Origin of the sequence: Acidithiobacillus sulfurivorans, assembly GCF_018853815.1 — a bacterium.
Taxonomy (GTDB): domain Bacteria; phylum Pseudomonadota; class Gammaproteobacteria; order Acidithiobacillales; family Acidithiobacillaceae; genus Acidithiobacillus; species Acidithiobacillus sulfurivorans.
The window spans coordinates 1-52,456 of sequence record NZ_JAAOMP010000174.1; the positions used below are offsets into that span (position 1 = coordinate 1).

Annotated in this window: 46 protein-coding genes; 23 read left to right on the forward strand and 23 right to left on the reverse strand. The window is 53.2% G+C overall.

What is annotated here, in order from left to right; genetic code table 11:
• The 7 genes from HAP95_RS16535 to HAP95_RS16565 form a co-directional block, all read right to left on the reverse strand.
• A partial coding sequence (locus HAP95_RS16535) for a BMC domain-containing protein (protein WP_215885231.1) occupies positions 1–238 on the reverse strand: 238 nt, incomplete at its 3' end.
• Positions 239–282: 44 nt separating this feature from the next.
• Positions 283–519 carry a carboxysome peptide B gene (locus HAP95_RS16540; protein WP_226832874.1) on the reverse strand — a complete coding sequence of 79 codons (237 nt, stop codon included), beginning with the start codon at positions 517–519 and terminating at the stop codon, positions 283–285.
• A gap of 11 nt (positions 520–530) precedes the next feature.
• Positions 531–782 carry an alpha-carboxysome shell vertex protein CsoS4 gene (gene csoS4, locus HAP95_RS16545; protein WP_215863712.1) on the reverse strand — a complete coding sequence of 84 codons (252 nt, stop codon included), beginning with the start codon at positions 780–782 and terminating at the stop codon, positions 531–533.
• Positions 779–2,281 carry a carboxysome shell carbonic anhydrase gene (locus tag HAP95_RS16550; protein ID WP_226832875.1) on the reverse strand — a complete coding sequence of 501 codons (1,503 nt, stop codon included), beginning with the start codon at positions 2,279–2,281 and terminating at the stop codon, positions 779–781. Before HAP95_RS16550 ends, csoS4 begins: the two co-directional genes overlap by 4 nt.
• Positions 2,282–2,394: 113 nt before the next feature.
• Positions 2,395–4,926, reverse strand: coding sequence for an alpha-carboxysome scaffolding protein CsoS2 (locus HAP95_RS16555; protein WP_215885232.1), 2,532 nt, complete (start codon positions 4,924–4,926; stop codon positions 2,395–2,397).
• Positions 4,927–4,987: 61 nt separating this feature from the next.
• Positions 4,988–5,320 (reverse strand): ribulose bisphosphate carboxylase small subunit, encoded by a 333-nt coding sequence (locus tag HAP95_RS16560; protein WP_010637868.1) that lies wholly within the window; start codon positions 5,318–5,320, stop codon positions 4,988–4,990.
• 40 nt (positions 5,321–5,360) lie between these two features.
• On the reverse strand, positions 5,361–6,779 hold the full coding sequence (locus tag HAP95_RS16565; RefSeq protein ID WP_215863714.1) for a form I ribulose bisphosphate carboxylase large subunit: 1,419 nt from the start codon (positions 6,777–6,779) through the stop codon (positions 5,361–5,363).
• Positions 6,780–6,904: 125 nt separating this feature from the next.
• Between HAP95_RS16565 and HAP95_RS16570 the strand changes: the two genes are divergently transcribed.
• The 7 genes from HAP95_RS16570 to HAP95_RS16600 all read left to right on the forward strand — a co-directional run bounded on the left by HAP95_RS16570 (position 6,905) and on the right by HAP95_RS16600 (position 14,617).
• Positions 6,905–7,801 carry a LysR family transcriptional regulator gene (locus HAP95_RS16570; RefSeq protein ID WP_215885233.1) on the forward strand — a complete coding sequence of 299 codons (897 nt, stop codon included), beginning with the start codon at positions 6,905–6,907 and terminating at the stop codon, positions 7,799–7,801.
• A 63-nt stretch (positions 7,802–7,864) separates the two neighbouring features.
• The gene (murJ, locus tag HAP95_RS16575; RefSeq protein WP_215885234.1) at positions 7,865–9,415 is read left to right on the forward strand and encodes a murein biosynthesis integral membrane protein MurJ; all 1,551 of its coding nucleotides are present in this window, start codon (positions 7,865–7,867) and stop codon (positions 9,413–9,415) included.
• Positions 9,408–9,857, forward strand: coding sequence for a DUF2203 family protein (locus HAP95_RS16580; protein WP_215885235.1), 450 nt, complete (start codon positions 9,408–9,410; stop codon positions 9,855–9,857). Before murJ ends, HAP95_RS16580 begins: the two co-directional genes overlap by 8 nt.
• A gap of 66 nt (positions 9,858–9,923) precedes the next feature.
• Entirely contained in the window at positions 9,924–10,850 is a 927-nt protein-coding gene (locus HAP95_RS16585) for a bifunctional riboflavin kinase/FAD synthetase (RefSeq protein ID WP_215885236.1), read from the forward strand.
• A 14-nt stretch (positions 10,851–10,864) separates the two neighbouring features.
• Positions 10,865–13,687: an isoleucine--tRNA ligase gene (gene ileS / locus HAP95_RS16590; protein WP_215885237.1), complete on the forward strand. Its 2,823-nt coding sequence runs from the start codon at positions 10,865–10,867 to the stop codon at positions 13,685–13,687.
• On the forward strand, positions 13,687–14,145 hold the full coding sequence (lspA, locus tag HAP95_RS16595) for a signal peptidase II (protein WP_193651018.1): 459 nt from the start codon (positions 13,687–13,689) through the stop codon (positions 14,143–14,145). The genes ileS and lspA overlap by 1 nt, the downstream gene beginning before the upstream one ends.
• Before the next feature lie 253 nt (positions 14,146–14,398).
• On the forward strand, positions 14,399–14,617 hold the full coding sequence (locus HAP95_RS16600; protein WP_215885238.1) for a hypothetical protein: 219 nt from the start codon (positions 14,399–14,401) through the stop codon (positions 14,615–14,617).
• A 3-nt stretch (positions 14,618–14,620) separates the two neighbouring features.
• Here HAP95_RS16600 and HAP95_RS16605 read toward each other — a convergent pair whose 3' ends face one another.
• From HAP95_RS16605 to HAP95_RS16620, 4 genes are all read right to left on the reverse strand, one after another.
• Entirely contained in the window at positions 14,621–15,229 is a 609-nt protein-coding gene (locus HAP95_RS16605; protein ID WP_215885239.1) for a cyclic di-GMP-binding domain-containing protein, MshE-related, read from the reverse strand.
• A gap of 23 nt (positions 15,230–15,252) precedes the next feature.
• Complete coding sequence (locus HAP95_RS16610; RefSeq protein WP_215885240.1) at positions 15,253–15,999, reverse strand: SDR family NAD(P)-dependent oxidoreductase; 747 nt, start codon at positions 15,997–15,999, stop codon at positions 15,253–15,255.
• Positions 15,996–16,571 (reverse strand): thioredoxin family protein, encoded by a 576-nt coding sequence (locus tag HAP95_RS16615; RefSeq protein ID WP_215885241.1) that lies wholly within the window; start codon positions 16,569–16,571, stop codon positions 15,996–15,998. The genes HAP95_RS16610 and HAP95_RS16615 overlap by 4 nt, the downstream gene beginning before the upstream one ends.
• A gap of 64 nt (positions 16,572–16,635) precedes the next feature.
• On the reverse strand, positions 16,636–18,399 hold the full coding sequence (locus HAP95_RS16620) for an ABC transporter ATP-binding protein/permease (protein WP_215885242.1): 1,764 nt from the start codon (positions 18,397–18,399) through the stop codon (positions 16,636–16,638).
• A 122-nt stretch (positions 18,400–18,521) separates the two neighbouring features.
• On the opposite strand from HAP95_RS16620, the gene HAP95_RS16625 reads away from it, so the two are divergent.
• The gene (locus HAP95_RS16625; RefSeq protein WP_215885243.1) at positions 18,522–19,004 is read left to right on the forward strand and encodes a DsrE family protein; all 483 of its coding nucleotides are present in this window, start codon (positions 18,522–18,524) and stop codon (positions 19,002–19,004) included.
• 6 nt (positions 19,005–19,010) lie between these two features.
• On the opposite strand, the gene HAP95_RS16630 is transcribed toward HAP95_RS16625, so the two are convergent.
• Both HAP95_RS16630 and HAP95_RS16635 read right to left on the reverse strand, forming a co-directional pair.
• Positions 19,011–19,814, reverse strand: a complete 804-nt coding sequence (locus HAP95_RS16630; RefSeq protein ID WP_215885244.1) for a carbon-nitrogen hydrolase family protein — start codon at positions 19,812–19,814, stop codon at positions 19,011–19,013.
• 3 nt (positions 19,815–19,817) lie between these two features.
• On the reverse strand, positions 19,818–23,522 hold the full coding sequence (locus HAP95_RS16635) for a YhdP family phospholipid transporter (protein WP_215885245.1): 3,705 nt from the start codon (positions 23,520–23,522) through the stop codon (positions 19,818–19,820).
• Between the two features lie 141 nt (positions 23,523–23,663).
• Between HAP95_RS16635 and glnE the strand changes: the two genes are divergently transcribed.
• From glnE to HAP95_RS16650, 3 genes are read left to right on the forward strand one after another with little or no spacing between them, the layout of a single operon-like run.
• Complete coding sequence (glnE, locus tag HAP95_RS16640; protein WP_215885246.1) at positions 23,664–26,570, forward strand: bifunctional [glutamate--ammonia ligase]-adenylyl-L-tyrosine phosphorylase/[glutamate--ammonia-ligase] adenylyltransferase; 2,907 nt, start codon at positions 23,664–23,666, stop codon at positions 26,568–26,570.
• A gap of 12 nt (positions 26,571–26,582) precedes the next feature.
• Entirely contained in the window at positions 26,583–27,506 is a 924-nt protein-coding gene (locus tag HAP95_RS16645) for a branched-chain amino acid transaminase (protein ID WP_215885247.1), read from the forward strand.
• Between the two features lie 45 nt (positions 27,507–27,551).
• Positions 27,552–27,722, forward strand: coding sequence for a zinc-finger domain-containing protein (locus tag HAP95_RS16650; RefSeq protein ID WP_438263677.1), 171 nt, complete (start codon positions 27,552–27,554; stop codon positions 27,720–27,722).
• Positions 27,723–27,726: 4 nt separating this feature from the next.
• Here the strand turns inward: HAP95_RS16650 and dsbD are convergent, their stop codons facing one another.
• A complete protein-coding gene (gene dsbD, locus HAP95_RS16655; RefSeq protein ID WP_264318869.1) occupies positions 27,727–29,505 on the reverse strand; it encodes a protein-disulfide reductase DsbD in 1,779 nt (592 codons plus the stop codon).
• 480 nt (positions 29,506–29,985) lie between these two features.
• Here dsbD and HAP95_RS16660 point away from each other — a divergent pair, with 480 nt between their 5' ends.
• The 8 genes from HAP95_RS16660 to HAP95_RS16695 all read left to right on the forward strand — a co-directional run bounded on the left by HAP95_RS16660 (position 29,986) and on the right by HAP95_RS16695 (position 37,469).
• Positions 29,986–30,774: an alpha/beta hydrolase gene (locus HAP95_RS16660; RefSeq protein ID WP_215885250.1), complete on the forward strand. Its 789-nt coding sequence runs from the start codon at positions 29,986–29,988 to the stop codon at positions 30,772–30,774.
• A gap of 87 nt (positions 30,775–30,861) precedes the next feature.
• Positions 30,862–31,152 carry a co-chaperone GroES gene (gene groES, locus HAP95_RS16665; RefSeq protein WP_010637826.1) on the forward strand — a complete coding sequence of 97 codons (291 nt, stop codon included), beginning with the start codon at positions 30,862–30,864 and terminating at the stop codon, positions 31,150–31,152.
• 48 nt (positions 31,153–31,200) lie between these two features.
• Positions 31,201–32,856: a chaperonin GroEL gene (gene groL / locus HAP95_RS16670; protein ID WP_215885251.1), complete on the forward strand. Its 1,656-nt coding sequence runs from the start codon at positions 31,201–31,203 to the stop codon at positions 32,854–32,856.
• Positions 32,857–33,229: 373 nt separating this feature from the next.
• Positions 33,230–33,637, forward strand: a complete 408-nt coding sequence (locus HAP95_RS16675; RefSeq protein ID WP_215885252.1) for a hypothetical protein — start codon at positions 33,230–33,232, stop codon at positions 33,635–33,637.
• A gap of 30 nt (positions 33,638–33,667) precedes the next feature.
• On the forward strand, positions 33,668–34,093 hold the full coding sequence (locus tag HAP95_RS16680) for a FapB/FapC family functional amyloid domain-containing protein (RefSeq protein WP_215885253.1): 426 nt from the start codon (positions 33,668–33,670) through the stop codon (positions 34,091–34,093).
• Positions 34,094–34,142: 49 nt separating this feature from the next.
• Positions 34,143–35,885: a beta strand repeat-containing protein gene (locus tag HAP95_RS16685; RefSeq protein WP_215885254.1), complete on the forward strand. Its 1,743-nt coding sequence runs from the start codon at positions 34,143–34,145 to the stop codon at positions 35,883–35,885.
• Between the two features lie 68 nt (positions 35,886–35,953).
• Entirely contained in the window at positions 35,954–36,670 is a 717-nt protein-coding gene (locus tag HAP95_RS16690) for a C39 family peptidase (protein WP_226832877.1), read from the forward strand.
• A gap of 28 nt (positions 36,671–36,698) precedes the next feature.
• Entirely contained in the window at positions 36,699–37,469 is a 771-nt protein-coding gene (locus tag HAP95_RS16695) for a hypothetical protein (protein WP_215885255.1), read from the forward strand.
• Between the two features lie 76 nt (positions 37,470–37,545).
• On the opposite strand, the gene HAP95_RS16700 is transcribed toward HAP95_RS16695, so the two are convergent.
• The gene (locus HAP95_RS16700; RefSeq protein ID WP_215885256.1) at positions 37,546–38,604 is read right to left on the reverse strand and encodes a transporter; all 1,059 of its coding nucleotides are present in this window, start codon (positions 38,602–38,604) and stop codon (positions 37,546–37,548) included.
• 407 nt (positions 38,605–39,011) lie between these two features.
• Between HAP95_RS16700 and HAP95_RS16705 the strand changes: the two genes are divergently transcribed.
• The 3 genes from HAP95_RS16705 (at position 39,012) to HAP95_RS16715 (ending at position 42,977) form a co-directional block, all read left to right on the forward strand.
• Entirely contained in the window at positions 39,012–40,445 is a 1,434-nt protein-coding gene (locus HAP95_RS16705) for a glycosyltransferase family 2 protein (protein ID WP_226832878.1), read from the forward strand.
• Positions 40,442–41,983, forward strand: coding sequence for a tetratricopeptide repeat protein (locus HAP95_RS16710; RefSeq protein ID WP_215885257.1), 1,542 nt, complete (start codon positions 40,442–40,444; stop codon positions 41,981–41,983). Before HAP95_RS16705 ends, HAP95_RS16710 begins: the two co-directional genes overlap by 4 nt.
• A 118-nt stretch (positions 41,984–42,101) precedes the next feature.
• Entirely contained in the window at positions 42,102–42,977 is an 876-nt protein-coding gene (locus HAP95_RS16715) for a crotonase/enoyl-CoA hydratase family protein (RefSeq protein WP_215885258.1), read from the forward strand.
• Between the two features lie 17 nt (positions 42,978–42,994).
• Here HAP95_RS16715 and HAP95_RS16720 read toward each other — a convergent pair whose 3' ends face one another.
• The 6 genes from HAP95_RS16720 to HAP95_RS16745 all read right to left on the reverse strand — a co-directional run bounded on the left by HAP95_RS16720 (position 42,995) and on the right by HAP95_RS16745 (position 49,618).
• Positions 42,995–45,511 (reverse strand): ATP-binding protein, encoded by a 2,517-nt coding sequence (locus HAP95_RS16720; protein WP_215885259.1) that lies wholly within the window; start codon positions 45,509–45,511, stop codon positions 42,995–42,997.
• A complete protein-coding gene (locus HAP95_RS16725) occupies positions 45,493–46,578 on the reverse strand; it encodes an HD domain-containing phosphohydrolase (RefSeq protein ID WP_215885260.1) in 1,086 nt (361 codons plus the stop codon). The genes HAP95_RS16720 and HAP95_RS16725 overlap by 19 nt, the downstream gene beginning before the upstream one ends.
• Complete coding sequence (locus tag HAP95_RS16730; RefSeq protein WP_215885261.1) at positions 46,565–48,184, reverse strand: diguanylate cyclase; 1,620 nt, start codon at positions 48,182–48,184, stop codon at positions 46,565–46,567. Before HAP95_RS16730 ends, HAP95_RS16725 begins: the two co-directional genes overlap by 14 nt.
• A gap of 91 nt (positions 48,185–48,275) precedes the next feature.
• Positions 48,276–48,491 carry a hypothetical protein gene (locus tag HAP95_RS16735; protein ID WP_215885262.1) on the reverse strand — a complete coding sequence of 72 codons (216 nt, stop codon included), beginning with the start codon at positions 48,489–48,491 and terminating at the stop codon, positions 48,276–48,278.
• Between the two features lie 18 nt (positions 48,492–48,509).
• The gene (locus HAP95_RS16740) at positions 48,510–49,025 is read right to left on the reverse strand and encodes a prepilin-type N-terminal cleavage/methylation domain-containing protein (protein WP_215885263.1); all 516 of its coding nucleotides are present in this window, start codon (positions 49,023–49,025) and stop codon (positions 48,510–48,512) included.
• Between the two features lie 101 nt (positions 49,026–49,126).
• A complete protein-coding gene (locus HAP95_RS16745) occupies positions 49,127–49,618 on the reverse strand; it encodes a prepilin-type N-terminal cleavage/methylation domain-containing protein (RefSeq protein ID WP_215885264.1) in 492 nt (163 codons plus the stop codon).
• 317 nt (positions 49,619–49,935) lie between these two features.
• Between HAP95_RS16745 and HAP95_RS16750 the strand changes: the two genes are divergently transcribed.
• A complete protein-coding gene (locus tag HAP95_RS16750) occupies positions 49,936–50,430 on the forward strand; it encodes a tetratricopeptide repeat protein (RefSeq protein ID WP_215885265.1) in 495 nt (164 codons plus the stop codon).
• A gap of 418 nt (positions 50,431–50,848) precedes the next feature.
• Here the strand turns inward: HAP95_RS16750 and HAP95_RS16755 are convergent, their stop codons facing one another.
• On the reverse strand, positions 50,849–52,138 hold the full coding sequence (locus tag HAP95_RS16755; RefSeq protein ID WP_215885266.1) for an RNA-guided endonuclease InsQ/TnpB family protein: 1,290 nt from the start codon (positions 52,136–52,138) through the stop codon (positions 50,849–50,851).
• Positions 52,132–52,456 (reverse strand): recombinase family protein (locus HAP95_RS16760; protein WP_497006444.1); only part of this gene is annotated, 325 nt, incomplete at its 5' end. The genes HAP95_RS16755 and HAP95_RS16760, both read right to left, overlap by 7 nt.

Sequence of the window (52,456 nt, forward strand, 5' to 3'; positions counted from 1 at the left end):
TGTGTGCAGCCACTAGGCCATCACCGACCCGTTCGCAGGCATCAGCACCAGCACGAACTGCAGCGTTCACCGCACCCGTTTCGCCACGTACCAACACCGTCACATAACCACCACCGACAAACTGACGGCCAATCAAACGCACTTCGGCGGCCTTGGTCATCGCATCAGCCGCTTCAATAGCCGGCACCAAACCACGGGTTTCAATCATACCCAACGCAACACCTGATACATCTGCCATTTGCACCCCTCCTTACGAGAACAAAACCCAATATTGGAAACGTTTCAAGGTTCCCAAAAGTCAATGATTCCACCAATGGTCAAATCAGTGTGAATCTCAAAATCGCCCGCCGCATAACGCGCCGCCGAACCTGCTACCGTAAACACCCACTTACCCGGTGGAACCCCTACGGGATCCATCGCTACATTCAGTTTCCCTGCTGCATCGGACAACACCCGTAATGAACTTTGCTTCAGTCCAGGAACCCGACGGGTGACCACCAGCTCCGAAACCACCTGCATGATCTCCACGACTACAGCGGGTCCCAGTTATCAATAATACCGATAATCGTAAGATCTGATGGGTAATCCTTACTGCCAGCGGCTTCGCGCGCTGCCGAAGATCCCACACAAATCACCCAATCACCGGGAATACAACCAATGGCATCTACGGCCAGAGAGCGTGGGCCATCTTCTTTCTCCTGAACTACCAGTAAGGGACGATGACCCATTTCCGCAATACGATTGGTCGATACCAGAGTTTTCTCCACACGCATGATCTTCATGGGAGTGGCACCTCCTCCAATGGGCTACCCAGTTTCTGATTCTGGATGCTGCCGTGTAAATAAAGCATACCTGCGGACAGTAAATCACTGTACCGTGCACGAATAGCTGCTGCCACGCGCTGTAACTTGATAATAATACGTTCTCTGTGGCCGGGGACATTGGCGTCATAACTGTAGTGAATCGCCATGGGTATGGGTAAACCCTGTTCGACATTCAGATGCCGAAAAATTTTGACTCCCACGTCCAGATCCGCAGCACCTTCCTCCACCGTATCGAGGCGGGCAAAGTAAGCCAGATTACGCACCTGCAATTCCTGAAACCCATCACCAATACTGATAAAGCGTTCGCCATGGCCTTTGTCCGGATACCAGCCACCGTAATTTTCAGCGACGTATTCTATCTGGCTCAAATTGTTGATGAGCAAATTGGCCATCAAGCGCCGCATCCCGTCATGCGGCTTGCCCACACCCTGTCCCCAGCCGCCGACGTCGCTAACATTCTCAATAGCTTCATAAATCGTGAGGCGCGCCTGATCGGCATTCATACCCAGAGTCTTTTTATAGAGTTCGGCATTATCCACAAAGCGGAACAAACTCAAATCTCCCCGACTATCCGGCACATGAATGCGAATCGCATCAGTATCCGTATCGAGGCCAATCAGCAAAATATCGGTACTGGCCCCACAACAAAAAGCATTTTCGATACCTTGACGAAACTGTTGCAAGCGTTCGAGAGCCGCTTCCATGGCTACTTTTTCATTACTCTGATGTGCGGCGCATCCTTGATGCGTGGGGTCCAGTGAACTGCCATGATATACGGCCACCTTCAAATACCGGGTGCCACTATCAGAAGTACTGGGATACCCCTCACGGAAGCGCCGTAATTCTGCCGCCTGCCAATCAAGAATATCGTCCTCCACATCAAACAAAGTGCCGGCAAATGCAGAGCGTCGCAGCAAATCCGAAGCAGGCAACCGTAAAATATAGGGAAATAACCCTTTCAAGCGACCGTCAGCGCAAGCCGAAACATTGACTGCATGAAAACCACAATCGACCAGCAAGGCATCGAGGCTTTGGCCATCGGCCAGTTCCTGATGAATACGCTGTGAAAATTGCTCGACACCTGCCGTCAATGCCGAAAATACGCTGGAACTATACAAGGTCGGCACATCCACCCCATGAATCCACGACCTCTCCAAAACGGCTTCAGGAAAGGGGTGACCTAAATGCTGTTCTGCTAGACGGTTAGCCTGCTCGGTAAAGTCACGCGATGCGCCCAAAGCAGCCACTTCTTTCAGAACCGGCACAATTTCATCAAAGCGCCGTTTGATACTTGCTTCGCATCGGGCCAGACGATCATTTTCGGCTTTATTCACCAGGGCATGGTGGCATTGGCGTGCGGGCAGGCTGGCGCAGGCTGGATGCACAGCCGGCTTACCGTCAGCCTGCTGGGGAACCTGAACATGCTCAGCCTGAGAGAACTGCCTGGCCATGGGCATAGGTATGGAACCTGGTATACCTATACCACGCATGCGTCTGATTTTGCGTGTGTCCAAGCTTCAGCCCTCAACCTGCAGAGCTGAATTATCCCGGAACAGATGCAGAAAATGCATCATCCTCGTGCGCCTCCGGAATAAGTGACCAATGAACCCCGTGAAGAACTCCCGCTGCTGCCGGTCAACTTGGATTCACTCAACGCTGCCGACAAAGCCTGCCCTTTGTTTACGCCCGCAGACATGACACAAATTTTCGCATCACCGCGTTGCGTAGGATTACGCTTTTGGGCCCAGTGTCCTTCCGTGCCGGTGACGCGCTTACTCCGACTCCAGTCGTCACCAGTAATCTTCCAAGCACCACGTTCGGGCACAGCCATTTCCGAAGAGACTGCTCCCGGGCTGGCAGGCATGCCTGGCTGCACGGCAAGCGGAGTACCTTGCAGCACTTCCCGGGTCCGGAACTCCGGCGTACCGGTCACCAGCCCTCTTGCCAGATTGACCGGGCCAGTGACGCGATCATTCTGATCCGCACTATTGCCGGTAATACGATTGGGCATCTGCCGGGACGGAGGAACAATACTGAAGTCCTGCGGCGCATTCACTACGGCCTGGGGAGACTGTGGAGCAACCGGGGCGTCCACAAAACGGGTGCTGGCCGGTGCCACTTGTGCCATGGCCTGTTTTTTGAGCGCACAGTTACTGCAGCATGCCGGTTCCTCTTGAGGCGTACTTGAAGCTATGGCTGACTGCATCACGGCCTCCTGAGGAGTTGATTCAGGCAGATTGCTGAGAGCATCCCCCGCGTAGGGTGTTCCAGAAACGGCTGAAAATGCCCCGACCTCATTACCTGTTACATTTTCTGAGGGTGTTAGCAACGGTCCACTGACCAACTGTCCAGTAGCGGTCCGAGTGACACCCACTTTAGGAGCTTCAGCATGCGGAGTGCTCGCGCATGCAGCATAATGCTCTGCCCCATAATATTCCGTACCGGTGACGGGCAAGCACTCTCCACGCTCGTCACCTGACATTTTTGGGTGTGAACTCACTCCTGTCCCTGTCAGAGCGGTACCCGACAGGCTGGACATCATTCCCACCTTATCCACGCCACCGCCGCACAAGTTCGCCACAGCGTAACCTGTACCGGTTACCCGTTGACAACTACCAGGCTCATTACCAGTGACTTTTTCAGAACGATCTACCAGATTGCCGGTAATACGCAGCCCCTTATCGGTACTACTGATACCGACCTTGGCAGGTACCGGTTCCGGTGCCGCCGTACGGCATAAAGACTGAAAGGTTTCCTGACTCAGATACTCCGTACCGGTAACCGGCCGACATTCACCGGAGTCCAGTCCCGTAATTTTGCTTGAGCTGTCCACCGCTGTTCCGGAAATCTGTTCACCTGCCAGGGTGTGCGTTTGCGAAACCTTGGGTGGTGCGCCGTTAATGGTCATCCGGGCCACTCCAGCATCAGAATACTGGGAACCCGTAATCCGCTGCTGAACGCCCGTCTCGGAACCCGTCACAGCAATGGTTCTTGCTTCATCGGAGCCACTGATCGGCAAGCGTTGTTTCGCCGAAATACCCATCGCCACTTTCTGAGGCCGGGCTGGCAACTCTGACTGACAAAATGCACCAAAGTTTTCCATGCTCAGGTATTCGGTACCCGTGACTGCCGTACACGTACCGGCTTCATCACCAGTCACTTCAGCAGATCGGCCCAGTTGCGTGCCAGACACAGACTGCCGCGCAGTGGTACTGGACTGCCCTACCTTGGCAGGATTAGGCGCCGGACGACTGTTGCAAAAACTGGTGAACTGATCAGTGCCAACATATTCGGTACCGGTAATTCCCCGACAGGATCCGGCCTCATTACCAGTAACTGCAGCCTGGCGAGTCACTTGCGTTCCGGTTACTTCAGAGCCTATCAAAGTGGTATCCACTTCGACTTTCTGTGGGGCCCGATACTTCCTGGAACGTAACTGACCGGCAGCTTGAGCAGGCTGAGTACGACCCCGACCATGTTCTGCCTGTTCCTGGCGATGTAAACGGGCAAATTCCCGGCCATTACCATTTTGCAGATAACGCAAGCGTGCGGCGGCAGAACTCAGACCACGCATTACGGTCAGTGCTACCTTACCCTTCTGGGAGAGAGTCTGACGCCGCGCCTTGCAGAGCTGTCGCACTGAACTTTCGCGCCAGGCAAAATCAGACGGGTTTGACTCAACCATTTCACATACAGAATCCAGAAAAGATTCTTCCACACCGGGAATCAGCGGCTGCTCAACATTTTCAGCCACCGTCACTGCTTGGCTGCTTTCTGCCGGGGCAGCCCGACGACGGCTGCGCGAACGCCGTTGTTCCGGATCAGACCAACACTGCGCACCCGTACATCTTTGGGCACGATGCGCTAATGCGGCTTCTCTTCCGGTGTTTTTCTGGGACATGTTATCAATTTGTACAGATGGCGACATGACCACTGCGGATGCTGTGGAATCTGTCTTCATCGAATTCGGTACAGACTTTGGCTCAGCAGCTGCTGGCACTGACCGTGTTCTTTCGGTTTGCTTGCGCACGGCCTGCTGGCGCCGCATCTTCTGCGCCAAAGCCCGACCACGCAAGTGACCGGAAGCGGATAATTCAGACATATTGCCTCCCTTGATGTAGCCGCCGTAAAAAACACGGCGGCTTCGTCACTGCTGCCCCTGTTCAGGAGCCCCGGTAAACCACAAACGCCAGACCTTGGCTCTGGGTGTAGTTGTCGTAACCGATCAACTTCACCAGATGACCCGGGTATTCGCGGTGGCAGGCTTCCAACTCCGCCAGAATGGCGTCAACACTTCTTTCGCCAAACATGGGAAGCTTCCACATATACCAGTAATGCGTGAACGAACGACTGGGCTCTACATGTTCTACTGCAGGGTTCCAACCCTGAGCGACAATGTACTGAATTTGAGCCCGAATCTGTTCAGCAGACATGGGGGGCAGGTATGAAAACGTCTCATACCGGCGGACTTGCTTATAATCTTGCACATCGGCCATGATGACCTCCTTCCTGAATAAGCTGATGAATTACCAGAAATTAGCGGTTCTGTACGTCGAGCTTGTCGACCGTATCGAACTCAAACTTGATTTCTTTCCAGGTTTCCAGAGCGATCTTGAGTTCTGGCGAATGGCGAGCTGCATTCATCAACACTTCCTTGCCTTCCTTCTCGATCTCGACGCCACGGTTACGGGCTTCTACGCACGCTTCCAGAGCCACGCGGTTAGCCGCCGCACCTGCCGCATTACCCCACGGGTGACCCAGAGTACCGCCACCAAACTGCAGTACGGAGTCATCACCGAAAATACTCACCAGTGCCGGCATATGCCACACGTGAATACCACCGGAAGCCACGGCAAAGGCACCGGGCATGGAGCCCCAATCCTGATCAAAGAAAATACCGCGACTGCGATCTTCAGGAATGTAGGATTCGCGAAGCAGGTCAATCCAGCCCAGGGTAGAAGCGCGATCGCCTTCCAGCTTACCGACCACGGTACCGGTATGGAGGTGATCACCACCGGACAAACGCAGGGCCTTGGTCAACACCCGGAAGTGAATACCATGGTTGGGGTTACGGTCGATAACCGCATGCATGGCGCGGTGAACATGCAACAGTATGCCATTTTTGCGGCACCAGCGGGCCAAACCGGTATTTGCACAGAAACCACCGGTGAGGAAGTCATGCATGATGATGGGCATACCCAGTTCTTTGGCGAACTCGGCGCGCTCGTACATTTCTTCCGGAGAAGGCGCGGTCACGTTCAGATAGTGACCCTTGCGCTCACCCGTCTGGGCTTCGGCATTGTGGATGGCATCAGCCACGAACAGGAAGCGGTCACGCCAGCGCATGAAAGGCTGGGAATTGACGTTTTCGTCATCCTTGGTGAAATCCAGACCACCACGCAGGGCTTCATATACTGCACGACCGTAATTCTTGGCAGAAAGACCCAGCTTGGGCTTGATGGTACAACCCAGCATCGGCCGGCCATACTTGTCGAGCAAGTCACGTTCTACCTGAATACCATGGGACGGACCGTTACAGGTCATGACGTAATGCAGCGGGAAGCGCACGTCTTCCAGACGCAGGGCACGAACCGCTTTAAATCCGAATACGTTACCCACCAGCGAGGTGAACACGTTAACCACCGAACCTTCTTCAAAAAGGTCGATCGGATATGCGATGAACGCATAGAAAGCCGCGTCGTCACCGGGGACGTCTTCAATGCGATACGCACGACCCTTGTAGTAGTCCATGTCGGTAAGCAGGTCAGTCCAGACCGTAGTCCAGGTGCCGGTAGATGATTCTGCGGCTACTGCCGCCGCTGCTTCTTCCCGATCCACACCGGCCTGCGGGATAATCTTGAAACACGCCAAAAGATCCGACTCGAGCGGCACGTAGTCCGGAGCCCAATATGTGTGGCGGTACTCCTTGACGCCGGCTTCATATTTACCAGCCATAAGATTCCTCCTAAAGTATCAGTCTAACTTGACCTGCAAAGCTGTAACCCTTGACGAATGTACAAAGTGCATTCCATAAGGTAAAGTAAAAAGAAATTAATATTACCTTTTGGAAAAGTAAAACCTTGATAATCCGCCATCCGACCCTGCACCAATTACGTATTTTTACGGTGCTTGCGCGACACCTTAACATGACCCGCGCTGCAACGGAATTACACCAGACGCCTTCTGCACTGTCCATACAGATCAAACAACTTTCTGAGACCGCCGGTGAGCCTCTGTATGAACAAATGGGCAAAAAACTTTACCTCACTGCTGCCGGAGAAGCCGTTGCCAGAGCCGGCAACGACATCCTGCGCCGTCTGGATGCGCTGAATCAGGAGCTTAACGCCCAGCGCAATCTCGAATCCGGGACGCTCAACCTGTCCATCATTTCGACGGCAGAGTATTTTGCGCCACGCCTCATTGGCACTTTCTGCAAGGAACATGCAGGTATTGAAGTTCACCTAGAAATTGCCAATCGCGACACCATCCTTGAAAGACTCAAGCAAAACCTCGACGACATTTACATCATGGGTCAGGTTCCCGATGATATTGATGGTGTTGCCCGCCCCTTTATGGATAATCCGCTGGTTGTACTGGCTCCTGGCGATCACCCGTTAGCTGAACAATCCCGCATTACCCCGGAGCAACTAAAAGACGAAGCCTTTATTCTCCGGGAAGAAGGTTCCGGAACCCGGCTGACTGCCCAGAATTTCTTCCAGGAACAGGGGGTCCAGCTGAAAGTCAGAATGACCATGAGCAGCAATGAAGCGGTCAAGCAGCTGGTCGCCGGCGGACTGGGGCTGAGCGTCCTGTCCCTCAACACCATTGCTGCCGAAGCCAATGCCGGAAACATTGCCATTCTGGATGTCGTGGGTTTCCCCATTCTCAGGCAATGGCACGCCGTACATCGCAAGAACAAACGGTTAACCGCCGTAGCGCAAAAGTTCATGGACTTTTTGCTGGAAGGTAATTATTGATCTTGGCTGATTCAAACGGCCGTGCCATTATTCCGGGATGCTTCCGTCCTTTTTTGTGCATTTATGAGTAAACACCCACTGCGTAGTGTATTGAAAGTCGGAAGCAACACCATGCTTTCCCGACTGCTCGGTTTCGCCCGCGACATTATTCTTGCGCACTTGTTCGGGGCCGGGGAAATGGCTGATGCTTTTTTTGTGGCCTTCCGGATTCCCAACCTGTTTCGGCGACTATTTGGAGAAGGCGCCTTCTCGCAATCTTTTGTTCCGGTTCTGGGAGAGTACCGGGCGCAGCGCACGACGGCGGAAGCCCAGGCTTTTGTCGCCGACATCAGTGGCTGGCTGGCCCTGACCCTGGCCATCGTCACCCTGATCGGCATTCTCGGGGCCAGCGCGGTAGTTTACGCCATAGCTCCAGGCTTTGCTGATAACCCCGGCAAATTCCAGCTGACTGTGGAATTACTGCGTATTACTTTTCCCTATCTCTTTCTGATCTCATTGGTGGCACTGGCTGGTGGTGTGCTCAATACCTACGGCCATTTTACGGTGCCTGCTTTTACGCCGGTTTTCCTGAATCTCAGCATTATTGCCACGGCATTATTCTGGGCACCGCATCTTGCCCAACCGGTTATTGCCGTAGCCTGGGGTGTTTTGATAGGTGGCGTGGTGCAACTTCTGTTTCAATTTCCGGCTCTGAAAAAACTGGGATATTTACGCTGGCCGCGCCTGCGCCGCCGTGATCCGGGAGTCGCCAAGGTTTTGCGCCTGATGGGGCCAGCCGCTTTCGGCGCATCGGTCGCCCAGGTCAATTTATTCCTGAATACCATCCTGGCCTCTTTGGTCGGGGCTAATGTGGTTTCATACCTCTATTATTCTGACCGGCTGGTGGAATTTCCTCTGGGCGTTTTTGGTGTGGCTTTGGGAACCGTAGTATTACCCCTGCTATCCCGTCAGGCGGCTGAGCGTTCTGCGCAATTTCCGGAAACTCTGGACTGGGCTCTGCGCCTGACCTGGCTGATCGGCCTTCCGGCGACTGTAGGCCTGCTGATTCTGGCGCAGCCACTTCTTATCAGCCTGTTTCGCTATGGTGCATACAGTGCCGAAGATGCCTGGCAGAGCAGTCTAAGCCTGATGGGTTATGGTATCGGCATATTACCCATCATTGCCGCACGCGTTCTTGCCCCCGCTTTTTACGCGCATCAAAATACCCGAACACCCGTCCGCTTCGGCATGATCAGCGTTGCGGTCAACATGATCATCAGCCTGATTCTTGCCTGGCCCTTGCAACAACTGGGGTTGGCGATTGCCACCAGCACAGCGGCACTGGTGAATGCCATTTTGCTCTGGCGCCGCCTGCATCGGGATGGTCTTTACCAAATACAGGCAGGGTGGTGGCCCTTCCTGCTGAAATCCAGTGCTATGGCGATCATCATGGGCTTGGTGTTATTTTGCTTGCGAGGCGATACTGCACTGTGGCTTGCCCTGCCGTTGTGGGAAAGACTACTGCGGATACTTGGCCTGGTGGGCATAGCCGCTGTTTTATATCTGGGTGGCACCTGGGGTCTGGGTATCCATGAACTGCGCGATATTATCCGAAGGAGAACTGACCGTGCCTGAAACGGACGGATTACATGGACATGGAGATTCGGTATTTGCCATTCAGCGACCGGGGCAAATTCGGGTGTTCACCTTGTTGGAAGCCCAGCAAATTTTTCCGTTGGTCCGCAATATTACCGCCCAGGCTTTCGATGAACTCTCTCCGGTTTTGGAGTCCATGCGGGCCAGCATGGAAAATCATCTTCTTTTACAGCAACAGGAAATCCACTACGAAGAAATCGTGCAGCGCTGGATCAACAAAATGGAGCGTCTGGGGGTGGTCGTTTCGGGATTATGGCTGGTGGATTTTGATACGGGTGATGGTTATTTGTGCTGGCGACACCCAGAAACCGTGTTGGGTTACTACCATGGTCATGAACAGGGCTTTGGTCAGCGCCGCCCTTTGCTGGAGGTTATCCGGGAACAACATCCCGGATGGGCAGACTGCACACCCATGATCTAGGGTTCTCCATGAATTTAGGCTAGTATGTCGCCATTTTACCGCGAAACGGATCCCAAATAATCCCGCATGAATTTCCCAGGCTTTTTCCATCGACGCAGCCATGGTCCTGCCAGCTCAGCGCTGGCGGTCAGCATCGGCAATTTTGACGGTGTCCATAGAGGACATCAGTCCTTGCTGCAGTCCCTGCGGCAAAGCGATTTACCGACGGCTGTTTTGACCTTTGAACCCCTGCCCCGGGAATTTTTTCAGGCATCCCAGGCCGCCCCCCGGCTCAGCAGTCTTCGTGAAAAAATCAGCGCGCTGCGTCATTACGATGTGGATCAAATTTACTGTCTGCCTTTTGATCAGACTTTGGCCCGACTTTCCGCTGAAGATTTCATTACGCGCATTTTGGTGCAGCAATTACAATGTCGCTTTCTGGTGGTCGGCCATGACTTTCGTTTTGGGGCAGCGCGACGGGGCGATCTGGAGATGCTTCAGCATTTCGGCCGCCAACATGGTTTTGCCGTAATGGAACAGCCCGCCTTCAGCCTGGACGGCCAACGCGTCAGCAGCACAGGTATTCGTGCGGCATTGCTGGCGGGTAACCTGGACCAGGCCAAACACTGGTTGGGCAGACCCTATACCCTCTGTGGTAAAATCGTTCACGGTGATCATCTGGGTCGTGAACTGGGCTTCCCGACCGCCAACATTCCCCTGAATCGCCGGCCCGTTCCGGTCAAAGGCATTTTTGCTGGACGTCTGCACAGCCTTCAAGGAAGCTGGATAGCCGCCATCAGTATTGGCTTGCGACCTACCGTCGGCGGTAAGCAAATGGTGCTGGAGGCACACTGCCTGGATGCAGACAGTCCTGATCTTTATGGACAGCACGTTCAGGTAGAACTGCACCAGCAATTACGTCATGAAGAAAAATACCCGGATCTCGATTCCCTCAAGGCAGCCATTGCCCAGGATATTATCCATACCCGCCGTTTTTTTGCCGAACACCCTTAGGATTTTCAAAACTCATGGACTACAAGCTGACACTGAATCTTCCCCAAACGGACTTTCCCATGCAGGGCAAACTCCCGGAACGCGAACCGGCGACACTGGCGCGCTGGCAGGAGCATGATTTATATACCTCTATCCAGACGGCGCGCAGCAAAGCTCCGGTATTTATCCTGCATGACGGCCCTCCTTACGCTAACGGCAAAATTCATATAGGCCATGCGGTCAATAAAATCCTCAAGGACATCATCAACAAAAGCAAATTGAGTGAAGGTTACCGGGTCCCTTATGTGCCGGGCTGGGATTGTCATGGCTTGCCCATTGAAATCCAGGTAGAAAAAGAACTGGGACGCCCCGGAGAAAAAGTCAGCGCCCAGGAATTTCGCAACGCTTGCCGGACCTACGCAGAAGGCCAGATTGTCGGACAAAAGCAGGATTTCGAACGACTCGGCATCCTCGGCGACTGGCAGCATCCCTATCTGACCATGCATTTTGCGGCAGAAGCCAATATTCTTCGGGAGCTTGGCCATTTGACCGTCAATGGTCAGGTAGTGCGCGGTGCCAAACCCGTCCACTGGTGTGTGGATTGTGGTAGTGCGCTGGCCGAAGCCGAAGTCGAATATCAGGATCGTACGGATCCCTCCATTGATGTGGCATTTGCTGTTGTCGATCCGGCTGACCTGCAGCAACGGCTGGGGCTGAAAGAGGCCGCCGCCGCCAGCGTTGTCATCTGGACCACTACTCCATGGACTTTGCCAGCCAATCAGGCGGTCGCCGTACATCCCGATTATTCTTATGTTCTCCTGCGCAGCGGGCATCGCCATATTCTGGTAGCTGCCGATCTGGCCGAAAGCACCCTCGCCCGTTATGGAGAAACCTCGGAAAATGGTCATGCCATTCTGGCAGAATGTACCGGATCGCAGCTCGAAGGACTGATTCTGCAGCATCCTTTTCTGGATCGTCAGGTTCCGGTCATTCTTGGCCATCACGTTACCCTGGAAGCCGGTACCGGATGTGTGCACACTGCGCCTGCGCATGGCGTAGAGGACTATGAAGCCAGTCGTCATTATCATCTGCCGGTGGAAAGTCCCTTGCAGGATAACGGCCGCTTGCGTGATGACCTGCCCCGTGGGCTGGCCGGGCTGAATATTCGTCAGGCCAACGAAAGAATCATCGAACTGCTGCAGGAGGAAGATGCCTTACTGCACCTGGAAAAAATCCGCCACAGCTATCCGCATTGCTGGCGACACAAGACGCCCCTGCTGTTTCGGGCGACGCCGCAATGGTTTATCAGCATGTCTGCCAACCATCTCCGCGACAAGGCCCTCTCTGCCATAGAAGCAACGCGCTGGATTCCCGACTGGGGTCAGGAGCGCATTGCCGGCATGATCCGTCAGCGTCCGGACTGGTGTATTTCCCGGCAAAGAGCCTGGGGCGTACCGATTGCCTTGTTTTTCTGCGGCCAGTGTGGTGAACCGCTGCGCGATGCGGAAACTTTCGAACGGATTGCTCAGGCGGTGGAAGCCAACGGTGTTGATGCCTGGTTCAACCAGCCTGCCGAGGATTTTCTTCCGGCAGGAGCCCATTGTGCAGCCTGTGGACATGATCATTTCCACAAGAGCACTGATATTCTTGACGTCTGGTTTGATTCCGGCTCGACCCACGCCTTTGTCCTGGAGCAGCGTCCGGACCTGCAAAGTCCTGCCGACCTGTATCTGGAAGGTTCAGATCAACATCGTGGCTGGTTTCAGTCCTCCCTGCTGGAGTCTGTAGCCAGCCGGGGGCGTGCACCATTCAAGGCGGTTTTGACTCATGGCTTCACGGTGGATGGTGAAGGCCGCAAAATGAGCAAGTCGGTGGGTAACGTCATTGCCCCACAAAGCATTATCGACCGTTATGGTGCGGACATCCTGCGGTTCTGGGTGGCTTCGGCAGATTACCGGGGGGAAATCCCCATTTCTGATGCCATCGTCAAGCAGCTGGGGGATAGTTATCGGCGCATTCGCAACACCGCGCGCTATATTCTCGGCAACACGTCTGATTTTGACTTCGCAAAAGACGCTCTGCCCACGTCAGCATTGCTGGAAATGGATCGCTGGATGCTGGCGCGTGCCGCACTACTGCAGGAAGAAATTCGTGCGGCCTATGGCGAATATCAATTTCTGAAGGTCCAGCAAAAGCTCCAACATTTTTGCTCCATCGACCTCGGCGGCCTCTATCTGGACGTACTCAAGGATCGTCTCTACACCTCGCCGGCTGCTTCTCACGCCCGCCGTTCCGCGCAAACCGTCCTCTGGCAGATGCTGGAAGCCATGGTGCGCTGGATGGCACCTGTCCTGAGCTTTACCGCAGAAGAAATCTGGCAGGAAATGCGGGATCGGCCTGCGCCCAGTGTGTTTTTTGGTGAATACCCGGTCCTCCCTCTGCCCGAGGACGCACTCCAACTCAATACCCGCTGGGAGCGTCTCAGTCAGTTGCGGGATGCCGTCAATGCGGCACTGGAACTGCTGCGTCAGGACAAAAAAATTGGCTCAGGTCTGGATGCCGAACTGCAGATTTATGCCAACGATGACTGGCAGGCGTTTCTGCACCCTCTGGGAGAAGAGCTGCGCTATTTTTTGATGACTTCCGCCGGCAGCATTCATGCCTACTCCGAGCGACCGGAAAACAGCGCCGAACTGGTTCCCGGGGTTGCCCTGCAGGTACAAACGAGCACGGCCAGCAAATGTGCGCGTTGCTGGCATCGCCGTCATGATGTCGGTCAGCATGCCGGGCATCCGGAAATTTGCGGTCGTTGTGTGAGCAATCTTGAATTACCAGGCGAACAACGGGAGTTCTGCTGATGTTACGTTACCTTTGGCTGTCTTTTGCCGTTATCCTTGCAGATCAGGGCGTCAAACTCTGGCTGAGTCACATCTGGCGGGTGGGACAGGGTATTGTCGTCATCCCCGGCCTCCTGAATTTTCGCCTCGTCCACAACACCGGGGCTGCTTTCAGTTTTCTGGCCGGTGCAGGCGGTTGGCAACGCTGGCTGCTCATTGGTATTGCCCTGCTGGTCGTTGTCGTCATTGTCGCCATCCTGCGTCGTCTCAAACCCGGTAGCACCTGGACTGCCATTTCCCTTGCACTCATTCTTGGCGGTGCTGTAGGCAATCTGATTGATCGCATTCGCCTTGGCTATGTAGTGGACTTTATTGGGGCGCACTGGGGTTCTTTATATTGGCCTTACTTTAATATTGCCGACAGTGCCATTTCCATCGGCGCTGTGATTCTGGTTCTGGACGCTTTCCGCCGTCATTAGCCTTCAGGTTACAAAAACGTCCCATTGAGCAGTGGGGAGTTTTTGCGACACGGGCCAAAGTCGCTGCAAAGCTTCCCGACCTACCGCCGGTTTTAGGGGGCACCCTGTAAAAACGGGCACATTGTCGTCAAAACGTGACATAAAGCGGCCAACTGACCGTTCGGATAATTTTTGTGTATTGATTTCTATATATTTATTATTATGGCACGCTCCTTGCTTTACCGTTTTCAATAGAAAGCTAAGGAGATAGCAGATGGATAACAGCACAAATTTGTTAGCAGCTTTGCGTCGGGTTCGCAGCTTCCCCAGCTACGCTTCTTTCATGGCAGGACATGAAAGACAACGCATCAAACGAGAATTACAGAAACGCCTGCTCCGCTTGCGCCGGCAACGACAGGTTCAGCAACGCCCCAACTTTGTGACCAAACACCAACAAATAGCGGGCGGTATTTTCCAGCATATTTTTCACTGAAGTTCAAACGCAGGCGCGCTGAATATCCTTTCCGCACTCCTGCAAAAACTGCCAGCGTGCCACCCACTCATGCACCGGATGGGGAGAGGCCCCAGCAATCGCCTGACGAAAAGCTTCGAGATCTTTTTCGACCTGTTTCAAAACACTGAGCAAACGTCGCAAGCGCCCAGGATCCCCCTTGCGTTTGGCTGTTTCTATGGATTCTCCTGCAACAGCCAGGGCGCGGGGAAAATCCATGGCCTGGCGCAAAACCGCATCCCGTTTTTTTCTTTCCCCCCCGGCTTCGCGATCAGGCATGCGGGGCACCCGTTGTTGCCATTCTTTCAATAAATCCAGAGACTGCTTTTCGAGATCCATACGCAATTTTTCGGTAGCGCCCGCCAACAAGCGGGCACTTTTCAGCTTACGATCATCATGACGAAGACGAGCCTGACTGGTAAGACCCAGGGCAAGATCCTGCTCACTGACCAGCCCTTCGGCAATCAGCAACTTCCCAAGACGTTCATTCCCCAGTGCTTGATGGCGGAGAGCGCGGTCAAGCTGTTCTGGAGAAATAAAGCCGCGCTGCAACAGAACTTGGCCAATACGGCGTTTTTCTTGATCGTTTATCATTATTTTCTGCGCCGACCGACGCTTTAATTCCTGTGTACCAGTCCGGCCCGCGCCTGAGCACGCGGTTTTATGATGATTTCGTCAATATTGACATGAGCAGGACGGCTGACCACCCAGCTAATGGCATCAGCAATATCTGCTGCCACCAAAGGCTCCATACCCGCATATACACTCGCCGCACGTTCTGCATCTCCGGCAAAGCGCACCAGACTGAATTCGGTTTCTACCAACCCGGGATCTATTTCGGTAATGCGAATGGGTTTGCCCAGCCATTCCACACGCAGAGTCTCGGTAATCGCCTTGACCGCATGCTTGCAGGCCGTGTAACCCGCACCACCGGCATAGGTTTCATGGGCGGCAATACTGCCGATATTGACCAGGTGTCCAACGCCGGAAGAAGCTTTCAACAGTCGTGGATAGAGTGCCTTACTCATGCGCGCCAAGCCCAGCACATTACTGTCCCACATGCGTTGCCAGTGGGATTCCTCCATCTCGGCAACAGGCTCAAGGCCCAGCGCACCGCCGGCATTATTGACCAGAATATCCACAGCCTCGGGTAACTGATCCACAAAATGACGAACACTTTCCGTGTCGGTGACATCCAGAGTCAGGGCCACCCCCTGAATTTCTTCTGCCAATGCCTGCAGTCTTTCCAGACGGCGGGCACCGACGTATACCTTACATCCCTGGCGGGCAAGCTGACGCGCTGTTTCTGCGCCAATACCCGACGAAGCACCCGTAACCACGGCACAGCGCTGGACGGGGATCATGCCCAACCCTCCGGTTCATTACCGGCCCGCCACTTGATGCTACAACCCACACTGGGTAGGACTTTTGCTGGAGGCTCATGCTTTTCCAACACGGCAGCTACCGCCGCAGACAGATCTTTTCCGGTAACCGGTAGCGTATTTTTGGGACGACTGTCATCAAACTGGCCATGGTAAAAAAGCTTGCCCGCCTGATCAAAAAGAAAAATATCCGGGGTACAAGCGGCGTTAAAGGCCTTGGCTACGGCCTGGTCTTCATCAAAAAGATAAGGAAAGGCGTAACCGGCACGCTGAGCTTCGGCAGGCATTTTCTCCGGGGCATCCTCAGGATAAGTTTCTGGATCATTACTGTTAATGGCCACCACCTGAAGCCCCGTATTTTGCCACTGACGGGCCAACTCACCCAACTGCTTACTGATATGCAGTACATAAGGACAGTGGTTGCAGATGAACAGCACCAGTAAGGGCTTGCCCTGGGCGGATGTACTGGACCACAGCGCACTCCGCCCTCCCTCTGGCAAAGAAAAAGCGGGCATGGCGCCACCAACGGGTAAATCTTTTGCGGTCATTGCCATAATTGCATCTCCTAAGTTTCCTGATGATGAGCCGAAGCTCGGCGTTGTGCTGATCGTTTGGCGGTCATGCGGGTGCCGGGTGCAAACCATCTGCTGGGCCTTGCTGCTGTACGGCTTCCAGCACCCAGGCACCATTACCTTGCAGGCGCAGGCAATGCTGGTGGTGCTGCAGCAAACTGGAGCGATGACCGACACTGATGATTGCGCTTTCCGGAAGTGCTTCGACCAGCAGTTGATATAGTCGGTTTTCGGCGGGTTCATCCAGAGCCGAACTCGCCTCATCCAGAAATAACCACTGCGGTTTTTGCACCAGCACCCGCGCGAAAGCCAGACGCTGCTGTTCCCCCAAGGATAACACATGCGACCAGAGCCGGGAGTCATCCAGATTATCTGCGAGACTATTCATATCAACCATGCGCAAAATCTGCTGCAGCTGCTGGTCCTCCACATTGGCTCCAAAGGGATACACCAAGACATCCCGGAGGGTACCCAGAGGCAGGTAAGGTTTTTGGGGAAGAAACAAAGGCCGCTCCCCTTCGGGCAGGCCGATTTCTCCATCACCAAAAGGCCAGATACCCGCCAGACTGCGGATCAGCGTGCTTTTCCCGCCACCGGAAGGCCCCATGATCAACAGTCGCTCACGACGATGGACGTCAAAATTCAGGTCATGCACCAGTTCCCGGCCATCGGGCAAGCGCACATTGAGATCCTTGACCTGCAGGCAGGGCGCGTTTTTCCGCTCAATCTGATAATGGGTTTCACGGATAACCCGCACCTCATCCATGGATTGTTCAAAAAAGCGCAAACGATCGACGACCGCATGCCAGTTGGCCAGACTACTATAACTGCTGACAATAAAAGAAAGCGCACCTTGCACCTGGGAAAAGGCCATAGCTATTTGCTGCAGTCCACCGATACCAATGGCTTTATTCACAAAATAGGCAGGCATGCTGACAATAAGCGGGAAAATAATGGCCGCCTGACCATAGCCCGATACCCACCAGTTCAGACGCATGGATCGCCAGATGATCCGCCAGTAATTCGCATACACTTCGGCAAAACGCCGGAGAAAATGATGGCGTTCTTCATTTTCACCCCCATATAAAGCCACGCTCTCACTGTTTTCACGCAGGCGCATCATACTGAAACGGAAATCCGCCTGATAGCGTTCCTGATTAAAATTGAGCTTGATCAGCGGGCGGCCAATAAGCGCTGTCAGAATGGTTCCAAAAACGGCATATATCAAGGCAGCCCAAACCAGATAACCGGGAATGGTGTACAGGGCTCCCTTCCAGGGGATGGTAATCATGGCCGACAACTCCCAAAGCATGAACACAAAAGCCGCCAGAGTCGTTATAGAACTCAACAGACCAATGATGATGTTCAGGGTCTGGCTGGTAAAGCTGGCCAGATCTTCGCTGATACGCTGGTCCGGGTTATCTGTACCATCGCCCAGTACCTGCATATGGTAAAACGTACTTTTGGCCAACCAGTTGTCGAGATAATGGCGGGTCAGCCAGCGTCGCCAGCGTATTTCCAGCATCTGGATAAAAAAAGTCTGGGATACGGCGGCTATGATGTAGGCTGTCGCCAACAATAGAAAAATCAGCATCTGATGCCAGGCCGCATTGACCGCAAAACGCTGCAAGGCATTCCAGAAAACGGCATACCATTGGGTAATGCGGTAGGAAATAAACACCATAAACAGGTTGAGGATAATGATCAGCGCGAAAACACCCCGTGCACTCCAGCGCTCTTCTGAATGCCACCAATATGGCTTACTGATGCGCCACAAGTCGCGAAAAAATGCTCCGTTAAACTGCTTCATGCACTCTCCCCACCCATAAAATCTTTCAACATCTCAACGCTCCTCCGGTCTTCGCGCTTCCCCCGGCTTAATTATTGCTATGATTCCAGGAGAGTCTTATCTATAAAGTTCAGGAGAATAGCATGACCCAATCCAAAAACCATTCCCGTCGTCAGTTCATCGGAGGTATCGCTGCTGTTGCTGGAGTCGGTGCCCTGGCCCTCAGCAATCAGGGCAACGCCCAGGGCATGATGGGACCGACCAAAAACAAGGTAGTGTTTCAACTCAACAAGTCCGATCCGGCTTATATTCTGGACATCCTGCATAGTGCTGCCGTCGTCCTCGGACATTTCAACAGCGATGCTGATATTGTCATCGACTGCTTCGGACCCGGCCTCTGGTTGCTGGTCAAGGCCCCGAAAAACCATCAACATTACGAAAAATTCATTATGGAACAGGTAGAAAGCCTGCACATGTATGGCGTGGTTTTCAACGCCTGTGAACAGACCATGAAAACCATCCACATCGACAAGGCAGATCTGATTTCGCAGGCAGTACCCGTGTTTAGCGGCGCGGTGGATCTTATTACCCTGCAGCAAAAGGGTTACGCCTATATCGCCTGGTAAAAATGCTCAGTCCAGTTGCCGATGTTGCAGAGCGGGCAACTGCTTTCGGCAACTTTGCAGGTAATCCCTGTCCATTCCAGCCATCACCCATCCCGGTCCCTGTTCCATGCGGGCCAGAACCTGCCCCCAAGGGTCAATAATCATGCTGCCGCCAAAAGTCTGACGACCATTCTGGTGCAGGCCACCCTGATCGGCAGCCAGCACATACGCCTGATTTTCGATAGCTCTGGCGCGCAGCAAACTTTCCCAGTGGGCGGCACCCGTTTGTCGGGTGAAAGCGCTGGGCACCACCAGCAGTTCGGCACCGGCGTAATGACGATACAACTCCGGAAAACGCAAATCATAACAAATGGAGAGCCCCAGTTGACCCCAAGGGGTTTCTACCCGGACCGGCTGCTTGCCGGGTGCAATACTACGGGATTCACGATACGTTTCCCCACCCGCCAGATCCACATCAAAGAGATGAATTTTGTCATAGCGCGCGCGGCGCTGGCCTTCATTATCGTAAACCAGACAAGTCGCATGGCAACGCCCATCCGGGGCTGCAATGGGGATGCTGCCGCCCACCAGCCAGCAGCCCTGCTGACGCGCCTGATCCGCCAGCCAGGACTGAATAACACCTTCGCCATCGGGTTCCATCAGCGCGAGCTTGTCCGTTTCATGGCGCCCCATAAAGGCAAAATTCTCGGGCAGCAGGATCAGGTTCGCCCCCTCACGGGCGGCCTCCCGGATCAGTCCTGCAGCTTGCTCAAGATTTTCTGAAGGGATATCCGAAGAAACCATCTGAATCACGGCAAGCTGAGCGTCCATGCGTTATTTATCCTTGGCTGACGATGACGATATGCGGGTAACCATGGGGTGTTCCCAAGAGCCCTGGGCACGATAATCCAATTTTAGCACCTTACCCGAATTCCCAAACAGTGCCGGGCCCAGAAGCGGAAAATGCCCCAGCAGCCAATCAAAACTCTGCAAGGGATAAACCTGCAAATTCAGATTCATTTGCTGATCAACCATGTCCAGGACCCCTGCTCCATGCATGGCCAGCGCACTGGAGTTCAGGCGAATATCCTGACTGCGTGCCAAACCCTTCCCGAGAACAAAGCTTGCCGAAAGCTCATGAAAAAACAAACCCTCTCCAAATAATGGGCGGTAATCCAGGGTGAGCAGATCTTTCAGCAGGGTCGTTGGATTCACATAAACCAGCCAGGACACATCCGTCCCCATTTTTTTGAGGCGGCCGTTTTTTATACTGGACTGGATCGTCCCTTGAAGATGCTGCACTTTCCATTTCCAGGGTGCGCCCGGCCAGGAAATTTTTCCCGTATACCGGGCTTGCCCATATTCCAGACTGTTCATCCCCACCGCTTCCAGAGCCGGGCCAATATTGTGGCTCTGCACGGTTCCCTGCAATGTAGACCTGCCACCATCATGGGGCTGCCATGCGCCGCTGAGATCCCAGTGACTACCGAGCCATTCCCCTTGCAAAGCCGATAGTTGCCAGCCTCTTGCTGAGCGTTCTGCCTGCAAGGTCACCTCATTGGCGCGATGCCCCCGCCAATCCAGGTGGTCCATATGGGCGTCCAGGTCTAGCGGGCTACCTGTGGCCCAGGCCGGAGAAGAAGGCACCCCGGAAGTCAGCCGGACAGACTGCAGATGTTCGGTCTGCGCAGGGCTGAGTATCAGTTTCTGCACATTCAGATGGATGGCGGCCGCTTGTGCCGGACCTCGTGCCGCCTGATAAGTGAGCTTGCCTGCAGACTGAGGGCTGCGCCAGTGCAAATGCCAGTTACGGCCACGGGCCTCTCCCTGCATCCGGGTATGCTGCCAAACCTGCCCCAGCAGCTGCACTTGCTGCCAATGCAGGTCAAAACGAGTGGTTGGCAAGCTGCCTCCCAGGCCACCTTCCGGTAAGAGAGCGAACCATTCATCCACAGGCAGAACCTTACCCTGCCCATCTATCATCACGCCGTGGCCGGGCATTTTGGGAAGGGATCCCGCCCCCAGGCGCAGCGCTGCAGCCCGCCACTGCCAATGCCTACCTTTCCTTTTCCAGCTCAGCCGGGCTTGACCTTGAGCTGCGTGAACCGTCAGATCAAAAGCACGGTGCCAAAGCCCCTGTCCCGAGATGTTGACGCGGGACTCATCCGCATAATTCCAGTTAAAGGGTGCCGGGAGGGTACTTCGACTACGCTGTAACCGGGTATCTCCCAATAAGCGCAGCCTGCCATTTTCCAGGGTTCCGGATACCTGGTAGGGAATCACACCATGCAGTCTGGATTGCCAGGATTGCGGCAGCGGTAACTGCCCGGCCTGCAGCGACCCCTGCAATTGCATCTGCAGATTCGCCCGATGGTCAAGCTCTTGGGCTTGCAAACTCAATTGTGCGGGGCCGCCAACAAACTGACCCTGCAGGTTTTTGGCACTGATGGCATCGCGCTGAAAATGAATGGGTCCCGAAATGGATTCAGCTTGCCAGTTTCCTATTTTCATACCGGCCTTCTGCAAAGCAAGCACACCCTGTATCCGGGTTTTTTCATGATGAAAAGGCACTTTCAGGGCCAGATGCAACTGTCCTTCCCCGGAAAGTTGCAGGGGCAGTGTTTGCGCCTGGCTTAAAATAGGGGTCTGACGCAAATAAGGCAGCAGTTTTGCCATGGCCAGAGGCGTATTGATTTCTGCATACAGGGGCGATGCATATGCCGTATCCAGATTACCAATGGAAACTTGCGCCTCCCGTACCGGAATGCCAGCAACATCTCCTTGACTGCGAACGGTTAAGTCATTTCCAGTCCACTGCAAAAGGGCCTCCAGGTGCTCCGCATCGGGCCAGCGTGGCGCGTAATGCAAATGCACATTGTGAAAATGCGCCTGCAGATTCAGGTGTTCATGATTGCGGTTTTGGGGCAGACGCTGCCAGGGACCTTGCCAGCGCAAATCTGCCTTTGCCAGAGTACCACTGAGAAAGGCCCTGGAAAGCCAGCGCTGCAATGCCGGTGAAATTCCCTGATTCGGCAGAAAAGTGTTGATGTCGCGTACTGGCAGGTGCTGCAGTCGGGCTTGCAAATGTAATTGTTGTGGACCAATGCTGGCGGTTAGCCGCAAATCTCCAGGACCATGAACTAACAAAGGAGCAGCCTGCAAAGACCAGTGCTGAGCATTCCAGCGACCGGAAATATTCCCCGACACTTTTTGTAAAAACCAGGGATGCGCAAAATAACGCGGCCAAAATACATTCAGTTGGCGGCTTTGCAGGTGTAGGTTGAATTGTTGCGGTTGAAAATCAAGCTGGCCGCTCAATCCGTCCAGGCGTGGAGCCTGACCCAGAGCGGGAATATCCAGATCGTCCAGCCGGGTTTGTAGTTGCCAGCCCAGCTTTTGGGAGTTCCGGATTTTTGCAAAATGTACCTGCATGTCCCGCAAGCTTCCGTGCCAGGATGATTGGCGCCAGTTTTGCCAGTGCGCTGGTAATAAAGGACCGACAATGTCCATAACAAGCTGAACCGGCAAGTTTTTGGCACGGAAATCACCCTGCAATCGCCCCTGCCAATGGAGACGCAACCGGGCGGACAAGGGCTGCGCACTGATCCCTCTGATTTGTGAAATCTCAAGCTGCCCCGAGTGGGCACGCCCCTGCCAGCGAAGCTGCCCTTCCACCCTGGTCGCTTTCCGCCCTGAAAAACCCGGATGTTTCCATTGAAAATGGCCGTCCAAAGCGCTGGGCAAGCCACCCTGCCAGACCAGACTGCCCTCTGCACTCAGCACTCCCTGCAGCGCAGGGAAACGGCCATCCAGTTCATGCAACCAGGCTAAGGGCAGGCCATGTACCGCCCATTGCCCATTTCCTGCTGAGCGTGCTGACCGGGCAAAAATGCTCCGCACCGCGCCCGCGTACTCCAGACTGCCGCCTTGTGCCCAGTCGAGGTGAACCTGCATGTCCGGTCGTAAGCCGCCCGTACTGAGCCACTGCAAATGCAAGTCTGTTGAATGATTATTGTCCGGCAATTTGATCAAAAAATGTTGGATGTGCAGACGTGCTGGATCCAGTTTGAGATTAAAATGACCCTTGGATTGACCCGGTTTCAGTCCAGCCAGCTGCCAATGACCCTGGGCATTTTTGAGGAGTTTTACAGAACCACTGGTCACATCCAGTTTTCTGACCAGCAGGTCGCCCGCGAACAGCGGCAAGACAAAAAGCTGCAAGTTCACATCATTCAGGGACAAATCCGGATGGACGGCAGACCCAATCAGCAAATGCTGAAATTGCACAGTGGGTCCGCCCTTCCATCCGGTTCGGATGGCACTCAGTTGTACGGGTTCCGAGAAATGCTGTATCAAGGCGCTGCGCAGATAATCCCGGAGCAGTTCCGGCCTGTATATAAAAAACAGATAAGCGGCAAGTATCAGCAGCAGTGCGCCCGCGACCAGCACTGCCAAAATCTGGGCGTACCCAACAGCCAGTCTGCGCAGAGACTGTCGCAGTCCTGCCTGATGCGGGGCATCAGCATGGGCATCAGCCATGATACCCGGTCGATGTCGGTGAAAATACTGAGGAAATACTTGAGGTTCCTGAATAGCACAAGAAAATATACGGGGGTTACAGGGATCGTATCATAACCATCTTCAGGTACACTGTGAACATGCCCTGCCAAGGAAAGCCCCATGCCCCAAAGACCTGTGCCTGAAAACCCAATAACTGGAATCCCAAAAACCGGGACTAGGTTACCCACCCTGATCACCGAAAGTCTCCGGCAAATCCCTGTAGACAGGGAAGCCATAGAAGAAATGGTCACGGTCATCTGGACAACATTTTCAGAAACCCAGCGCAATAACCTACTGGAATATGGTGCAGGTTTTTTCCGGCATTGCTTGCAGGTTGCCTGCGCCAGCCCCTTTCTGCGCCAGTATCTGCAGTGTCATCCCCAGCATCTGTTCCTGTTGGCCAAGGGAGAAGTCACCCCGCTTCCCGACTTGAAAGATCTCAGCCCTGAGGCCTTCAACACGGCACTACGGCGCTATCGGAATGCGCGGATGATTGAAATCATCTGGCGGGATCGCACGATGGGCGAGCAGATGCCGGAAACCGTAGCGGCCATCAGCGCGCTGGCCGAAACCTGCCTGCAGCAGGCCTGCACATACGCTCAGGCCTTATTGGCACAAACCTATGGATGTCCCAAGAACGATGCCGGAGAAGCAGTTTCTTTCGCGGTCATCGGCATGGGCAAACTCGGTGGAAAAGAGCTGAATTTGTCTTCGGATATCGACCTCATTTTCTGCTTTAGCGAAAATGGCAGCAGCAATGGTCCCCGTTCGTTGGAAAACAGTGAATACTTCAGCCGCTTGGGGCGCTGGCTGATTCAGGCGCTGGACCAACCCGGCGCCGAAGGTTTCTGCTTTCGCGTAGACATGCGTCTGCGCCCTTTTGGTGATGCCGGCCCCCTCTGCATCAGTGCTGCCGCCATGGAGCACTATTATCAGGTCCATGGGCGGGGCTGGGAGCGTTACGCTTTCATCAAGGCCCGTCCCGTAGCAGGTAACCTGGATTTTGGTGCAAAAGTGCTGGAAATGCTAAGACCTTTTGTTTACCGCCGCTATCTGGACTTTACCGCCCTGCAGGGGCTCCGTGAGGTCAAGGCCCTGATGGATGCTGAGCAGGGCGAAAGTAGTCATGACCTTAAAAAAGGACAAGGCGGCATTCGCGAAATCGAATTTATCTGTCAATCACTCCAGATCATCCATGGGGGGCGTACCCCCCAACTACGCAATACTAACACCCTCAGCACGCTGGATATTCTCCACAAACTGGATCTACTGCCAAAATCCGACTTTCTTTTGTTGAGCAAAGCCTACTGTTTTTTTCGTAATACCGAGCACTGCCTGCAAATGGTCCAGGACCAGCAAACCCAGCAACTTCCGCGCAATGAGAGCGAATGGCAGCGACTGGCTTGCGCCATGCATTATGGGGATGTGGATGGTTTTCGGATGGATCTGGGCTCCTTGCGCCAGCAAGTGCATCAGATTTTTTTACAAACGCTGGCTCCGCAAACTGCGCATTCCAGCAATACACCGGAACAGGGGCGGCAACTCTGGCTGCATGCCCAAAACCATACTCTGGACATGCTCCCTGAGGCTCTTTTCCAGCAACTGCATTTTCCAAGCCCATCTGATAGCTGGTCACGACTCTGGCGCTTTGCCCATAGTCGGGATGTCTCTTTGCGGCTATCCACTGAAGGACGCCAGCGTCTGGATAATTTACTGCCGCAGATACTGGAAATGTGTGCGCATGAAGCCGATGGTGCAGCACTTCTCCAACATTTTCTGAACCTGCTGGAAGCCTTACTCAGCAAAGCCAATTACCTCGCGCTCCTCGCCGAAAACCCCCGCTATCTCCAGCATTGTAGCGCGCTGCTGCACAGTCCGTGGTTAGCGCAGCAACTCGCCCGCTTTCCCGTGCTGCTCGATGATGTACTCAGCAACAACCATCAGCCGGGGCAATGGCCGAAAATTCTCCACGCCCAACTACAATATGCGGAAGACCAAGAAGAACGCATGGATGCCCTGCGGCGCTTTAAAAATGCCGAGTTGGTACGCCTGGCGGCCAGCTTCTGGACACAGCAGTTATCCATCGAGTCGTTACTGAATCAACTCAGCGATCTGGCACAACTTACCCTGCAAACCGCGCTCGATTGGGCCCGGCTGGAAATGGAACGCCGCCATGGCCGGATCTGCGCTCAGGATGGACAGACAGCATCTTTTGCGGTCATCGCCTTAGGCAAGCTGGGTGGGCAGGAAATGGGCTTCGCCTCGGACCTTGATCTGATTTATTTATATGACGCCCCACCTGATGCAGAAAGTGACGGTCCAGCCCCCCTTCCCGCCTCCACCTGGTTTGCCCGCCTGGGACAAAGGCTCATCCACCTGCTCAGCACGCTGACCCGCGCAGGCATTCTATATGAAATTGACATGCGCCTGCGGCCCAGCGGCCAATCCGGCCCCCTGGTCAGCAGCATGGAGACTTTCAGCCGCTACCAGCACCAATCCGCCTGGACCTGGGAGCATCAGGCCCTGACCCGCGCCCGCTGGGTGGCCGGCGATCCACAGTTAGGAGCACGTTTCGAAAAATTGCGTCATGCCATTTTGAGTTCCGGGAGAGACGCCGAGACCTTGAAAAGTGCCGTGCGGAGCATGAGAAAACGTATTTTCGACAATAAAAACATAGCCCCAAAAGCTTTTCACCTGAAATTGAGCCCGGGTGGACTGACAGATATCGAGTTTCTTGTACAATTTGCTATGCTAGGCGCTTGCCCACAGCAGCCGGATTTGTGTCAGAATACCAGCACCGCAGCAGCCATCAGAGCCTTGATGCAATCCGGTGTTTGGGATCCCCAACAAGGTTCTGATTTGCTGCATGCCTGGAAACTTTACCGGCAAGTAGAAAACGAACGCTGGCTGAACTTGCAGGAAAACAATGTACATGCCGATGATACCCCGCATTGGGAGGCTTTGCAGGACGCCTCAGAAAAGGTGCGGGTCATCTGGCTGGAATGGATTGGTAGTTATACAGATTAAGGAGAAGTAAAAATGTCCATGGCGGATCGCGACGGTTTTATCTGGTTTGACGGCAAAATGGTGCCCTGGAGAGAAGCTACGGTGCATGGACTGACCCACAGCCTCCATTATGGCATGGGTTGTTTCGAGGGCGAGCGTGCTTATGCCACCCCCCAGGGGGCCGCCATTTTTCGTTTGCCGGAGCATACCAAACGGCTGTTCAACAGTGCCAAAATCCTGCAGATGGAAGTACCGTTCACGGAAGCAGAAATCAACGCGGCCACCAAGGAAGTAATTCGCGTAAATCAGCTGGAGTCTGCCTACATTCGCCCACTGCTGTTCTATGGAGCCGAAGGCATGGGCTTATCTGCCAAAGGCCTGAAAGTCCATGCCCTCATTGCCGCGTGGAGCTGGGGCAGTTATCTGGGGCAGGAGGCCCTTGAAAAAGGCATCCGCGTCAAGGTCAGTTCATTCAATCGTCATCAGGTGAACATCCACCTGTGCAAAGCCAAGGCTACCGGCAATTATATGAACTCCATGCTGGCCCAGCGCGAAGCTTCGTCCTGCGGATATGATGAAGCCTTGCTGCTGGACCGTGAAGGCTATGTAGCCGAAGGTTCCGGCGAGAACGTCTTTATGGTGCGCGACGGCATTCTCTATACCCCCACCCTGACCAGCGCCCTGGAAGGCATAACCCGCGACACGATTCTCCGTTTTGCCCGGGATGCCGGTATTCCCATTGTCGAAAAACAACTCACCCGCGATGAATTTTATATTGCCGATGAGGCTTTCTTTACGGGCACCGCCGCCGAAGTCACGCCGATTCGCGAAATTGATGGAAGAGTCATTGGTAGTGGCAGTCGGGGACCCATCACCAGCCAGTTGCAAAGCCGTTATTTCGAGACGGTCGCGGGACGTCGGGATGATCATCCCGAATGGTTGCATCACGTCGCCTGAATCATGAAAAACGCCACTCACTGCTGCAACAAAGGGTTCACCGAGGTGGAACCCCAACAGTTACCGCTCTATTGCCCACAACCGGAGATGAGCCGCTGGAATGGTCACCCCCGGGTATTCCTCAAAATTGAAGAAACGGGCGAAGCCCGGTGTCCCTACTGCGGCACGCTCTACGTATTGAAGGGTGGGCCGCTGAAAAAGGCGGCAGGACACTAGTTCTTCATTGAGGCAACCAATGCATGAAAGCCCGGGGCCCCAAATAGCCCTCCTGCTGGGCCTGCACCTGACCATTTGCGCCTATGGCCATAAATGCCGGTGGGCCAACCAGATTGTAGCGCTTCAACAAAGCCCGGCTATTGGCGTCATTCCGGGTCACGTCCACGCGGATTAATACCCGATTGCGCAGGGCATTTTCCACCGCTGGCGTTGCGAAGGTCACCTTGTCCATGCGCGCACATTCCACGCACCAGCTGGCCCAATAATCCACCAGGACGGGTTTACCATCAGCCTGCTTCAGTGCGGCAGCGAGGGCTTGGGGGCTTTTCACCATGCTAAAGTGCAACGCCGCCTGCTGTGAGCGGTCTGCACCCTTTACCGTCTCCATGACTCTTGAAAGCGGCTGTAGCGGATCACTAGCACCGCTCAACGCGCCCACCCCCATCACCAGACCATAGGCAAGCAGGAGGATTCCCACGCCTTTCCAGAAGCGTCTCCAGCCTGTGGCTTCAGCCCTCAAAGCGTCCAGCGCCCCCAGGTAGATAGAGGAAATAACGGCCAGTGCTGCCCAAAGCGCCAGGCTGACCGCTCCCGGCAGCACCCGGGCAATCAGCCAGATTGCCACCCCCAACATCAACACGCCAAAAATGGCCCTGACTGCGTCCATCCAGGCACCGGCGCGCGGCAAGAGCCGACCTGCCGAAGTCCCAATAATCAAGAGGGGTACGCCCATGCCCAGACTCAGGGCAAACAGCGACAGCCCGCCCAAAAACATATTACCTGTCTGGGAAATGAACAATAAGGCCCCTGCCAATGGTGCCGCCACACAAGGACCGACAATGAGTGCCGACAGGGCTCCCATGACAAAACTACTGAACAGATGCCCGCCTTTTCCCATCCCGGAAAGCCGGGTTTGCATTCCACTGGGCATTTGCAACTCATAAAACCCGAACATGGAAAGCGCCAGCAACACAAATATCAGTGCGAATGCGCCCAGAATCCAGGGATTCTGGAAAACAGCCTGCAGGTAGGCACCCGTTATTGCTGCCAACACTCCCGCGATGGTGTAAGTCAACGCCATGCCCAGAACATAAGCCAGCGACAAAGTAAAAGCCCGGGATTTTTGTGTACCCCGTTTAGCTTCCTGACCGACAATCAGTGCGGACAAAATAGGAATCATCGGAAATATACAGGGTGTAAAAGCCAGTCCCAGGCCGGCAATGAAAAACAGTCCTAAAGTCAGCCAGAAACGGTCCTGCAGAGCACCAGCCAATACTCCGGCATTACTGCTACTTTTTACCTGTAAAGACTGGGAATGGGGACTGGATACCGAAGCGGCTGTTAGCGGTGCCAAAGCTGGAGCCAGCAAGGACACCTGTACCGTCTTGCTTTGTTCAGGATAGCAAACCCCCGCATTGGCACAGCCCTGATAAGTGGCTTTGACGGCCAGCGCGCCCGGCGGGGTGCCTTTGACCGAAAAAGGAATGGTCACGGTGTTCTTGCCCTCCAGAACCCGCATTTCTCCAAAAGCCGGGTCATTCAGCATCACCCCCTTGGGAAGTGTGTACTTTCCCAACAAAATGCTGGTTGGCAGCACCGAAACCTGAATGCGGTCTCTATAGAGGTGATAACCGGGTGCCACATCCCAGCGCAACTGCAGATGGTCGGGACTGGACAATTTCGCGGAAAAGCTGAACGCTTGATCCGGACTGAGAAAATGATCGGCATGGGCATGGGCATAGGAAACGCTCAGCCCAAATAACAGAACTGCACTACATAACATGATGAATCTGGCCCAAAGGGTCCTATGTGCCTGCAGAACAACCATGCCGATTTTGCTCCCGAACCTGTAGATGAAAGCCCCCGTAGAGGCTTCAAAGGGGAAAATATTGCAGCCTACCCTTCTCAGTTACTAGCAACAAGCAGGCCACGGCCTTCCTGGGCAGACCTCACAACCGGCCTTGAAGAAAATTTTGCTGCTCAGGAACTTTTTGAATGGTCCATGCTCCAATCTTATGCAAGCGGCTGTGATAGGTTGCGAGCGCATGTTTCTTCCTCCTTTGGTGGTTTTAGGGCGAATCTTCGGATTTCGCCCTTCTTTTTTCCGACCGGTCGGGATGTTATTTGCAAGCACTCACACTATTTGCTAATATTGTTGGGCGATCTGCACCAGTAAGTTTGGATTGCGAGCGCATGTTTCTTTCCTCCTTTGTGGTTTTAGGGCGACTATAGTGTCGCCCTTTTTTTATGTGGAGCCACAACCATGCCCTGTTCTGCCGAACGCCCCTTTACGCTCGTACATGCCAACGGTGAGCGCCTTGCCGGACTCATTCATGAAACCCATCAAGACCCGGTAGGCATTTTTCTACCGGGCTTTGCTTCCAGCATGAATGGCTCCAAATCCCGACTTCTGGCCGAATACGCACAAAATCGGGGTTGGTCGTGGGTGCGCTTTGATCCTCGCGGCGTCGGCCGCTCTGATGGACTTTTTGAACAGCTGACCCTCTCTCGTTATCTGGAAGACCTGCGCCTGATTCTGCAGATGCTGGAAAACCGGCCTGTCATTCTGGTCGGCTCCAGCATGGGCGGCTGGCTGGCCACTATTGCCGCGACGCGCTGGCCGGAACGCTTGCGCGCCCTCCTGCTGATTGCACCAGCCTACAACTTCATTCAGACACTTTTTCAAACCCTTTCACCAGAAGATCAACACAGCTGGCAAACCAGCCACCTGCGCTGTTGGCAGGACCATTACGGGCTGGGTGAATTGCGTATGTGCTTCGATCTGGTAGCTGACAGCTGGCGCTATGATTTGCTGCGCTTCCCGGTGCATCTGCATTGTCCGGTGGAAATTCTGCATGGTACTGACGATGAAGCCGTTCCCCTGCAGCAAAGCTATCAATTTGCAGCCCTCGCCCAATGTGAACATCTGGCAGTGCGCGCCCTCCCCGGTATCAATCACCGCTTACAGGGTGCGGATCGGGTATTGCTGCAGAGCCTTTCCAGGCTCTGGCCGCCGAAATCACGCAATGCCCCCTTGACAGCGAAATCTTAGCGCCTATGATTAGCACTCGATGGGTGTGACTGCTAACAACACCCAGGATGAAGACATCCATTCACCTGTAAAACGAGGAAATGCTCAATGAAACTGCGTCCTTTACATGATCGCGTCGTTATTCGTCGTCTGGAAGAAGAGCAGAAGACCGCCGGCGGGATCATCATTCCCGATACGGCCAAGGAAAAACCCGTGCGTGGCGAAATCGTCGCTGCTGGTCACGGCAAAATTCTGGAAGACGGCAAAGTCCGTGCCCTGGATGTCAAAAAAGGGGATCACGTCCTGTTTGCCAAATATGCCGGCACCGAAATCAAGGTGGAAGGCGAAGAGCTGCTGGTGATGCGTGAAGACGACATCATGGCGGTCATCGAAAAGTAAGCGTTGCTGAATATATCAACCCTTATTCATTTATTTTGAGGAGTATTTATGCCAGCCAAACAAGTTGCCTTTGCTGAACACGCCCGCGAAAAAATGCTGCGCGGCGTCAACGTACTTGCCGATGCCGTCAAGGTCACCCTGGGCCCGAAGGGTCGTAATGTGGTACTCGACAAGTCATTCGGTGCCCCCACCATCACCAAGGACGGCGTCTCCGTCGCCAAGGAAATCGAACTGTCAGACAAGTTCGAAAATATGGGCGCACAGATGGTGAAAGAAGTCGCCTCCCAGGCTTCCGATGAAGCCGGTGACGGCACCACCACCGCCACGGTTCTGGCCCAGGCGATCATCCGCGAAGGCCTCAAGGCCGTGATCGCCGGCATGAACCCCATGGATCTGAAGCGCGGTATCGACAAGTCTGTCGCCGTCATCGTCGAAGAGTTGAAGAAACAGTCCAAGCCCTGCAAAACCCAGAAGGAAGTGGCCCAGGTCGGCACCATTTCTGCCAACTCTGATGACTCCATCGGCAAAATCATTGCCGAAGCCATGGAAAAAGTGGGTAACGAAGGCGTCATCACGGTCGAAGAAGGCTCCGGCCTCGACAACGAACTGGACGTCGTCGAAGGTATGCAGTTTGATCGCGGCTACCTGTCCCCCTACTTCGTCAACAACCAGGACAAGATGGTTGCCGATCTGGAGAATCCGTACATCCTCCTGCACGACAAGAAAATCTCTTCCATTCGCGACATGCTGCCGGTCCTCGAACAGGTGGCCAAGTCCAGCCGTCCGTTGCTGATCATTGCTGAAGACGTGGAAGGCGAAGCCCTGGCTACCCTGGTTGTCAACACCATGCGTGGCATCATCAAGGTTGCTGCCGTCAAGGCACCTGGCTTTGGTGACCGTCGCAAGGCGATGCTCGAAGACATGGCCATCCTCACCGGCGGCCGCGTGGTCTCCGAAGAAATCGGCATGAAACTGGAAAGCACCACGCTTGCCGACCTCGGTCAGGCCAAGAAAATCGTCATTGACAAGGAAAACACCACCATTATTGATGGTGCTGGCCAGCAGAGCGAAATCAAGGCTCGCGTCGAGCAGATCCGTCGTCAGATGGAAGATGCCAGCTCCGACTACGACCGTGAAAAACTACAGGAGCGGGTGGCCAAACTGGCTGGCGGCGTGGCAGTCATCAAGGTCGGTGCCGGTTCCGAAATGGAAATGAAGGAAAAGAAGGCCCGTGTCGAAGACGCCCTGCACGCTACCCGTGCAGCCGTCGAAGAAGGCATTGTTCCCGGTGGTGGTGTGGCCCTGGTCCGTGCCCGTCACGCGCTGGAAGGCTTCAAGGCTGCCAACCACGACCAGGACATGGGTGTGGCCATCATCCGTCGCGCCATTGAAGAGCCTTTACGTCAGATTGTGGCCAACGCCGGTGGTGAAGGCAGTGTCATTCTGAACAAGGTGGTAGACGGTAAGGCTGGTTATGGCTACAACGCCGCCACCGACGAATATGGTGACATGTTCGAAATGGGCGTCATTGACCCGACCAAGGTTACCCGCACCGCGTTGCAGAAGGCCTCCAGCATTGCTGGCCTGATGATCACCACGGAAGCCATGGTCACCGAACTGCCTAAGAGAGATGACAAGGCAGGCGGTGATATGGGTGGTGATATGGGTGGTATGGGCGGCATGGGTGGTATGGGCGGCTTCTAAGCCTCTTCACCCGCAGTCTGTAGCATCAGAAAACCGGCTCCCTGATTGGGGGCCGGTTTTTTTGCGCAAAAAATCTGTTCCAGATTAAATATCTTAGACCATTAAAATCAACAAATAACGTAGCCACAGAATCATCTGTATCAAAAAAATTACAGCCGCACAAAAAACTCTTCATAATTGTTTTACTTAAAGATTTACCACCATGGCCGAATTCATCATGTAACTGTGGTCATTAATCTGTTACAAATGGTTAGTCAGATCAAAAGAGTTTTCTACACAGAAAAAATTTAACATATTGTTATATATAGGGTTTAATAAGTGGCACGATAGCTGCTTAGGAAGATCGTACAGTTCGCTTCCTGGTGCTACGAAAATGAATATACTTCATAAGATCACCGTTAATTATAAATGGTCAATATTAGCTTTTGGCTTGGTATGTTTCGTGCCTTATGTTGGATTAGCGCAAGCCGATACACTCGTATCTGGCAAGCAAATTCAGAAAGAAGCCATCCTGTTTCATCAACAAACGAATTTGCAGAAAACATTTGTTGGAGCGGGCAAAGCAAGCAATCAATTTGAAATAGACAGCAAGGTATCTGATCAACAATTGGCGAGAATCTCGGGCAAAGGTATTCCGGTTAACCTGCCTACGATAGGACGGAACACCAATGGCGTGGTTCTTTGGGATGAGCTGCAGACACGCTCTGGCGGGGGTAAAACCTCTATCGAATGGGGCGGCGGAAACAATCTGCAAAGCATCAGCATGTCCACCAATCGCTAACCAATTTTCAGATAAAGGGAGCCGAGAGCAATGAAGTCAGAATTTCTTGTAGGGTTGGCCTTGATATTTGCCGGATTTTCCGTGAGCGCTGCGGCGGCGCCTCAGACCGCATCTGTAAATCAGTCGAGCAGCGTTATTGAAGGCAATGCGTTTGTAAACGGTACCGGTGTTATGGCTATTAATGAAGTTGCAGGTGTAGGTAATGCTCAAGCCAACAGTGTCCAAATGGTTATTGGTGCCATCAGACCTGTATCAAATAACATTTTATCGCAAAACATTACAAATTCAGCAAAACAGGACCCATCGTCAACACCCAACAGTTTGAATAATGTGGTCATCAGTCCCACAGCTTTCAAAGGCGCTGAAGGCATTGCTCAGATCAATCAGGTATCAGGATCAGGCAACACCTCGGCAAACAGTTTCGCACTCGGGATAGCCCCCGGGGTGATTCACTAGGCAGTATCAACTTCGTTGTACGTGTATAAACCCACTTAAGGAGAATATCATGAAAGCTTCTATCAAGTTAAGTCCGGTTGCCATTGCCATCGCCGCCCTCGTGGCCGCGCCCATGGCATTCGCCACCCCCTCTGCTGGTGCCAGTGTCAACAACGGCCAGCAAAGCAGTAGCAACACCCAGATTTCTGTTCTGAATTCCACCAACTATGCCAACATGCTGGGCAATGCCGGTGCGGGCAGTGTTGGTAACGTCGGTGTCAATATCGCCACCGGTAACCAGAACCAGCAGTCCAACGCCGGCTCCCTGGCCGCCAACGGCAAGACCCATGCCACATCAACTGCCGCTGTCTCTGCCACCCAGGATCAGGGCGGTAATCTTGCTATCCAGATGGTCAACGGTAGCAACAATGTCAACATGAGCGACAACGCGCTCTCCGGTGCCTCCGGCAACATTGGTGCCAACATGACCTCTGGCATTTTCAATCAGCAGCAGAACAATCTGGCCGTGTCTTCTGCCAAGAAGGCGGTAAGTTCCACAGCAACGACCAGCACCAGCCAGAATCTTGGTCAGAATCTGAGTGCCAGCGTTTATAACTATGGTAGCCAGGGAAATGCCAACAACACCCAAATCGGCGGAAGTGCGTTGAGCAACACTGCAGGCAACATCGGTGTCAATCAGGCTGCTGGCATCAGTAACCAACAGAGCAACTCCATGGCGCTGGCTTCCGTGAGCAAGAAAACCACGAAGTCCGACGCTTCCACCAACACTGCGCAGAGCCAAGGGCAAAACCTTGCGATACAGGTGGTGGGTGGTGCCAACGCTGTCGACCTGACCGCCAACGCCCTGCAGGGAGCCGCTGGCAACATCGGCGTAAACATGGCCTCGGGCAGTTTCAACCAGCAGCAGAACAGCACCTCCATAGCCAGCGCCACCAAGAAGGCCAACATGGTCGACTCGGCAACCTATACCAACCAGAGCATGGGCGATGAAGCCAACCTCAGCACCCTGAACTATGGCCACATGGTCGGTGGCAGCAATGAAACTGGTGTTTATGGGAATGTACTAAGCAACGCTGCTGGCAACATTGGCCTCAATCAGGCTGCCGGTATCAGCAATCAGCAGAGCAACTCCCTGGCTATTGCCACCGGCAGCAAGAGCTATGGTGCCACCGCCACTGCAGGTACCAGCCAGTCCATGGGTGGAATCCTCAGCTCACAGGGTATCCCAGTAATTTTTGGGCCTTTGGCCTGGTATCTGTCCTACCAGAACAATGCCGCCGGAATCGGCAGTAACGCTCTGCAGGGTGCCGCTGGCAACATCGGCGTAAATCTGGCTTCAGGCGCCAACAACCAACAGGGTAACTCCACGGCTCTGAGCTATGTCAGCAAAGGAAAGAGTGGTTCATGGGCCTCTGCCACGGCAGCTGCCAATCAGCTTTCGGTCAGCAACATTGCCTCTGATACCCACACTACCGATTCCAGCTTTATCAATGGCAATGCCGCACAAAATGCCAGCGGCAATATCGGCATCAACGTGGCCACCGGGGTTCAGAACCAGCAGCAGAATGGGCTGGCCCTGGTTTCAGTTGCTTCTACCCACGCCATGGCAACGGCTAGTGCGCCAGTCAGTCAGATGGCTTACGCCAATCTTGGTGGCACCGTGGCCTCGACCTATGCCAGCAGTGTCAGCGGCAATGCCTTGCAGAATGCTTCCGGCAACATTGGTCTGAACGTCGCCGCCGGCAACGGCAACCAGCAGTCCAATACCATGGCGATTGCCAGCGCCCAGTAAGCACCAGATGAAACTTCGCCACCCCCTTGGGGTGGCAGTTTTATAAAATTCATCGGGAGGCTGTCATCATGTTCAAATCCAAAGCAATACGTCCTTTTGTCTTGTCCAGCCTGATCATGGCAGGGGTGTTTGCCCTTACCCAAAGTAGCGATGCCAAGGCAGCAGCTTTTGGCGGGATAATACCTGGAGCGGGTGTCATTCACATACCTGTCACCAACATGATAGGCATGCACTTTATTCATGTAGTACGGCAACACACAGACTTTTCCTGTGGAGCCGCTTCATTGGCAACCATCCTCAAATACGCATTCGGCCAGAATGTTGACGAAGAAGAGGTCATAAAAGGCCTGTTCACCGTGAGCAATCCAGCAGAAGTTAAAAAAGTCGGGTTTTCCATGCTGGATCTTAAAAACTATGTAGACAAGATCGGGCTAAAGGGCGAGGGGTACATTGTCACTCCCGCAGAGCTCGAAAAAATTCATATTCCGGTCATAGTGCTACTGGATCTGGGCGGTTACAAACACTTTGTTGTTCTTGAAAAAACGGGGGCAGAACACGTTTATCTGGCAGACCCTGCACTCGGGAATCGTATCATGCCCAAAGAACAATTTCTCAAGGACTGGAACAAGATAGTTTTTGCGGTATTCGGAAAAGGCTTTGAACCACACTCGGTGCTTCTTAGCCCACCAGAACCACCCAGCGCACTTAAACTGCTACATGGCATTTTACCCAATACAAAAGTATCGCCGGCTCACTTTGGTTTTAATCAGGCAAATTACTTTTGATTATAAATATACTTGAGAGAGGCACATCATGAACGAATATCTACTACATAAAACTGCTACAGTGGCGGGTTGTTGTATGGCTGCCTCGTCGCTGCTCATCAGCCCAGCAGCTTTAGCACTCCCCTTAACACAGGTGCTACCAATCAGTTTCAAATCAGTTTCCGATCAAGCCTTGTCCAAAATAGTGGGACGCGGTGTCATTGGTGGCTCCATCGTTTATTTTGGCGTGGAAATGCAAACCAACTGGACATCCGACAACAGCCAAACACCCATGCGCAGCACCATGAATATCGCACTCAACAGTTCGGGGAATATTTTCTTACCAACCATTACCTATTCTGTAAATGGTACCCTGCCTCAAGCCACCCAAAGCGCCAATAATCAAGTTGATGGTAGCGGACTTAATAACACCAAGGGAGTAACGCAAGCCATTCAAATTGCGGGGAACGGCAATTCGATTCAGAACGGAATGTCATTGAATGTGGTTAAAGGTACACCGAACACTACTACCTCTGGCACCGCCCTAACGGAAGGAACACACGCCATAAACAACACCACTACCATGACTGTACAAAATGGACAGTTATCCATGGCAATCAATAATGGAGGGGCATCTGTTCGTCAAGGTATAGGAGCCAATGGGCTGTTCCAAATTGCTCAGGTGGGTACCAATCTAAACGTCATTCAAAATCAAATGAAACTTACCTTAGGCGTCAATCAAAACAAAGTAAACACACAGAATCTCGCGCAGTTACAGTCAATTTTAGGCGGCATGCATGGATTAACTGCTGCGCCATAAAATATTTTAGTGAATTTTAGCAGGGGAGATAACTTAATCTAACTTATCTCCCCTGTTTTTTTACCATTAAATCACATCAGAAATTATAAGGGATAGTAGCCGTAAGCTGAAAACTCGGCGCACTGCTTGTCATTCCCGCACCAAGATTCATAATCACTGAAGTTTTCGAGTTAAAGGCATAAGTCATTCCAACATTGGCAATGGCAACATTAGCGCCACTTCCAACCAGTGTCGTCCATGGGCCACCTGGAGTCCTGATTTGCGTATCGGACTGGATACGATCTGCAAATGAAGTGCTCAGACTGAGTCGATCGTTCAAGGCAAAAGCCACTCCCAGGCTGTATTGAAATGCATTACCTAATGCCACTTCGCCGGGCTGGACCTGATCCATTGTGGTACTGATATCAGGAAAATTTTTATTAAAATTATAATAATAGCTAATACTTCCAAAAAAAATCGCCGGATCCGAGGTCGCTACAAAAGAGAGTCCGGGATTCAAGGTCCAGACGCCATTACCAGTAGGCAGATTAGTAGGGACGATGAGATTTGAGTTGCCGGAGTCGGGTTGGTAGACCTTTATTCCATAGGGATTTATGCCAGTGGGCGCAGTAAGTAGAAGACTAGCTGTCAAACTGGGTAAATTTTTACTTTCCTTGAAAATCTGGTAGTAACCGCCAAAGCTAATATCTCCAAGACGGGGGCCACCCGAGGAAACCGTCGCTTGGCTGTAGCTTTTGGACGCATCTTGTGCACCGCCAATCTGGTAAACACTCTGGCGATAGACAATTGGCACGTTCAGCACCAACTGCAAACGATTGGATATAGGATAGTAGGCTGATTCAGTAAATGTATAAATACTTGAATTGACTTTCGAAATATTTATATTTCCCAGAAATATGGCGCCCAGGGCAAGAAAACCGTTGAGATTCAGCGTGTTTTGATCTGAGTAGGCATAGGAAACACTGGATTGCAGTGTTAATTGCGGATAAAAGAAATCTGAATTTTGTTGCAGAATCGCTTTTTTGCTGGCGGACTCTGGTGGGGCTTTCAGAGTTTGGTCAGCCGCGCTAGCTTCTATAGAGGTCAATCCACTCAACACTGTTAGAGCAAGGCCAAGAACCAATCGATTCCGCATACTTAAGATACTCCTAATATTTCTATTTCACGAGCCACACATCTGATGTAGTACATTTTATGCCAAATTATTCTTCGGCAAAATCATAACCCAAATAGAATTTTTTGGATACCCAGAGAAACAATATCAGGCAACCCGTTTCCTGTGCCCACCTCTAATACATTATTGATACCCCAAAAGCACAAAAACAAGCTGTTGTACCGTGGATGAAACACTCAAAATAAATTTGTAACAAATTGAAAAATAAGAACTAATAGCTAAAATTCAATCATTATTGTATTATTTTAGGTATTTTTTTTAGGGCAGACGACACAATAAAATCGTATATCATTGAAAAAACAATAAATTTATATTGGCATATTATTTGCTTAATAAATTTTATACAAAACAAAATGGCTGGAATGAACATGCTAGAGACAAGAACCGAGAAAGATTCAAATGAAAATGTGGCTACCGCTTATCATCCACAAAAGGATATAACATTTGCTAATCACAACGTGGCAACCGACCAAAGTTTAAAAGTAACAAATAAAACTGATAAGAAAATTTATATTCCTGTTTACAGCAAATTCCTCATTGCACAACTCGGTGCCATTCTATGGGTTTTATTCAGCATCTGGATCGCCCTACCCTGGATAGATAGTCTCGCTGATTTATTTGGATGGGTGCTGACCATATTCGCGATTGGTGGCATGGCTATCGTGCCAGGCTATATTTCTGGTATTATCATCTTCAGCGTTTTACTGGATCGAAGACCTCCAATTAATACACCGAGCGATCTTCCGCCAGTGAGCATTTTAATTGCTGCTTACAACGAAGAAAATGCTATTGAAGACACTCTAAAGTCTATTCTTACTCAGCTTTATTCCGGATTCATCGAAATCATTGTTATTGATGATGGATCTACCGATAAGACGATAGATGTTGTCGAGAAAATTACTGACCCAAGAATAAAGCTCATCAAACAAGAGAAAAATCAAGGGAAGGCCAGCGCACTCAATGCCGGCTTGGCCATAGCGTCGCATGACATCATCATCACCGTAGATGCCGATACCTTTCTGTACAAAGATGCCTTAAAATATATTGTGGGTCGCTACCTTGGAGATCCAGAGGGTACTGCTGCAGTTGCTGGCGCCATTGCAGTACGCAATTCAAGAAAATCATGGGTTACCAGAGTGCAGGAATGGGATTATTTCCATGGCATTGCGGTAGTCAAAAGAGTTCAAAGTCTTTATCAGGGCACTCTGGTTGCGCAGGGTGCATTCTCCTTGTACCAGCGTGACCTGGTCAAGGAAATGGGCGGATGGACTCCTTGTGTCGGGGAAGATATTGTCCTTTCCTGGGGATTACTAAAGCAAGGTTACCGGATTGGTTATGCCGAAAATGCCATTGTATTTACCAATGTGCCTGAAACCTATAAACAGCTTTTCCAGCAACGTCGGCGCTGGGCGCGCGGCATGTTTGAAGCAATCCGGGCTCATCCTGGTATTTTTTTAAAAAGACGAATAACCCTGCAGTTTGTTTTTATGAATATGTTATTTCCATGGCTTGATATTAGTTATCTTTTGTTTTTCATTCCAGGACTTATTGCTGCCTGCTTTGGATTTTTCCTGCTTGCCGGGCCAATAACCCTCTTGTTATTACCTTTGGCAGCACTGAATAACGTCGTAATCTTCTCGGTACAGAGCACCATGTTTAAAGAACGCGGAATACACATTCGCAAAAATCTTCGCGGCATGTTTCTCTATGTGTTTCTTTCGCAATTACTTATGTCTCCGGCCTCTCTTGCCGGATATGGTTCAGAATTGCTAAGCCTGAGAAAGAAATGGGGTACCAAGTGAAAAAAAACCCTATCCAAATCGTGGCAGTCATTGCTGGGCTGATCTTTTTTTGTGGTACCACTGTTGCGGTCGCCGACCCGGGACATGAAATCCGACTGGGGCGTCAGGCTTTGACCCAAGAACATCCTGATTTGGCTCTATCTTATTTTCGTAAAGCCAGAAATGAAATCAATCGCCACCCCGAAAAATACCATGATGATCAGCTTGCCGCCCTTTCTGGTCTTGGTTATGCCGCACTCTGGGTTGGTAATTCTCACGAAGCAGAAAATGCCTATTCCAAGGGCATCACCATCGCCCATAGTCCTGAAGATCAGAAAACCATGCGCGTGGGTTTGGCCAGGGCACTCATCAATTTGGGGCGCCCCAGAGAAGCTTATGACATTTTAAAACCGGTTCGCAGCATGGGTACGGACCCGCAATTACAATCTGCTATTGCCAGCGCTTTACTGAGTTGGGATACCATTGCCCGGAAACATCTGGACCTGGCCGCACCCCATGGCGTTTATCCTGGACCCCAATGGCAAGCGCAACTTTTCAGGCAAACTTCGGATTTTGTATACTATCCTTTGCATGATCGTATTAACGTGGGCTATCAGTACAGCAGTGATAGCGACCATAACATCAATCAAATATACCAGGCCGGGGTTACCATTCCCGGCGTCGGCCTCGGTGACAACCGCCTCAGCCCCACCATGTGGTATGGAGGCTTCCGCCAAACACAAATAAACGACAACAATGGTTCGAGTGGCGTTAGCAATGGCCAGATTGGCATTTCGACCGTGGAAGGTGGCTGGTCTGCGCCAATCAATACCAACTGGAATTACAGCATACTTGGCGGAGTCAGCACCGCGCGAAACTGGACTTTTGGAAGACTGGACGGGCAGCTGAATTACCAACCCAGCGATTCCTGGGGCCTCAACCTCAGCTTTGATCAACAACCGATTCGTACGGTTGCTGCCGTGGAAAACAAAATTCTCGTCAATACCGTCAGTTTGGGAGGCTTCGGACGCCTCAGAAATATTGGTACTGTGGGTGCCGCTTATTTTCACCAGGCTTTTAGTGATGGCAACCAGCGTGACGGAGTAGTCGTTCGTGTCACCCCTGAGTTTTATAGTTTTAGCAGTCTGCCCATCAGTCTTGGTGTTCAGGGATATTTCAGGGCTTATGCCAGCGGAACGCCATTGCAACTCCCACTCTATCAGGCCAACGGAGAACCAGTCGTTAACACACTCGGAAAGCAAATATATGCATCCGCATATTTCAGCCCCCATTACTACAGGGAAGCCCTAGGTTATATTATCTACGTGCAGAAATTCTCTCCTTACACGGTGATGCGCCTGTACGCCGGATATGGAGACCAGACCATAGACGGTGTCACCACGCCCATAGCCGACTTTTACGGCACTATTACCGGCATTGTTTCGACGCATTTACAGTTCAGCCTTACCGGTGGGTATTCTCAGATAGCCAGTGCTTACGGTGGAGGTTCCGGTTACCATCGGAGTTACGTGGGCGCCAATCTAACGATACCGTTTTAAGCGCAATGCTGATTAGTGCGCTAGAACAGGGTGAATAGCACTGTTGCTAAGCCTCCAAAAATTCGTCAAATTGAGGGCGCAGTCCATCCCCATAAAATTTGCTTACTTGGAGCCGAGAATGAACAGCATGCCCCAGCTTGTGCCAAATCCGATTGCTCAAGGCGATCCGCAATACCGGCAACTGCGCACGCACTACGACAGCGTTTATCAGACCATCTGGTATTACCTGAATGGCCAGCCCCGTCCCTGCTTTACACCCGCCCTGTTGACAGAACTTCAGCACTTTTACACGCAGCTTCGCAGCGAGCTGACGGCACCAGAAAGCCGCGAGATTCGCTTTCTGGTAGGTTGTTCCGATGTCCCTGGGGTGTTCAATCTGGGCGGCGACCTGCATTTGTTTCGACACCTGATCGCTCAACAAGATCGCGCCGGTTTGCTGCACTATGGTGTGTCCTGCATTGAGGCGCTGTACGTCAACATCACCCATCTCGATGCAGATTTGACGACTATTTCCCTGGTACAGGGGGACGCCCTGGGTGGTGGCTTTGAAAAAGCTTTGTCCAGTAACGTACTCATTGCCGAACGCAGCGCCAAAATGGGAATGCCCGAAATACTGTTCAACCTGTTTCCCGGCATGGGGGCTTATAGTTTGTTGCTGCGTAAAATTGGCATGGTTGCCACAGAAAAAATGATTTTGAGCGGACGCATTTACCAGGCTGAAGAACTGCATGACATGGGTGTAGTCGATATTCTGGCGGAAGACGGGGAAGGAGAGCGTACCGTTTACGCCTATATCAAAAAACATCTGCAGGCAGCGAATGGCTATGCCGCATTACGACGGGTGCGTGACCTCTGCGCGCCCATTACCTACGAAGAATTGTATGCGACGGTCGAAATCTGGGTGGATGCGGCCTTGCGTCTGACCAACAAGGACTTGCGGATGATGGACAGGCTGATCGCCAGACAGTCGGCCCGACATGCCGAAACAGTCTGAATCAGGCCGGTACAGGATCATCGTGTCTGGCGCTGGCCGTCGAGATAGGCGGTGAGTGCCCGGCAGGTTTTCTGGAAATTTTGCTGTAGGGCTGCCGTAATATTCAGGATTTCAGCACCGCTCATTGCATAGGGTTTCAATGCCTCCGCCTGTAAGCAGTTTTCCAGCAGGGCGTGGGCGCCCATTTGCATGCTGCTGCCTTTCAAGGCATGAATGGCATCCTGGTAGCCAGGGTAGTCTCCCTGCTGCAGGGCTGCCTGTATGACCCGCAGCAACTGCTCACCATCCTGGGCAAAATCGCGCAGGATCTCCGCCAGAAATTCCGGCCCGCCCAAATCCACAATCCCCTGCAATGCGGAATCATCGATCAAGGCCCCGGAACGGGTAGCGGCTGCCGAAGCCGTGGTGCCCGCCGGAGCTTTTGCGGAAGCCGCCTGGGGTTGGCACAATTGGGCAATCTGGTCCAAAAGATTACGGGCATCCACCGGCTTGGTGAGGTAAGCACTGGCCCCGGCTTCCAGACAAGCCTGCATGGATTCGGGCGTGGCATCGGCGGTGAGCATGATGACCGGAACCGGATGCGCTGTTTCCATCATCTGATAGGCTTTCAGGACATCCAGTCCGCCCTTGCCGGGCATGTTGCGGTCCAGAATCAACACATCCAGATGAAAGCTGCTTTCCGCCAGAATATCCAGCGTTTCTTCGCTATCGCTGGAAACACGCACCTGATGTCCGGCCTGTCGCAAAATCCCCTGCACCACTTTCTGATTGATGAGGTTGTCTTCGGCAACCAGTATGGACAGGCCTTTTTTGCCCTGGCTTTGCTGATAATGATCATGCAGAGAAACAATATTGTTGCCCATATTTTCCTGGGGTTTCTGCACGGCATGCACCAGGTTGAAAAGCATTTTTTTGTCAATGGGCGTCGTCAAGACCGCACTGAAGCCCATATCCTGAAAATAGCGATCAAAACGTAAGGAGGCATCGCTGACCAGCACCCAAGGCGTATGACCTATCAGTTGCTGGTCACGGGCGAGACGCGCAAAATGATCGACGGCCATATCCATCATTTGCTGATCCACAAAGACCTGTCCAAAGTTTTTGCCTCGGGTTCCGGCATTACGCAGCAAATCCAGGGCACGATGGGAGCTGTCCGTTTGCGTGCTGGGAATATTCCAGGTTTTCAAGGCCTCCCCAAGGGCTTGTCCCAGCGCTGGATTGGCCAGAATCAGGACCGGCGTCTGTTTCGCCAGATGCACCACGGTTTCCTGTAGAGTTTCCGGTTTTTCAGCGGGTTGCAATGGTAATTCAAACCAGAACCGGCTGCCTTTGTTGGGGACACTTTCGACCCCTATCTGCCCGCCCATTTTTTCCACCAGTTCCTTGGCAATGGTGGTCCCCAGCCCCGTTCCTTCCGCATTGTTTTGTGTGGTGTTATGTACCTGGGTAAAGGCTTCAAAGAGGTGCTCCTGGGCCGCTTCACTCAGTCCACAACCCGTGTCAATCACCTCAAAACGCAAGCGAATTTCACGATGCGTCATGGGCAGGCTACGCACCCTGATTTCTATGCCACCCTGTTCCGTAAATTTAATGGCATTGCCGATCAGGTTATAGAGCACCTGCCGTAAACGCCGGGTGTCCCCGCGCAACAGATCAGGGGTGGACTCTTGGGAGTCCCAGATCACATACAAGCCTTTTTTCCGGGCCAATACCAACAGGGCCGAACAGGACTGGTCCAGCAAGACGCGCAGACTGAAATCTACGGGGTGTAACTGCAGCTTTCCGGCTTCTATTTTGGAAATATCCAGAATATTTTCGATAAGTTCCAACAGGGTCCGGGAAGAGTTCTGAATCAGCGCCGTTATTTCGGTTTGTTCTGCCGATAGTGGCGTTTCCCGAAGTAATTCACTCATGCCCATGACCCCATTTAAGGGGGTGCGCAATTCATGACTCATTTTGGCCAGAAACTGGGATTTGATGAGACTGGCCTTGCGCGCTTCTTCAATGGCCCCGTTTAAACGCGAAATGAGTTTGCTCATATATAAAAACAGGATACCGAAAATAATCAGGGTCGCCAAAAGGGCGTGACTGTTGCCAGCCCAAAGGTGGCGGGGGTCCAAAATCGAAACCATACCGATCATGCTAATGAAAGTAGCAGCAACCGCATAGCGGGTACCAAAGCGAAAGCCGTTACCGATAATGACCCAGGGATAAATACCCAGCAGCGGTAATCCGGCAATACCCGCACTTGCCTGAATCAGATAGGTGGCTATACCGACATCCATGCACATTCCAACCACGCGACGCAAGATGGATTTTTGCGGCCAGACCCAAATGCTGGCCAGCAACAGCAAGGCCGCCGAAAAAAATACCAACGCGGTCTGGTTCATCCTCTGCAGGCTATCCTGTTGATTGAACCAGTTGGTGTAGGGATAGGTATAAATATAAGCGTATAAAGCTACCCCCATCAGCAAGCGGACACTGGCCTGCTCCTGTTCATTGCCAGGATTTAATCCTAAGGATGGGCGGCGCATAAAAGCCTCTGAATATTCTGAATTTCCGCATATTGCTGAAAAAAGGCCTGCACACATTGGGGGTCAAAATGTTTACCCGACTGCTCCCGGAAATAAGCCTGTATTTCTTCAGCAGTCCAGGCCCGTTTGTAGGGGCGTTCGGAAGCCAGGGCATCAAACACATCGGCAATCGCAACAATGCGGGCCACCAGCGGAATCTCCTCGCCCTGCAATTGCCGGGGATAACCGCTGCCATCAAATTTTTCATGGTGCCCACCGGCAATGACGGCGCCCAGTTGGGTATAAGGCGAACGACTGGCGGCCAGAATGTCATGACCAATTTGCGCATGGGTTTTCATGATGTCGAACTCAGCCGCACTCAGCTTGCCCGGTTTCAACAAAATCGCGTCGGGAATGCCGATTTTGCCAATATCATGGAGCGGGGCGGCCATTTCAATCGCCTCACACTCATCCATCGGTAGCCGCAACGCCTCGGCAATGAGGCGGGCGTAGCGGGCCATGCGGGTAACATGGCATCCGGTTTCGTTATCCCGATATTCGCCGGCGCGGGCCAGGAGCAGGAGGGTTTCCTGTTCGCGCTGGCGGATTTCTGCGGTGGCTGCCGCCACTTGATTTTCCAGCCACTGCGACCGATCCCTGAGCAGTTTTTGCTGGGACCGCAAATGCAGCAGATTACGGCAGCGGGCCTGACATTCCACTGCATCCAGTGGTCGGGTCAAAAAATCCGTGGCCCCGGCTTCCAGCGCCTGATAACGAATTTGCGTGTCCTGGATGACGGTAACAATCACCAGCGGCACATCACTGCAGCCCGGCATGCGCCGCACCTGGCGGGTAAACTCCAGACCATCCATATCCGGCATTTTATAATCCACCAGAATTAAATCGGGTGTTTGTTCCGGCAAGGAGGCAATGGCCTCCAGGGGGTTTGCAAAGCTGTCCACCTGCAGATGCGGGGAGAGCTCCTGAATGATTTTTTCGAGAATCTTGCGACCGGTGGACTGGTCATCGACAATGACAATTCGGGTCTGCAGTGGGGTATCTTGCGTATCACGTCTATCCATTTTCATCTGCATCGCTCCTGTCCGTCTGTGTTTGTATCGCACTGCCTTTACTGATTGCTTTGTCGGGCTGTTCTTCCATGACAAACAATTCCCAGTACCGGCTGCGCTGGCGTTTGTTGGCCTTGGCCCGGTACAGGGCCTGATCGGCATAGCGCAGCAGGGTATCGAAATCACCGGCATAGTCGGGAGGATACAAACACACCCCCATGCTCAGCCGGACCCCGACCACGGCACCCGATTGGAGATGAATGGGTTCGTTCACGGCGACCTCGATTTTGACCAGAATCAGTTCCAGCTCTTCGAAATTATTGAAACCTTCAATCAGCAGTACAAATTCATCCCCACCCAGACGCGCCACATAGTCGCTGCGCCGCAGCGCGGCGTGGAGGCGACGCCCTACCACCCGCAATACATGGTCTCCGGCCTCATGTCCGTAGAGGTCATTGATGGGTTTGAAGTGATCGAGATCAATCATGCAAATAGCCAGGGAATCCTGAACGCGCTGAACGCGCGGCAGGGTGACCGCCACCTGATCAGTCAGGGCGCGCCGATTGCCGAGACCGGTCAGGCGGTCGTGGCAGGCTTCGTATTCCAGTTGTTCGCGGGCCAGCCATTCGTCGGTCACATCGCGCTGAATGCCGACATAATGGCTGATGGCTCCGGTGCGTTGATAAATGGGGATAATGCTCAGATGGTTCCAGAAGGTCTGGCCATCGCGGCGGTAATTGAGCAGTTTGCCATTGAAAAAGCCGGGGCCACAAAGGGCTTCGTCAATTTCGGTCAGGGTCCGGGGATCGGTGCGCGGGCCTTGCAGATGATGCAGCCCGAAGCGGCTGATTTCCGCGAGGGTATAACCCGTCATGCGGGAAAAGCTGGCATTCACATACACAATGCGCCGGTCGGCATCGGTCAGCACCACGCCATCTTCTGCGGCTTGCAGGGCCGTACCCAGCAACAGCTGGTGTTCGCGTTGTACCCGTTCGCGGAGAATGCCCACCCAGTCTTCCAGGGCTTCACTCACCCGGCGGGCGATGCCCTCCAGAACCACCTGACAGTCTTGCGGAAAACCCTGCTGGTCCCGGTCATACAGAACCAGCAGCGCCCAGGGTTGATGATCGCGATGAATGGGCAGCACGGCCATGGAGCGCAACTGGTAGGGGCGGGTATTTTGCCGCCAGGCCGTGCGCAGCGGTCCTGCGGAGAAGGGTTCATTAAACAGGGCCTGTTGTTCCTGCCAAACCCGAAACAGCGGGCCTTGGTCAGCCGGCAGGCCACTGCGCCTTTCGGCAAAGCTGTCCAGATAAGCCGTATCTCCGGCATCGGCCAGGGTCTGCAGGGTGTTGTCCGGCTCCACCCGGCAGACCCAGGCCAGGGTGACGGGCGTGCATTCCACCGCCAGCGTACACAGGGACTCGAGCAGGATGTGTTCCTGATCGGTGTGTTCCATGACCTGCCCGACTGCCTTGTGGAAAGCCAGATATTGTTTCAGGCGGGCATGGGCGTCGGAGGGGTGCGCACGCCGCGACGGGAGACCATCCCCCCGCCCCAGACGCGCCCAGACCCGGCGCCAGAGGCCGTTTTGAGCGGGCGGATCGTTGGAATGACGGGACATGAGCGGAAGGCCATAGCGCAGCGGCAGGGCAGACAGAGGCCTCCCGCCCTGCCACACAGGACGGTGTGCAAGCTGCCGCAGCCCGCGACGTTCAGGCCATTTTCAGGCCCGGCATGACGGGAATCCGCTGATTGGCAGGTTTTTGATGACGCTGCAGGGCATACAGGGCCTGTAATTCGCTGCGCACGACATTAAGCTCCATGTCGATGGTCGCGGTGGCGGCGCCGCGCTGTTCGCGGCGACTGAGCAGGCGATGGCGCAATTGCTGGAGCTCATTGATACGCTGTTGCGGATGATGGGCGTTCATGGTCGTTCTCCTGTGAGTTTACGGGGTGACTTTCCCGTTTTGGGTGATGATGATGCCGCTGGTTGTCGCGGCGTGAATGAATCCTTCGGCACTGCAGGCACGGGCAATAGCGGTACCGAGGTTGCCACTGCAGCCCGTGGTGCTGACCATAACGGTGACTTGTTGGGGGCCTGCCTGACTGATAGTGGCCGCATCGATCAACACCTGCCCGCATTGCCCCGTTTGGGTGCCGGTTGCTGCGACAAAAGCCGGAGTGCCTGAGCCGTAAACCGGGTCGGCCACATCATGGGCAGATTGTCCATTCAGGGTGCTGTAAATATTGGTACTCACATCATTGTTGCTGGCGGCAAAAGCATTGGTCACCGCATCTACCGCCATTTTCAGATTACCTGATACCGTCTGCGCCTTGGCCGTTTCGATGTACGCAAAATATTGCGGAATGGCAATGGCCGCCAGAATCCCGATGATGGCAATGACGATCATCAGTTCGATGAGAGTGAAGCCGCTGTTCTTCTGGAGTATTAGGCTGGGCATGGGGTGACCTTTCCGAGAGGGTTCTGAAACTATTCTTGAGATGGGGATCAGAGCACTGTCCGAAAAGTGCAGCCCCGAAGGGCTGCAGCATTTAAGTATAATTAGTAAGAAACACCACCGTTCTGATCGATTGTGGCAGTTGTTGAAGTGCCAGTTGCACTAATGCCCGCAGCCGTAAGTGCATTGGTGATTTTACCAGGCAACCCACCAGTACAAGTAGAATAAACCACTGTGAAAGCAACTGAAGTATTAGGGGCAACTGTTACAACACTACCAGCTACAGCAACTGCTCCGGTACCACCTGTAGTTGCAGACATTACAGCGCAACCTTCAACACCAGATGAATAATTAGTTGGAAGGTAGATTGATGTGGTTTGACCAGCTGCACCTGCTGCGACGGCAGCCGTACCTTGTGTAACCAATTGGTGGAAGTCTTGTGAAATAGTTGTAGCTTTCGACGTCTCAATATACTGCTCATACTGCGGAATGGCGATGGCCGCCAGAATGCCGATGATGGCAATGACAATCATCAGTTCGATGAGGGTGAAACCCGCTTCGGCGCTGGCCTGCGCCTTCTTGACTAACATACTCATGAGGATGCTCCTTGTGTGGTAAGAAGTTCGGCAACGCCAAGGGGCGCTGCACTGTTTCTTATAGAGCAGAAAGCGTGCCATTATCATAATCGCCGTGCTTTGACAGCGGTATGCCATGCCCATCTTCATGTTTTTATGGATAAATCATCCGTAACCCCATAGAGCGTCGCGCACCGGAACAAAGTTTCCACGCTAAACCTTGCCGTGCTTTTCATCATAATCCGATGAAATCCTGTGAGGCTTTCATCGAAAAGCGATGAAAGTTTTTTGCTTTTCCATTAATATCGATGAAATAAAGCTTGCAGAAAGGAAGTCTTATGGAGGCCTCTTGTCCGTCCACCGCTTTCATCAGCCCGCAAATGGCCGCTTTGCTCACCGGCAAAACGGTGCGGACCATCCATAACTGGCTGGATTCGGGCGTAATTGCCGGGCAGCAGTTGCCCAGTTCACAAGTGCCCAGCGGGGTATTGCGGCAGGTGGATCTGAGCAGCCTGGCCGCCAAGGACCAGCACTGTCTGCTGCAAGGCTTTGTGGAATGTGTGAAACAGGCTGACAGTGGCGATGCCGAAGCACTGAATCAGGTGGGTATTTATTTTTACTGGTCCGGCGACCATGCCATTGCCAGCAGTTTTTTTGAGGCCGCCGCCAAAAAAGGCCATGCCGATGCCATGGATTTTTTATCTGCCTGTTATTTCAACGGCAAGGGCGTGGACAAAAATCAGGGCCTCGGCCTGCGCTGGCTGGGCAGCGCCGCCGCACTGGGGCATAGTCTGGCCCAGGGCAAATTGCGCGCGCTGGGGTTTGAGGTGTAGTAAAGAGAAGCGTCAAGTGAGCACGGTCAGAGACATTGATGGTTTTAGACGGGCTGACGGTGGCACGGTCGGTGCCGTTTAACAAAGGGGGGACACGATAACATGGGGGCTCACCCTGTGGGTTGAGACACAATGCGCCATTCTGTCTCGTGGGCCAAAAATCCTGAACGGTAGATTGCCCGTTTTGCTAGGTTCTTCTGCCGCCCTGGGGTGCCGATTATGGGACATTACGGTGACGGTGCTCATTTTGTCATTCCAAAATGGCCTGTATCTTGGTTATCACTTCGTTGACTATGGAATCCGGGACCATCTCAACAAACTTGCCGTCCCTTGCCATAAGATCAACGGTGCGAGATTGGTTACTCATCACTATCCCCTGTGTTTTTGTTCCAGACCGTTCGTCCATACCTACGCAAACCTATCCATAGATAGCTTTACTGCTGGATTCCTGCTTCATCGAGGCCGGTTTCACTCCGGTCTTGCGACCCGAGCCAGTGCCTTCCTCTCCACAGGCTTCACATACGACGGAACTCGCCGTAGAGCCGCTTAGGGTGGCCAAACCAAGGGCCAGAAGATTCCTGGCCGCATTCACATCCCGGTCGTGGATCGCTCCACAATCCGGGCACGTCCACTGACGCACTGCCAGCGGCATTTTTTCCTGAATCGTTCCGCATACCGAGCAGGTCTTACTCGACGGAAACCAACGGTCGGCCACCACCACGATGCCACCGCGTCGCCCGGCCTTGTATTCCAGTTGCCGCCGGAACTCGAAAAAGCTCATATCGGCGATGGAGCGGGCCAAACGGCGATTCTTGAGCATTCCGCGCACGTTCAGATTCTCGATACCGATGGTATGAAACCGCCGGGTCAGGTCGGACGTAAGCTTATGCAAGGCGTCCTGCCGGATATTGGCGATACGGGCATGGAGCCGGGACAGCTTGGCTCTGGCCTTCTTCGCGTTCTCCGATACGGGCAGCCGCACACCTTTTGGGATAGGCGCATTGGCTCCTAAACCCAGTTTTACTTTGGCCGCTTTGTGCTTGCGCGACAAACTGTGGGACAACCGCTTTTGCCGCTTGAGCAATGCCTTGTGAGGCTTTGGACCGACGATTTTTTCCCCTGTAGAGAGCGTTGCTAATGCCAAGACGCCTAAGTCAACGCCTACAACGCCTTGGTTCTCGGCGCTGCGTGTGGGCGATTCTTCGGTATCGACGGTAATGCTGACAAACCATTTGTCGGCCACATGGGAAACCGTGGCGGACATGATTTTGCCAGTGAAACGCAACGACTCCCGCATACGCACCCAGCCCAGATTGGGGATGCGTATGCGGGAACCTTTAACGCTGAACTGGTCATTACTCAGACTGAAACGGTCATGGACACCTTTCTTGCGGAACTTCGGATAATTGGCACGTCCCGCCCAGAAGTACTTGAACGCGTCGCCTAACTGGATGATAGCCATCTGCGGCGCGTTCTTGGTGACTTCGAGCATCCACGGGAATTGTTCCCGCTTGAGCGCATTCAATTGGCGACGGAGTGCCATCTGCGAGGGCTTGGGCTGGCGGTTGTCCTGTTTCCATGCCTCGTATTGGTGCTGCCATTCTGCCAGCGCCCAGTTATAGGCGAACCGCGCCGTACCGGATGCCCGCGCAAAGTAGGTCGCCTGCACGTTGTTCGGGTCGAGCCTGATTTTGTGAGCGATCAGCATGAAGCATCCTCCACGGCTTGCTTCACGCCGTCGAGCAACTTCTGATTCTTGCGGCTACGGCTACCGTACAGTCGCGCCGAGAATACCGTGATGATCTCCAGCACGTCCTTCGCCAAGTCTTCCTCAAATGTCGTATCCACGCCTTTGTTGATGATGAGCACCTCCACGTCTTTTGCTTCGCAAATCGCAAAGATCAATTCCGCCCCGAAACGCAACAGGCGATCTTTGTGGGCAATTGTCAAACAGCGTTTAAAAATGACCAGGTAACAGCGTATATTTTTGACCAGTTTTAGAGGGGGTGGCTGCGACGTTTTTTGA

What these genes read in the sequence shown, in the direction of transcription:
- HAP95_RS16630 (WP_215885244.1), bottom strand. Translation starts at nt 19,814, where the DNA reads ATGGACGCTCAGCTTGCCGTGATTCAGATGGTTTCTTCGGATATCCCT.
- HAP95_RS16740 (WP_215885263.1), bottom strand. Translation starts at nt 49,025, where the DNA reads ATGCCCAGCCTAATACTCCAGAAGAACAGCGGCTTCACTCTCATCGAA.
- HAP95_RS16610 (WP_215885240.1), bottom strand. Translation starts at nt 15,999, where the DNA reads ATGATCCCCGTCCAGCGCTGTGCCGTGGTTACGGGTGCTTCGTCGGGT.
- HAP95_RS16705 (WP_226832878.1), top strand. Translation starts at nt 39,012, where the DNA reads ATGCTAGAGACAAGAACCGAGAAAGATTCAAATGAAAATGTGGCTACC.
- HAP95_RS16605 (WP_215885239.1), bottom strand. Translation starts at nt 15,229, where the DNA reads ATGATAAACGATCAAGAAAAACGCCGTATTGGCCAAGTTCTGTTGCAG.
- HAP95_RS16645 (WP_215885247.1), top strand. Translation starts at nt 26,583, where the DNA reads ATGTCCATGGCGGATCGCGACGGTTTTATCTGGTTTGACGGCAAAATG.
- HAP95_RS16720 (WP_215885259.1), bottom strand. Translation starts at nt 45,511, where the DNA reads ATGCGCCGCCCATCCTTAGGATTAAATCCTGGCAATGAACAGGAGCAG.
- HAP95_RS16550 (WP_226832875.1), bottom strand. Translation starts at nt 2,281, where the DNA reads ATGCCCATGGCCAGGCAGTTCTCTCAGGCTGAGCATGTTCAGGTTCCC.
- HAP95_RS16555 (WP_215885232.1), bottom strand. Translation starts at nt 4,926, where the DNA reads ATGTCTGAATTATCCGCTTCCGGTCACTTGCGTGGTCGGGCTTTGGCG.
- HAP95_RS16565 (WP_215863714.1), bottom strand. Translation starts at nt 6,779, where the DNA reads ATGGCTGGTAAATATGAAGCCGGCGTCAAGGAGTACCGCCACACATAT.
- HAP95_RS16695 (WP_215885255.1), top strand. Translation starts at nt 36,699, where the DNA reads ATGAACGAATATCTACTACATAAAACTGCTACAGTGGCGGGTTGTTGT.
- HAP95_RS16715 (WP_215885258.1), top strand. Translation starts at nt 42,102, where the DNA reads ATGAACAGCATGCCCCAGCTTGTGCCAAATCCGATTGCTCAAGGCGAT.
- HAP95_RS16730 (WP_215885261.1), bottom strand. Translation starts at nt 48,184, where the DNA reads ATGTCCCGTCATTCCAACGATCCGCCCGCTCAAAACGGCCTCTGGCGC.
- HAP95_RS16750 (WP_215885265.1), top strand. Translation starts at nt 49,936, where the DNA reads ATGGAGGCCTCTTGTCCGTCCACCGCTTTCATCAGCCCGCAAATGGCC.
- glnE (WP_215885246.1), top strand. Translation starts at nt 23,664, where the DNA reads ATGCCCCAAAGACCTGTGCCTGAAAACCCAATAACTGGAATCCCAAAA.
- HAP95_RS16585 (WP_215885236.1), top strand. Translation starts at nt 9,924, where the DNA reads ATGAATTTCCCAGGCTTTTTCCATCGACGCAGCCATGGTCCTGCCAGC.
- dsbD (WP_264318869.1), bottom strand. Translation starts at nt 29,505, where the DNA reads ATGTTATGTAGTGCAGTTCTGTTATTTGGGCTGAGCGTTTCCTATGCC.
- HAP95_RS16735 (WP_215885262.1), bottom strand. Translation starts at nt 48,491, where the DNA reads ATGAACGCCCATCATCCGCAACAGCGTATCAATGAGCTCCAGCAATTG.
- groES (WP_010637826.1), top strand. Translation starts at nt 30,862, where the DNA reads ATGAAACTGCGTCCTTTACATGATCGCGTCGTTATTCGTCGTCTGGAA.
- groL (WP_215885251.1), top strand. Translation starts at nt 31,201, where the DNA reads ATGCCAGCCAAACAAGTTGCCTTTGCTGAACACGCCCGCGAAAAAATG.
- HAP95_RS16560 (WP_010637868.1), bottom strand. Translation starts at nt 5,320, where the DNA reads ATGGCCGATGTGCAAGATTATAAGCAAGTCCGCCGGTATGAGACGTTT.
- HAP95_RS16635 (WP_215885245.1), bottom strand. Translation starts at nt 23,522, where the DNA reads ATGGCTGATGCCCATGCTGATGCCCCGCATCAGGCAGGACTGCGACAG.
- HAP95_RS16725 (WP_215885260.1), bottom strand. Translation starts at nt 46,578, where the DNA reads ATGAAAATGGATAGACGTGATACGCAAGATACCCCACTGCAGACCCGA.
- HAP95_RS16685 (WP_215885254.1), top strand. Translation starts at nt 34,143, where the DNA reads ATGAAAGCTTCTATCAAGTTAAGTCCGGTTGCCATTGCCATCGCCGCC.
- HAP95_RS16620 (WP_215885242.1), bottom strand. Translation starts at nt 18,399, where the DNA reads ATGAAGCAGTTTAACGGAGCATTTTTTCGCGACTTGTGGCGCATCAGT.
- lspA (WP_193651018.1), top strand. Translation starts at nt 13,687, where the DNA reads ATGTTACGTTACCTTTGGCTGTCTTTTGCCGTTATCCTTGCAGATCAG.
- csoS4 (WP_215863712.1), bottom strand. Translation starts at nt 782, where the DNA reads ATGAAGATCATGCGTGTGGAGAAAACTCTGGTATCGACCAATCGTATT.
- HAP95_RS16675 (WP_215885252.1), top strand. Translation starts at nt 33,230, where the DNA reads ATGAATATACTTCATAAGATCACCGTTAATTATAAATGGTCAATATTA.
- HAP95_RS16615 (WP_215885241.1), bottom strand. Translation starts at nt 16,571, where the DNA reads ATGGCAATGACCGCAAAAGATTTACCCGTTGGTGGCGCCATGCCCGCT.
- HAP95_RS16700 (WP_215885256.1), bottom strand. Translation starts at nt 38,604, where the DNA reads ATGCGGAATCGATTGGTTCTTGGCCTTGCTCTAACAGTGTTGAGTGGA.
- HAP95_RS16625 (WP_215885243.1), top strand. Translation starts at nt 18,522, where the DNA reads ATGACCCAATCCAAAAACCATTCCCGTCGTCAGTTCATCGGAGGTATC.
- HAP95_RS16540 (WP_226832874.1), bottom strand. Translation starts at nt 519, where the DNA reads ATGCAGGTGGTTTCGGAGCTGGTGGTCACCCGTCGGGTTCCTGGACTG.
- HAP95_RS16680 (WP_215885253.1), top strand. Translation starts at nt 33,668, where the DNA reads ATGAAGTCAGAATTTCTTGTAGGGTTGGCCTTGATATTTGCCGGATTT.
- murJ (WP_215885234.1), top strand. Translation starts at nt 7,865, where the DNA reads ATGAGTAAACACCCACTGCGTAGTGTATTGAAAGTCGGAAGCAACACC.
- HAP95_RS16745 (WP_215885264.1), bottom strand. Translation starts at nt 49,618, where the DNA reads ATGAGTATGTTAGTCAAGAAGGCGCAGGCCAGCGCCGAAGCGGGTTTC.
- HAP95_RS16600 (WP_215885238.1), top strand. Translation starts at nt 14,399, where the DNA reads ATGGATAACAGCACAAATTTGTTAGCAGCTTTGCGTCGGGTTCGCAGC.
- HAP95_RS16690 (WP_226832877.1), top strand. Translation starts at nt 35,954, where the DNA reads ATGTTCAAATCCAAAGCAATACGTCCTTTTGTCTTGTCCAGCCTGATC.
- HAP95_RS16660 (WP_215885250.1), top strand. Translation starts at nt 29,986, where the DNA reads ATGCCCTGTTCTGCCGAACGCCCCTTTACGCTCGTACATGCCAACGGT.
- HAP95_RS16755 (WP_215885266.1), bottom strand. Translation starts at nt 52,138, where the DNA reads ATGCTGATCGCTCACAAAATCAGGCTCGACCCGAACAACGTGCAGGCG.
- ileS (WP_215885237.1), top strand. Translation starts at nt 10,865, where the DNA reads ATGGACTACAAGCTGACACTGAATCTTCCCCAAACGGACTTTCCCATG.